A 57671-nucleotide genomic window follows, 5' to 3' on the forward strand; every position below is an offset into this window, starting at 1 on the left:
TGATAATTATGCGATGGATAATGTGGATATTTCTTTGGGCTATGGATACCAAAATAATGAAAAGTATTTACGTTTTCCGGCATTTATAAGATTTACTTTTTTACCTGATTCAAATTTGGCATCAATAAGAAAACGCATTGAAGAAATCAATTTAAGGCGAGTGAAGACGGATGCTTCAGGAATTGCTATCGTAGCTAGACACGATCAGACCTGTGTGCGCAGTGAGATATGTGACAGGCTAGAAAAGGAAGGATTTCCAATAACATATGCTGGAAAGTGGCGAAATAACACAGACAAGCTCTGGAACAAATATCATAACCATAAAGTTCTTTTTTTGACAGACTATGAGTTTAATATTTGTTCCGAGAATATGAATGCTGAGGGATATTGTACAGAAAAACTGCATGAATGCTTTCGCGCAGGGACAATACCTATCTATTATGGCTCAGATAACAATCCAGAGCCTGGAATGATCAACCATGATGCCGTGATCTTTTGGGATGATACGGGGAATAATGATAATACTGTGGCATTGGTACAAAAACTGTCCGCTGATAAAAAGGAATTTATGGACTATTGCTCACAAACTAGGTATAGGCCTGAGATGGCGGACTATGTATTTGATACTATGAATGCATTATACGACAAAGTGTCAGCAATTATTTAGAGAGTCTTTTACGGTAGGGTGAGATGATGAAAGCTTTTTTGAAGAGGATAGAACGGGCAGAGTCATTAGTAATATATGGAGTTGGTAAGTATTCGAAAGCAGTAATAGCCTATCTGATTGCTAAGGAGAGAACGGGGAATATTCTTGGATTAACAACAACATCTGCAAATAAGCATGAATCATTGTTTGATATGCCACTTTTGCCTATGGAAGATTTGGAGAAGTCTAATCCTGAACTCCTAGTGGTCGCGATATCTCCGAAAAATGCAACTGAAGTATATCAACGTGTAAATGGGAGATTTAAAGAAGTTCTATATATGTCACGAAATGATTATGACAATATTATTGAATACTTCTGTACGTTACCTATAGTGCAAAACAAGCTCCTTGTAGATTGCTATGACGGGATGGGATACAGATGTAACTGTAAATATATCTGTAAGTACATCATTGATAATAGCATTCCAATACAAATTGTGTGGAAAGTTCGCAGAGAGTATAAGAATAATCTTCCGAAAGAAATAAAGCAGGTAGACGCGGATTCTCCTGAATTCATTATAGAACGATATACCTCTAAAATAATTTTGACTAACGTTGTTTTTTCCAAAATGAGACCTGATCAGTATTCTATATGGACTTGGCATGGAACTGGTCCATTTAAAAAGGCAGGGGCAGCTGCGTTTGAAAGGACAGAGGAAAATGAAAAGAGGTTTAGAAGGACCTATTCAGGAATAGATCTCTTTGTATCTAATTCAGATGATAATACCAAAATGTATAGAGAGGACTTTTACTATAATGGAGAGATTGCAGAATGGGGATATCCTAGAAATGATATTCTTTTCAGTGAGAATAATGAGAATGAGGGGATAAGAAGTTCTTTTGGTATTCCCGAAGGGAAAGGTATCGTACTATATGTCCCGACATTTCGTGAAAATGCCGCTGATTCCTTTTTACATTATGACATGGATATAGATATGCTTCTGGACACCTTGGAAAGAAGATTTGGAAAAGAATTTGTCCTTTTATATCGTTTTCACCATCTTCTGCGTAATTATAAAGAGTGTACTGATTTTTATAATAAAGGGATAAATGTTACTGAATATGAAGATACTCAGGAGTTATTGCTTATATCTGATGTACTTATTACAGATTATTCGTCGATTATGTGGGATTTTTCACTGATGCGTAAGCCTGTTTTTTTGTACCAGAATGATGCTGACGAATATAGCAATGAACGGGGGTTTTACTGGAAACCGGAGGATTGGGGATATCCTATAGCTCACTCCAATGAAGAGATGAGAAGAATAATACTTCAGTATGATGAGATCGCCTATCGGGGGAAGCTAGATGAGCTTTTTTTTAAAGATCATTCGTTTGATGAAGGTAATGCAACGAAAAGAGTTGTGGATAGGATGATCAGTGTTATTGAAGGGGACAATAGTGTGGGAAGGTGATGGGAAGATGTTATATTCTTTTGATGTTTTTGATACGGTTATAACCCGTAAGACAGTTCGTCCAGATGGTATTTTTGCGTTCATGCAGGATGTAGTAATTAATGATGAGACTTTTTCTACAATTCCCAAATATCTTAAAGATAATTTTTTTGATATACGTAGAGACACAGAGAGGTTCATAAGAGAATTATATAAAACTAATGGTATACAAGAAATACACATTGAAGAAATATATGGGAAGATAAAGCAACTGTGGCAGTTGAGCGATGCTACAGTAAAAAAACTAATTGAGCTTGAAATCAAGACTGAGTTAGAAAATGTCCTACCAATCAAGAGGACTATAGATAAAATAATGGATTTAATCAATGAAGGTGGCATGGTTATCTTCATTTCTGATATGTACTTATCAGAAACGACTATTAGGAATATGCTTGAAAAGGCAGATAATAGATTAAACGACATTCCTTTATATGTGTCCTGTGAATATGGGAAAACAAAAGTTTCAGGCGACCTTTATAAGATGGTAGGTGATATATATAAGGTCAATTATGATGAATGGATTCATGAAGGAGATAATCAATTTTCAGACATAGAAGTTCCTGAGAAAATGGGCATACATGTTTGCGAAAGAAGATACAAAAAAATGCTTCCTATAGAGGGTTTTGTGTATCAGGCGCATAGAAGAAATTACCTGGCACAAGTTATTATTGGGGCTGGTGTGAATGCGCGTCTATTTGAAAAAGAAAACTGTTCAGATGCATTTAACTATGGTACAGCACTTCTTCTGCCAATTATATCATCATATTCATCATTTATCCTTGAACAATGTGATTTTAGGGGAATAGATGAGTTGTTTTTTATTGCCAGAGACGGGTATCTTATTAAATACGCCGTGGATAAAATGATACGCGTAAGAGGACGGGATATCAAGACTCATTATATCTATGGGTCTAGAGAGGCATGGAGAATCCCTGCGCTTAGTGAGGATTATTGGAACATCGATTTGCTGGGAGCAAGATCCAGGGGGACAAAGGATGCCAGAATAGAGGATTTTGCTTCTGTTTTTGGAATGACTTATGAGGAGCTATATGACTTTTTGCCTGAAAAATATTGGAATAGAAAAATACTGAGGCCATCAGAAAAGATTGAATTGGCAGATCTGCTTCAAAATGATCATAAGTTTAAAGAGTTTATTCTTAAGAAGAATGCGCGTAACAGAGAACTTGCAAAAAAATATTTGAAACAGGAAATAAAAAGTGATAGCCGAAAGTTTGCTTTTGTCGAGTTTATTGGAGGCGGAAATACGCAGACTGCATTGGCGGAACTTTTGGGGGACGAGTATACTCCCATGACCACTTTTTATTTTAGTACTACAGGAGAATTTTCTAATGATAAGTGTGTATTTCATCAATGCTATCCGGTGAGTATTAGTGCTGTTTGGCAATATGAAATGTTTTTTGTTGCTCCCCACGGACGAACTGTGGGATACAGCGAGAAAGAAGACGGGGAAGTGGTTCCTGTACTAAATGACGAGTATAAAACGCTCAGAGAATACGGGATGGATGATTTTGCAAAGGGCTTTGAGGATGCCTTTGACAATTTGGATCCTTTTATAAATGCTCCGCTTTATTTATGTTTGGATTATTCTGCATATATGTGGAATATAGGTGAGGGGAGACTATGTGATGATGATCTTTTGGGCTTTTACGGAAATATGCCATACGGTATTAGCGGAAGAGAAGAAGAGCTTCCCAAGTACGGAGGCAAACTTACTCATGAAGACTTTATGAGATTGTATGCAATAAGAACCTTTGAAAACTTAAAACTTTTTTATAACGATTGTAACTATGCTGTATCTCGAGAACAAATGTCAACCGAGGATTTTGAGTATATAGAACAGTGCAGAGCGAAGATGTTCGATGAGGAGATTGTACAAATAAGACGTAATTTCTGGAAAAAAATAGGTACTCCCAAAGATAGAATAGCAATGCTTGGGATTCCTGTGGATAAAATTGGAAAGAAAGTAGCAGTATATGGTGCTGGAAAATATGGAAGATCACTAATTGAGGCATTGGACGAATATCCTGATATAGATATTGCCATTTGGGTTGACAAAAAAATGCAGGGAACGGTGATTTATGAACATATGATAAAGCCGGTAGAGGATATTTTTTCTTCTGAATACGATCAGATAATCATAGGGATAATAAAAGAAGAATTAGCAAATGAAGTAGAAAATTATTTGGTCGAACAAGGAGTTCCCAGTACCTTAATTGTGAAAGCAAAAAAGGACTAGCTATTATAAGCAAGAAGGGGCACTAAACATGAGAATAATACTATTCGGTATGGGAAAGTATCTGGCCAACAGACAAAAAGATATTCGTGGTGAAGATGAAATTGTTGCCTATATGGACAATCGTGCATCTGAAATAGGAAGTATTTTGGGTAAGCCTGTAATTGCTCCAGAAGATATAAGTAACTATTCTTATGATGCAGTTCTTACGATGTCGGTTGATAGTTTTTGGATGAGAAAGCAATTGCTTGTTTTAGGTGTGCCAGCCGAGAAAATATGGAGTTTCGAAAAGTATCAAAAATATTCTCAAAAGCATAGTATACGAGTTGCTAATGAAATCGAGCATAAGAATTCTAAGAGCGTTCTTGTTGTCACAGATGGATTATTTCATAATGGTGGTGCCATAGCGGCATTTACTACATGCAAAGCGCTGATTGAGCATGGCTTTGAGACTTGGGTTTGTGCAGCATTTATTGATGGGAAAATGCTCGAAGAGTTTAAACAGGCAAAAATTGGTGTTGTGATAGATAAAGCTTTGCCCTATATCACCGAAGAAGAGTGTTTCTGGATGCGGCGCTTTGATGTGGTAATTGTCAATACTTTTCCTATGGTTAAATGCGCGGTTGAAATCGGTAAATTCTGTCCTGTAATTTTCTGGGTACATGAAATGAGTAGAGACGTTGCTATTTTTTATGAGCGCACACTTAATCGTTTCGAGGAGTATAGGGATCCCATGTTGATGATGAATTCTAAGTGTCAGGTATTCGCTGTAAGCAACATGGCAAGAAAGGCATTTGAAGAATACTATCCTGGACGAGTAGATGGTATTTTGACAATCGGTATGTTAGATGGGGCAGATGGAGAAATTCTGGTTCATAAAGATGCGCGAGAAAAAGTGGTGTTTGCCCAAGTTGGAGTGTGGGAACCATGGAAGGCGCAGCATCTTCTTATTGAGGCAGTAGAACAGATCCCTCAATCCAAGCTTGATAAGAGCCATTTCATGTTTATAGGTTCATCTTTAAAGAAAGAGTACGGGGAGAAGTTAATTGAAAGTATAAAGGAAGTGAATCACTTTTCTGTGTATGGGCCTATGGACAGAGAAGAGATTTTTGGGGCATACAAGAATGTAGATGTGATTGTATGTGCTTCCATCGAAGAAACCGTTTCGTTGGCGATAGTTGAGGGGATGATGCTAGGGAAAGTGTGTATAGCATCAGATAATACCGGAGTGGCAGAATACATGGAGGATGGGATTAATGGATTTTTGTTTGAGTCTGGTAATGTTGAGGCGTTAAGGAACAAGATAGAATATGTAATAGATCATTTTGAAGAAATGGGAAGCGTTAGAGCAAAAGCGAGAGAAACGTATGAAAAGGTATATAGCTACCAGATTTTTGCAAATAATCTAGTTAAGAGTGTGACTGAATGCTATGAAGGGTATAGATCTAGAATAGACTATGACTTCAGGAGTTTTTTAATCCAATTACCTATAGCTGAAAACAAGATCATGTTTGATTGTTTTGAGGGGGGCGGATTTGGGGACAATGGGAAGTATTTGGCCTTAGAACTGTTGAAAAAAGCTCCTGATTTAGATTTAGTGTGGAACGTTAAAAATGAGTTTGAAGCTTTTCCGACAGGCATTCGAAAAGTAATACGGTTCTCAAAAGAGTATTACGAGGAATTGTATTCAGCGAGAGTCTTGGTGTGTAATGACGGTACTTTCGAAGATGATCTGGTAAAGAAAGAAGGACAGTTTATTATAGATACCTGGCATGGGACAGGACCCTTTAAGAAGGTGTTTGCGTCCATAGAAAGTAAAAAGAATAATAAAAGCCATTTAGCATGGGTTAAGGATACATTTGGTAGAGCAGATGCCTTTGTTTCAAATTCGATGGACAATACGGATATGTATCAGAACAGTATGCTTTTCGACGGTGAAATCTGGGAGATAGGATATCCTAGAAATGATATTCTATTCGGTAACCAGCGCAAGGCTAATGGTGTTAAGGCTAAACTAAGCATAGATGTTGATATGAAGGTGGTTTTATATGTGCCAACATTTAGAGATGGAAAAAAATATGCGGGTTTAAGTTTAAATGAGATGAAGGACATTATGGATGCTTTGAGTGAAAGGTTTGGAGGACAGTTTGTTTTTCTTGTAAGAAATCATCATTCAATGGCAAGACCTGAATTACAAAATAGTGAGCATGAAACTATTATGGATGTTACGAACTATCCTGATGTTATGGAATTGCTCCTTATAGCGGATGCAATTATTTCGGATTATTCTTCTATTATTTGGGATGCTTCGTTGATGAAGAAACCTGTTTTTCTATATCAGCCTGATCTCGAAGAATATTGTTCGACTAGAGACTTTTACTTGTCTGTGGAAAAATGGCCGTATCCAAGTGCTGGTTCACTAAAACAGATGATAAAGAACATAAAGGATTTTGAGGGTGATTTATATAAGAAAAAGCTAGAGTCTTTCTTTGAGGACTATCCTTCGTATGATGATGGACATGCCAGTGAAAAACTGGCTGACAAGATACTTGATGTTATACGTCATTCTTAATGGCGTACAGACAGGTGAATGCTGATGAAAAAAAATGGAATCGTTATTGCCGGAACCGGTGAATATGCCATGGCTCTGTATGATCGCTACAAGTTAACTGATAGGAATGATGAGATAGCCTTCTTTCTGTCATCTTATTTAGATGGGAAGAAGAATATAGACGATAAATATGTATATACTATTGAAGAAAAGAAGGGCTATCTTAAGGGCAAAGACGTCATAATTGCCGAACCGTCAGAAAAGTCTGATCAAATAGTAGAAGCCCTTAAGACGGTTCATGTAGGGTCACTTACAACAATGACTGATGATGATTATTTAGATAACGATGTCATCGCTATAGAATTGTGCAAAAACTTACCTGTTCAGAGAAATAAAGTCGTATTTTATTGCTACAGTGGTAGAGGCTATTCTTGTAACTGCAAGTATATAGCAGAAAGCTTACTCAAAGAAGGTGGATTTGAGTTGGTGTGGGTAGTTGATAGAACCAACAGTAAAAGAGACGTAAGTGAAATACCTGATGGTATAAAGTGTGTTGAAATATACTCTGTTGAATATTATAAGGAAGTATGCTCCGCTGCTGTGGTGGTTTCCAACAAGAACGCATGTCCTAAGGTAGTAAAGAGACCGGAACAATATTATATAAACACTTGGTATGGAATTGGGCCGTTTAAAACATATGGAGTGGATGATAAGAGTATCAATCGAGATGCTGAAAAAATGATGCGCTTTTTATGTGAGCAGGATGTTTTTGATCTGAGAATTGCTGCTTCAAATTATTGTGCGTATGTGTATAGGCATTCGCTTAAATACCATGGCGAGATTCTTAAATGTGGTTATCCCAGAAATGATATTTTTTTTGGTGATACAGAGAAAAAGGAAATAATAAGAAAGAAACTGAAAATAAAAGATAATCAGAAAGTAGTCATGTATGCGCCAACTTTTAGAGGGGGTGCGTTTGCCAATGAAGATGCATATCGATACTACAATCTTAATATTATAGATGTGAAAAAGGCGCTCGAGGAGCGCTTTTCAAGTGAATTTGTTGTGCTATATAGATTGCACAAATCACTCAGACAGTTTGAATGGTATAAGAATAATTTTGGAATAGGAATGGATGTGGCTGATTATGTGGATTCCCAAGAATTGCTTGCGGTTACAGATGTCCTTATTACAGATTATTCCAGTATAATGTGGGATTTTTCTTTGACGGGCAAACCTGTTTTTCTTTATCAAAGTGATCTAGAAGAGTATTCATCTCGTAATGGTTTTTACTTGAATCCTTCAGAATGGCCATATCCAAAATCTCTTTCAAATGAACAGTTATGTAGTCAGATCATTGAATTTGAAGAAACTGTCTACGGGGAAAAACTACAGCAGTTTATGGATGAGTATGGGACTTTCGATGATGGAAATGCGAGTAGAAGAATTATAGATAGAATTAAGGATGTGTCCCAAAATCCGGAAAAGTATGGAAAACTTATCGTTCCCCAATATAATGTGCGGGATGAGTACTATATTCGTTGTACGGTACCAAAAGTTTCAATTATAGTGCCTGCATATAATGCAGAAAGGTACATAAAAAAATGTGTTGATAGTGTTTTGAGACAGACCCTAAGAGATATAGAGGTCATATGTGTTGATGATGGCTCTGTTGATTCAACTGCTTCTATTTTGGATGAACTGGCTCAAAAAGATTATAGAGTAAGGGTAATCCATAAAATAAATGAGGGATATGGAAAAGCTATAAACGTAGGCGTCGATAATGCCAGAGGTAAGTATATAGGTATTGTTGAAGCAGATGATACTGTGCTCCTTAATATGTACAAAAAGCTTTATGTAAGAGCGAGTAAGTATGAACTTGATCTGGTAAAAGCGCAGTGTTATCACTGCTGGGATAGTGTGGGATATAGATATACAAACCACGTGGTAAAGATGGAGCCTTATTATGAAAAGGTTCTTACCTCAGCAGACAGGAGTTTGTTCTTCCTTTTTTTTATGAATACATGGAGTGGAATATATCGAACTGATTTTTTAAAGAAGTATGGTATTAAACATAATGAAAGTCCAGGCGCTTCATTCCAGGATAATGGCTTTTGGATGCAGACTATGTCATTTGCTGAGAGAGCAATGTGGATTACTGATAATTTATATCTCTACCGCAGAGACAATGAAGGTTCATCAATCAATGGCCAAGGCAAGCCATATGCAATGCTAGAAGAGTACAAATGGGTTGAAGACTGTTTACGGAAAAAACATGTTCCTGAAAGTACAATTAGTATATGTCATTATTGGAGATTATATAGACATAGAGGGAACCTTCGTCGCATTTCAGATGGTCTGAAAAGAGAGTTTATGCCTGTGATAGTCAGTGAGTACAATGACTATTCTAAGGAACTCAAAATTGGTGAAGACGAGTCTATTGTGGAATGGTATAGAGGAGTTGTCACTTCTCCGCAAGAGTATTGTGAGAATATAATTGTGACTAAGAATCAGATTTGTCGGGATTTAGATAAGGTCCAAAATATCTATATATTTGCTGCATATTATTATCGACATATTATTAAACAGATACTAATAGGTATGGGGTTAAGCGACAAGCTAAAAGCTATCATACTAGATGGGGCTTTAGATGAGGACAGGATTGGCCTTACTCCGGTAAAGAATCTGTATGATATGGAGTTGGATTATGAAAATGCTGCAGTGATAGTGTATTATGATCGATCCATTTACGAAGGTGAAGTGGACAAGGTTAAAGCGTTAGGGTGTGTAAAAGTTATTGATGGTCATATACTAATGGATACTATTTATTCGTGCTGATTGAGGTTGGGAAGACTGATATGAGTTATTGTTTTATTCCATATAACGAAATGGTTGGGCTTTTAAACATAAAAGACGTAGAGGATACAAGAAATGTATATTCTGATTTCTTTTTAGACAGAAGAGCAGAGGTTGTTTATGTAGTGGACGATGACAGTCATTTGATAGGTGTTGTGACTCCGTCTAATTTAGACAGACTCTACTATAACGAGGTGAGCAGCCCGGTCGGAATAATCAATACGGATTTTTCTTTTTTACGAAAGTGTGATTTTGAGCAGGCGGCAGTATTTTTTAATAGATACAAAAAGTGCCATGAGATACCTGTCATAATGGACGATGTCTTGGAGGGAATTGTCTATGATGGGGAAGGGAAAAGCGAAAAAGAGTGGAAAGCTATAAATAGAGTGGTTTCTACCAGGCTTAGGATGGAAAGAGATATTGAATGGTATTGTAAGGAGATAAAAAGATTATCGGGTAGTTGGTATATGACAAATGTACTGATCTACGGTAACATGCGGGATTCTGAGGTGATAGATAAACTTGATGAAAAAGAAAAAGAAAGCCTTTTACAAAGAAAGGGATTAACCAACAGACAGATTTGTAACGAAGTTCTCAAAAACAGATGGAATGAACCGGGGTATTTTGATGCGCATGAGAAGATACGTCTAGTGTCTATAAAAGGCGCGATATTTCCAAGAAATCTTGAGTCGGAGTGTATTAATATAAGAAATAATCATCGAATCGTTCAAAATACGCCCTTGGATGCTAAGAGGCGTGTATTTATATTTGGACCTTGTAACGTGTTTGGTACATTTGTATCTGATGATCAAACGATAGAGACATATCTTCAGAACATATGCAACAAAAATGGATATTCGGATGTTGAAATAGTAAACTGTGGTCTTATGGGCCCCGAAAAAAGCTTGGATAGCATTTTTGTCTCGGACGTTAATGGCAGCGATATAATCATTATTCTTACTCCTGGATTTGACTGGGTATTTAAAGAAAACTTTCCAGAATCTTATCGAGGATGCCTTTCCGGGGTATATGACAATATTGATGTGCCTACGGAGCATTTCTTGGACAATGTTAGACATTGCGATGGAGTAGTTCATAGAAATGTTGCAGAGCGCATTTGGGAGGATCTGAAAATATCTCTGTCAAAGAATACGGGAGATCCAATAAAGCTATTCGGGGCTAATTATTTTATAGCGCCAGAGGTTAGGAGATACTTTGATGGATATATCGATGAGTTTTTTTGCGATTTTCACTGTGCTGGGAAAATTGGAGCTATTGTAATGAATTGCAATCCCTTCACTAGTGGCCATAGATATCTGGTGGAGTATGCATCTGGCAAAGTAGACCATCTGATAATCTTTGTTGTTGAGGAGGATAAATCATTTTTTACTTTTGAACAAAGATTTGAAATGGTTAAACTCGGAGTAGAAGATATTGACAATGTTACAGTTGTTCCTTCTGGAAGATATATTATTTCTAAGGAAACCTTTGCTCAGTACTTTGAGAAAGAAGTTGCTATAGATGTTGACGATATGGATTATGACATATATCTATTTGGTGACATGGTGGCAAGTAAACTGGGAATACGAACCAGATTTGTGGGGACTGAACCAACAGACATAGTAACCAATAGGTACAACGAGCGAATGGCACAGATATTGCCGACATTTGGCATTGATGTGGAAGTTTTAGAGCGAAAAATTGAAGATGGGCAAGTAGTCTCTGCTTCGCGTGTTAGAGAATGTTATAAAGAAGAGAAATGGCATGAAATAGAAATGTTATGTCCAAAATCTACGGTTGATTGTTTGAGAAAGATTAAGGATCAATAATATGAGTATTCGAGCAGTTGAAGAGACTTTCAGATTCATTCCATATGAAGAGTTGCGAGGAATACTACCCGTTGAAGATGTTGGCAATTCCTGTTGCATTTATGCTGATTTTTTTAAATACGCTAAAAGTGAAGTGGTCTATGTTGTTGATAAAGACAGGAGTCTATGCGGAATTGTTACTCCGACGGATTTAGTGCGTTTGTTTAACAATGAAAAGAGCTGCCCTAAGGAAGCAATAAATACCACGTATACTGCTTTAAATGACGTGGACTTTATTTCTGCAAAAGTTTTTTTGGAAGAGCGTAAGAAGTGTCATGAGTTACCAGTGGTTAGAGATGGTAAGTTGGTTGGGGTTATATCCGATGGGATTGGGAAAGACGATATTGAGTGGGCAGGAATAATAAAGGATGCGGAAAAAAGGGAGGAAAAAGAAAGACAAATCAGATGGTACTGCGATGCAATAAAGAAAAAGATGGGGCATTGGCAGTATACGAATTTGATGGTTTATGGTAATTTTCGTGGTGAAAAGCTGATAACGACTTTTTCAGATAAAGATAAAGAGGCTCTTAAGCAGAGAAAAGGACTAAAGAATAAACAGATATATAACGAGATATTCAAAGGGAAGTGGAATGGTCAGGACTTCTTTGACGATTATGAGCAAATCCGATTTATGGCTTCAAAAGGAGCTTTGTTTCCTAAAGACCTTAAGACGAATTGTATAAACATAACAAACAATCATCGTATAGTTTCCAATAAGCCAGATAGAACAGATCGACGCATTTTTATGTTTGGTCCTTGTAATGTATTTGGTGCGTATGTAGCGGATGATCAGACTATTGAAAATCAGCTTCAGGAGATTATCAACTTAAGCGGATATTCAAATGTGGAAGTTATTAATTGTGGACTCATGGGACCAGAAAAATGTATGGATAGCATTTTTGTATCCGGAGCGAATACTAGTGACGTTATCGTTATACTAACACCAGAACTAGACTGGGTTTTTAAAGACAGCTTTCCTGAATCATGGAGAGGATCTTTGTCATCTGTTTACGATAGTATTAGTGACCCTTCCGATCATTTTCTTGATAATGTCAGACATTGTGATGGTGTGGTCAACAAGGCAGTGGCGGAGCGGATTTGGAAAGATTTGGAAGAGGTGTTGGGTAGGCCTAAAGAATACCCAGTTACAACAATATTTGATGATAGTTATTTTATTCCGCTAGAAGTGCACAGATACTTTGAGAGATATATAGAGGAATATTTTGGAGATTTTCATTGTGATGATAAAGTCGGAGCCATTGTAATGAATTGCAATCCTTTTACCTATGGCCACAGATATCTGGTGGAGTATGCCTCTGGTAAAGTGGATCATCTTATAGTCTTTGTCGTGGAAGAGGATAAATCTTTTTTCACCTTTGAACAACGATTTGAAATGGCTAAACGTGGAGTTGAAGACATCAGCAATGTGATTGTAGTTCCATCTGGAAGGTACATCATTTCTAAGGAAACATTTGCCCAATATTTCGAGAAAGAGACTGCAATAGACGTAGAGAATATGGATTATGATCTTTATCTATTTGGAGACATAGTGGCGAGAGCGTTGGGCATAAGCATTAGATTTGTTGGGAGCGAGCCGACAGATAGAGTTACGAATAGGTACAATGAGAGAATGGCAGAAATATTACCTTCCTTTGGAGTCAGTGTGAAAATTATTGAAAGAAAAACAATGGATAATCAAATAATATCTGCTTCGCGTGTAAGAGAATTATATACAAGAGATAATTGGCAAGGAATTAGAAGGCTTTGTCCAGAATCAACTACTAAATATTTACAGAGAATAAAAGGGAACAAATAGAACTGTATAGTGAAAAAGATGAATAGAAACGACTCAATTTCAATTATTTCAAATAATTGCATAGGTGCTGATATTTCGAGAAAATGCGGACTAAGGTATAATAGCCCGACTGTGAATTTGCAAATATTACCTAGTGATTTTCCTGTTTTTGTTAACAACCTTAAATATTTTCTTTCGCTTGATGTGGTTGAAAGAGTATCTTTCTCAAGCGAAGAAAATGCGAAGATACAACGCACATACGGATGCCAAGCAGAAAAACTTGGGTTTCCGATTGGGGAAATAGATGGTTTACTTGTCTGTTTTCAACATTTCAAGTCATTTGCCGAAGCTAGGGAGGCTTGGAATAGAAGGAAAGAAAGAGTGAATTATGAAAACTTGGCGGTAGTTATGATTGAAAAAGAGAGGTTTATGAATGAGTTTATAGAATTTGATAAGGTATATGTGAAGAAAAAAATAGCGTTTACTATAAATTTTGAGATGAAACTTGCTAATACTTTTTCAATTCCTATTTATGTACCAGAGGGAAAGCATTTTTTGGATTGTATGGATGGTAATAAGTCATATTACGAAAAAGATTTTAGCCCTGAAGAATGGATTAATTCATAGGCGTAGTAGCAAAAATGGAGGGGGAAAGTATTTGGATTATTTCATGCAACAAGAGGTATCGAGAAGTGTATTCGATTAGTTAATTAACGATGCCACTTTGATGATTTAGATACATTTAATGATATAAGAGCATTAATTTGTTCCTTGACAACTTCATATCTGATTTTTGCTTTACACAATATCCGAGATGTGATATCCTTTCATCTGCTGACATATATCAGCACAGTTCAATTATTGCACTTTGGTTGCATCAGGATAGACATCCGGACATCTCGTCCAATTATTCCACAGTATTAAGATTCGCGTAGGTTTGTAGCAGTTGACAGTTCTTTATACTCTGAGATATTTCTTTTAACTATTAATCATTGTCCATCCTGGAGCACTAAGCGCAAGGGAAGGAGACGAATGGATAGTAGTAATGAAAAAAAGATGAAGAGGAAGGAGGAACGAGATGTTGCTTATCAGAACAAGGATATAACATCCAAAATTCTGGCGGAAGAGTTCAAGGGAAAGAGCTTTGCGGTATATGGTGTTGATATTCCCAAGATTGTTAGCGTTGAGCCAACAAATCTGCCTGCAATTGAAGCCAATGAGCTTCGAATGGATAATCTCTTTTTTCTGGAAGATGGATCTTATCTGCTAGTGGATTATGAAAGTGTCTATGATGAAGCTAACAAGATCAAGTATCTTGGATACGTTGTCCGGGTTTCTCAAAGGCTGTATAATAAGCTTAAGAGATACCCAAGGATAAGGATGCTGGTTATTTATACTGCTGATGTTAAGAAAGGCAGTACTGATCCGGTAATGGATGTTGGAAGTAACCGGTTTGTGATAGAGGAAGCTTTCTTGTCAGAGATTGACGGTAAGAAAGTGTGGAAGAAGGTTTCTGGTGCTATAAATTGCGGAAGGAAACTGGATTCAACAGAAGTGATGGAACTTATCATATATCCTCTAACTTTTGCCAAGATGGAAGACAAGCAGAAAGCTGTTGGTGATGTGATATCTTTGGTAAACGGGGTGGATGATGAAAAGACCAAAAGATTTATTTTAAAATGCCTTTTGGTCTTCGCCGATAAGATAATCAAGGATGAAGACTCGAAAAGGATTAAGGAGGTATTTATGATTCGTTATTCAGAGATTGAGACGACTTTGCTAAAGGACGCGAGAGAAGAGAGCGCAAAAGAGATAGCAAGAAATATGCTTAAAGATGGAGATAGTACAGAAAAAGTTGAAAGAATTACAGGACTTTCAAAAGAAATAGTAAATGAGCTTTTGAATGAAATGACTGTAATTCCGGTTGAATAATAAATAGCTTACCCAATCCCAATGTAGAGCAAAGATGAGATATGAAGTTGCGCAGCATTGGGATTTTTTGATTTCTGGAGATAAAAACCATGGCGAACTCATTACAGGAAAAGGAATTACAAAAAGGACTTGTGGCCTGGTACGATTTCAGGTCAGGGACAAAGGTGCTGTATATCGGAGGCGAAGAGGATCCGATAGCTGAGTACCTGATGAGCCAGAGTGTGTGCATTATGGATGAGGACGGAAGGCAGATTGGTAAGAATCTGTCTGTTAGTGTTGTCCCACTTGCTCATGCAATCAGTAGTGAATTCTGTGAGAGTAATAAGGCTGGCTTTGATTATATTATTTCTATTGAGGGTCTAGAGCTGGAGGCTGACATTGCCAGTGCACTTACGTCGCTGAGATCTCTTTTGACCCCTGAAGGTATTCTACTGCTTGGAATGAATAACCGCATGGGAATCCGCTATTTTTGTGGTGACAGAGATAAGTATACTGACAGAAATTTTGACGGCGTAGAGAATTACAGGCGTGCTTACATGAAGAAGGAAGACGTCTTTAGGGGACGGATGTATGCCAAGTTTGAAATGGAGGAAATGCTGGATTCTGCCGGCTTTGGGAATGGCAAGTTCTATTCTGTTCTCAATAACCTTCAGGAGCCTAACCATCTGATTGCCTTTGGATATGTTCCAAATGAAGATCTGGCAAACCGTCTCTATCCTTCTTATTATTATCCGAATACAGTATTCCTTGAGGAGGAAACCCTATATAAATCGCTGTTTGCCAATGGAATGTTCCATGAAATGGCAAATGCTTATATGGTGGAAGTTCCAGCTTTTGAGGGAACTGAGCTTTTGGATTATCTTGAAATTACCGTTACCATGGAAAGAAACCGTAAGGATGCCATGGCAACGATTATCCGCGAGAACAAAACCGTACTAAAAAAGAACATGTATCCTGAGGGAAGAGAGCGCTTTGAAGATATGCTTGAGTATGCTTCTGACCTTAGGGCTCATGGACTAAAGGTCATTGACATGGAACTTACAGAGAGTGGATTGTCAATGCCATATATAGATGCTCCTACAGGACAGCTTTATTTAAAAGAGCTGATGCAAAAGGATAAAGATAAGTTTTACGATGCTTTTGATCATTTCATTGAACTGGTAAGAAAGTCATCGGATGTAATCAGTGGAACTGACGATTCGGATCTTGGAGAGATATATTGCTACGGATATCCGGATCTGGTACCACTTAACAGTTTCTATATTGATGGCGACTTTGTTTTCTTTGATCAGGAATTCAGGAAAGAGCGCTACTCAATCTATGCTGTCGAGGCCAGATGTGTGACAACGTTGTATTTTGGCAACGGCGCATTGGATAAGATTGTGTCAAAAGAATCTCTATATGACCGGTATGGACTGCTTGGACATATTAAGGACTGGCAGCGAATGGAATGGAAATTCCTTTCTCCGCTTCGCAATGAGGGGGCTTTGGGAGAACTTCACAGGAAGACCAGAAGAAATGCCAATATTGTTAACTCCAACAGACAGCGAATGAATTACCCAGAGGAGGATTATTATAAGCTTTTCGTGAATATATTTGAGCACTGTGATACCAGGAAGCTTATCCTCTTTGGCTCAGGACAGTTTGCCGACAGGTTCATGACTCTTTATTCTGAGGATTATCCCGTTTATGCAGTACTGGACAATCAGGAGAAGAGGTGGGGGAAGAAACTCCATGACGTGGAAATTCAGTCGCCGGAACTGCTTCGTAAGCTGTCTATTGGTGAGTATAAGGTGCTGATCTGTATAAAAAATTATGTTTCAGTTATCAAGCAGCTTGAAGAAATGGGAGTAAAGGAGTACAGCGTGTATGATCCCGCCAGATCTTACCCCAGAAAGAGAAAGCCAACTTTTGGAGAAGTTGAGACTCTGCCTCCACATGATCCAAAGAAGAAGTATCATGTTGGATATATTTCCGGTGTGTTTGATCTGTACCATGTGGGCCATCTGAATCTTTTTAAGAACGCCAAAGAACTGTGCGACTATCTCATAGTTGGAGTAGTGTCGGACAAGGGCGTTATAAAGCACAAGGGTGTAAGCCCATTTGTTCCTTTTGAGGAAAGGGCGGAACTGGTGCGCTCCTGCAGATATGTGGATGAGGTGGTGGAGATACCTTTAGACCTTAATGGTCCCAAGGAGGCATATTCCCTTTACCATTTTGATGTCCAGTTTTCGGGGAGTGATTATATCAATTCCGATTACTGGCTTAATGCGCAGGAGTATTTAAGACAACGGGGATCGGATCTATATTTCTTTCCATATACAAAGAGTACTAATTCTACGAATATTAAAGCACTTATTGAAAAGAAACTTATTGACGATTAAACACTTCTAAGGAGGCCATTATGTCTACCATAGCGATCATAGTTGCCGGAGGAGCCGGCAGTAGAATGGGGCAGGATATTCCTAAGCAGTTCATTAATGTTTATGACAAACCGATCCTGATCTATACCCTTGAAGGCTTTCAGAGACATCCTCAGATAGATGCCATAATGGTTGTGTGCCTTGATGGGTGGCACGATGTTGTGTGGGCATATTCGAAACAGTTCAACATAGACAAGCTCAAATGGGTTGTAAATGGTGGCCAGACGGGGCAGGAGTCCATCAGAAATGGTGTTTACGCTCTGGAAGGAGAGGCTAAGGATGACGATATAGTTGTTGTGCATGACGGAATCAGGCCTCTCGTGGATGAGTCAGTTCTTACAGATGTCATAATGACCTGCCAGAAGTATGGGAATGCAGTTACTTCTCTGCCATATAATGAGCAGATTTTCGTGGTTAATGAGGAAGACCCCACAACCACCAAGCAGTTCATTCCAAGAGAGACCTTAAGAAGAGTTTCAACTCCACAGGCGTATGAATTTGGGCTTCTTGATGAAAAGTACCATGAGGCTTATGTGAAGCAGATTGGTATATTTGGGTCAGCCTACACCAACACAATGATGGTAGATCTTGGGGTGACACTTCACTTTGCAGCGGGATCAGACAAGAATATTAAGCTGACAACAAAGGATGACCTCGAGATGTTCAAGGCATATCTTAAACAGGATAAGGATAACTGGCTTAAATAAGCTTTTGGGGGACTAGATGGGATCAATCATTGATAATTCACTTTATCTTGAAGATGTAAAGTATGTTGCGAACTTGGACCTTCCGTGGGATAAGCTTAAGGATAAGAGTGTTCTTTTGTCGGGCGCCACAGGACTTATAGGAAGTTTCCTGGTTGATGTTATTATGCTGAGAAACAGAGAATACGGCATGAACACTCGCATTGTGGCACTTGGCCGGAAGGAAGAGACTGTAAGGGAGAGATTTCCGTATTGTTTTGATGAAGAGTGGTTTGAATTTATAAAACAGGATTTGAATGAACCAGTTGTGCTTTCTGATCAGATGAAGGCTTCTTTTGTGCTTCATCTTGCAAGCAATACACATCCGCTGCAATATTCTACAGATCCCATAGGGACCATCATGACTAATGTCATAGGCACGAAGAGCATGTTGGACGTTGCTGTTTCTTGTGGTGCAGAGAGATTTCTTTTGGCATCTTCTAATGAAATCTATGGCGAAAACCGCGGAGATGTAGAGCTGTTTTATGAAAGCTATTGTGGATATATAGATTGTAACACCTTAAGAGCTGGATATCCGGAGGGCAAAAGATGTGCGGAGGCTCTATGCCAAGCTTACATCAGTGCTAAGGGGCTTGACGCTGTGATTGCAAGACTTACAAGGTCCTATGGCCCAACTATGAAGATGACTGATTCAAAAGCTCTATCCCAGTTTATTAAAAAAGGGCTTGATGGTGAGGACATTGTTCTTAAATCTGAAGGCACTCAGTACTATTCATATAGCTATGTTGCGGATTCTGTAAGTGGTCTTCTGACAGTTCTTTTAAAGGGGGAGACAGGTGGTGCCTACAATATCGCAGATGAAAAGTCTGATGTAAGGCTTAAAGAGCTGGCAGGAGCTATAGCGCAGCATGTTGGAAAGGAAGTTATTTTTGAACTTCCGGATGCTGTGGAAGCAGCCGGATATAGCAAAGCTACCAAGGCCAGGCTTGATGGAAGTAAGTTAAAGACTCTTGGTTGGAGCATGAAGTACGATATTATTGAGGGCATTGCCAGGACCATGGAGATTCTTAGAGGCTGATGATTGATTTGAGCCCGAGTGGAAGATAAATGTAACTTAACAGTACCTTGACAACTTCATATCTGATTTTTGCTTTACATGAAACCTGTGATGTGCTATCTTATTACTCGCTGACATATCTGTTAGCAATTCAAATATTGCATTGCTATGCATCGGGATAGACATCCGGACAATTCGCCCAGACATTCCACAGTTTGAAGATTTTTAGACAGTATTGAAAAGCAATTCATGTTCTTTTTATTTCTGAGATATTTCTTTTAACTCAATTGTCATTGTGTCCCTGTGTATACAATGCGGGGAAGGAGAAAGATGGCAGAGGAGAAAAAGAAGACTGCAGGAAAGGAGGGGCAGGAGATTTCGTATCAGAATAAGGACATAACTTCTAAACTTTTGGCGGAAAAGTTCAAGGGCAAGAGTTTTGCGGTATACGGTGTTGATTTACCAGCTATTGTGAGCGTAGAGCCTACAAATCTGCCGGCAATTGAGGCTAACGAGCTTCGGATGGACAATATCTTTTTACTTGAGGATGGGTCTTATCTTCTGGTGGACTATGAGAGTAAATACGATGAAGCCAATAAGGTCAAGTATTTGGGCTACATTGTGCGCGTGTCTCAGAGATTGTATAATGAGTATAGAAGATATCCTCAGATAAGGATGCTGGTTATTTATACGGCGGATGTCAAGAGGGGTTATACTAGCTCTGTGATGGATATTGGGAGTAACCGATTTGAGATTACGGAAGCGTTCCTTTCAGAGATTAACACAGACGAAGTTTGGACCAGAATCACTAGCAAGGTTCAACAAGGTCAATCTCCGGATTCGAAGGAGATGATGGAGCTTATCGTATATCCATTGGCATTTGAATCGAGAGATGAGAAACAAAATGCTATTGGTAAAGTGATTGGTCTTGTCGGAATGATCAAAGAAGATGACGTTAAGCGGTTTGTGTTGAAATGTTTACTTGTCTTTACTGATAAGATAATTTTGGACGAGGACGCGAAGAGAATTGAGGAGGCGCTTATGGTTACAAAGGTAGAAAAACTTATGTACGAAAAAGAAGCTGTCAGGATTGCAAAGAATCTTTTGGAAGATGGTTTTGATGTTGAAAGAGTGGTTAAGAATACCGGACTTCCAATAGAAACCATAACTGAATTATACAAAAACATCGCAAAAGAAAAGCAGCTTATGAAAAACTAAATATTTGAATTGAAGTCCCAATGCAAAGCAAAAATGAGATATGAAGTTGCAAAGCATTGGGACTTTTTATGGATGGAGATAAGTGCTTGACTGATAAAAACTACAAGTGGATATACACCTATGACTACGCGCCGGACTCCGTATGGGAGCCTTGGAGGGAAAGTGACGAAGAGCCGGAATGGATACGCGAAGAGGCTGTTGCAGTTGCAGCGAGAGTGACTAAGATCCGTAAAGAGATGCTTCAGGACCGGGCTGGTGATAAGGCATGCGGAGAGGGCAGCGGGCCGTTGGCGTTAGGACTTCTTGCAGACTCTCATTTTGTTTACAATGGCACGTGGCAGGATACGGTTGCTAGTTTGCGAGCAGTGAAAAAGGAGCTTCGTGAGCGCAGGGGAGAAGTGGCGCCAGATGGTATAACGCTTGATGGAATCATCCACCTTGGGGATCTTTCAGATGGACTGTTACCACTAGAGAAGACTAAGGCGATTGAGTTGGGATGTATTAGTGACCTTGAGGAGTTGGAGGTTCCGGTTTATATAACTCCGGGGAATCATGATTATAACTATTTTCACGGTAATCCTGAGGTGAAGTATCCGGACAGACCTCAATACTACGTTGATTATCCTGAACACGGGCTGAGAATGATATTTATTGATTCTTTTGATCCAAGAGAATCCGTGAGGTACGGATTTACCAACTATTGCATTCACTGGCTAGATGCATGCTTGAGACAGATGCCTGAAAACTATGTGGCAGTTGTTTTCTCTCATGTTACGCCTCTTGTAAGGCTACAGGCATGGGCTAAGGACATCAGGAACAGAAATGGACTTATTGAAGTTTTGGATAAATATGCGGATAAGATTTTGGCCTTTATCAATGGTCACAATCACTGCGATCACATATTTAATGATCTTAAGAATGGTAAGTTCCCAATAATCTCCATTAATTGTGCCAAGTGCGAGTATTTCGTTGATCACAAGCCGGAAGGAGCAGTTGTGCCAGAGCGAAGACTTGGAGACAGAACTCAGGAGAGTTTTGACATAATGCAGGTAGATGCTGTGAGCAGGAAGATCTTTTTTACCAGATTTGGTGCCGGAAGTGATCGGATAGTTGAAAATGGTAAGGGACGATATATTTGACTTCAATATAGAAAGGCGGAGACAAACATGCTTGATAATGTGACAAAGCTTAGGATTATTGAACTTGAGCTGATCAAGGAATTTAAGAGGGTGTGTGAAGAGCATGACCTAAAGTGGTATGCATTTCTTGGGACACTCCTTGGAACAGTCAGATATGAAGGGTTCCTTCCCTGGGATGACGACGTTGATATAGCAATGCCAGTTGCCGATTACAAAGAGCTTTGCCTTAATAAGGAATGGTTTGGAGAAGATTTTTATCTACAGACGCCTTTAGATGAGGGGCTTATACACTATGCCAAGCTCCACAAGAACGGTACTACGGCGTTTAAAAATAGGCTTCTGGATTCCCTTCGCGAGGGTGGACACCATGGCATCTCCATCGACATAATCCCTCTTTCAGAGGTTCCGGGATCAGGAACCTGTTGGACACCTACGCTTTCTTCTTGCAAGAGAAAAGCAGTGTATTTAAATGAATGGTTTGAGCCTGCTGCTACAGCTATGTTTGAGGATGTTGAGGTCAGAATTCCCAATAAGCCAAGAAAGGTTCTGACTGAAGTTTATGAAGAATGGGCATGGCCGGTGGGTGCTCAGAGGTGTGAACCAAGGCACTGGTTTTTTGATACGGAAACGGATTACAGTGTTTATGTAAAAAAATATACAGGTATGCTTGAGGATATCGAGGGTAAAAAGATATTTCTTTTCGGCGCTGCAGATTCTCTTCGTATCTGGCTTGAGAGATTTGACAGAAAAAGCCAAGTGGTGTGTGCCTTCGATAACTCTCCTTCTAAGTGGGGGAAGAAGTGCTACGACGTTGAAGTTAGAAACCCTGCAGATTTACCGGGACTCCTCGATGAGAACAGTAGGGTGATAATTGTTAGCATTTGGTATCAGGAGATAGGCAGGCAGCTTGAGAAGATGGGCATTACTGATTACTATGTTTACCTTGATTTCTATATGGATGAAAAGGTGGGCAATAAGGTTGAACGCCGGGAGGAGTTAAAGGGCGGAAAGACTACTATTCCAAAATGGGAGTTCTAGGAGATGGCGGCTAAGAAGGTAGTAACTTTTGGACTTAGATATAAGGATTTTAGTAGGCAGAGAAATCTCTTTGCCCTTAGGAATAATAGTGAGATAGAGATTGTTGCTGAGATTGCATATGATGATTCGGACGAGGAAATCTTCTTTAAGAGAACTTCTATAGAAGAAGGACTGGCGATTCCTCACGATTATGTTATAGTCTGTGGACCTGGCCCTTCGATGGTAAAGGGTTCGGTTGAAGAGGTTGCACAGTGGCTATCTGATAATGGATTCTCTGAGGAAGTATCTAAGGTGACGAATGTCACAAATCTTACAATGGCTCATTTTGAGCAGATTCAGACTCATCAGCTTCAGGTGTTAAAAGAGCTTGTGACTGCTTCTGACGCGCAGATACATGACAGGAACTGGCTTGGGGAGAGGATTTATTCCTATGGCATAAATCCGTTCTTCAAACTTGCTAAGGATCCTGAACCGGGCGTCACCTGGAGCACCTGTGGTATCCTTCAGGTTCCTTCTGAGTTTCTTGATTTGTGTCTGTACCTTTCTGATGACAGGTGGAAGGGCAGGATTGATAACGCTATTGAAGTTGGGGTTTGGCGTGGAGCGAGTTCATACATTCTAGCTGCAATTCTTTACCGTGGCAATCCCCAAATGACTTATAACATGGTGGACATTTATGATGGTCTGGTGCACTTTGATGCGGTAAAAGAGATCGTACCGAGCCTCAAAAAGTGCATTCCAAATACATCTGCAGATTTCGCCGAAAGGTCTTTTGACTTCTGTTTCATAGATGCGGATCATTCTTATGATGGTATGATGGGCGACTACATGAATGTAGGGCGTTACGCTTCAAAAATACTTGTTTTCCATGATATATTCGGTCACGAGTACGACCACTTAAATGGCGGAACTGTCCGCGGGTGGCAGGAAATAAAAGAACTGGAGAAGGATAACAAGATCACGGAGTTTACAAAATATCCGGATTTCTGGATGGGACTAGGAGTCGTGGAGAAACAATGAAACTTGGCATAATCGGAACAGGACGAATTGCAAAGCGTGCAATCAAAGAGCTGGCCTTTGTTGACGGGATTGATGCTGTTGCGGTATATAATCCCAACTATGACCATGCCTTAGAGTTTGTCACAAAGCAGAAGGAATTGGCTGGTGAGTCGGGAATGACGAGGCTTGACGAACTTAAGGCTATGCCCGGTCTTGATGCATTTATGGATGTTGTGGATGCGGCTTATATTGCTACGCCTCACGGAACGCACCACGATTATGCTCGGAGGATGTTACAGTCCGGAAAGCATGTGCTTTGCGAGAAGCCCATGGTTTTTGATCCTGCCCAGGCAAAAGAGCTTTATGATCTGGCTCAGAATGTGGACACAGTCCTAATGGAAGCAATTAAAACAGCATATTGCCCAGGTTTTATGAAGCTTGAAGAAGTGGTTGAGAGCGGAGTAATCGGGAATGTTGTGGATGTGGAAGCAGCATTTACCAGGCTTACCTCTCCGGGCTGCAGAGAATTTGATCAGGCTGCTCATGGCGGCGCGTTTACAGAATTTGGAACTTATACCATGTTACCGATATTCAGGTTTCTGGGAGTTGATTATGATGATGTTAGATTCCAGAGTGTCATGACAGAAACCGGAGTTGACGGATATACTAAGGCGACGTTTGGCTTCGGGGCATCGGAGCCTAGGCTGAAACACGCACAATCATCCAGTATTTGCGCGACTGCAACTGCAAAAACAGGTCTTACCGTTAAAAGCGAAGGACAGCTCCTTATATCCGGAACAAAGGGTTACATTCTTGTGCCTTCCCCCTGGTGGCTGACACGGCATTTCGAAGTTCGTTTTGAAGATCCATCTCATGTTGACAGCTACGATTTTGAATTTGAGGGTGACGGCCTTCGCTATGAATTCAGAGAATTCGTTCGTCGTGTCGATGAATGTCGGTCTTCAAAAGTTCTTTTCCAAGATCAAAAGCTCTTTTATCAAAAAGAACGCGATGAGGCGATCGCCAGAGCTGAGGTGTTTGGGAAGATGATGGAACATGAGTGCTAAAACGGTCAAAGATACTGTTTTTGGACACAAATCCGTATTATCCAGTTTATCCCCAAAAATCTCAAAAAAGGAATTGATGTTTTTAGCTTTTTTATAATATTGAAATGATAAAAAAGAGATTTTTTTGGAGTATAAATACATATAGAAATCAGTATTTATCTAGACAGTAGCAAGTGTTCTTATTTTGGCTGAACTAAGCTTTGTGACTCATTTTATCATGTCTATAAAACCTTCTATTCAAAGCGGGTAAACCCTGGTATCATCATTCAAACAAGGAGGATAAAGATTATGAATGATGAGAAAATGTATAGATATATAAGTTTTTCAGGGTTTTTGAACATTATTATTAGACATATCGAGCTGTTTAAGAACCCTACTTCGTGGGAAGACACATACGAAGGAGCTGTTTATAGGGCTTTAGAAAATAAGGGAACGCGTAGAGATCAAGTTAGATGGCTTTATCGTGATGTTTTTGGCGAAGATGCTCTTAGTGCAATTGGAGGTATTACGAGGCTTATAGGAGGCTATACGTCTAGCTATGCACAGTGTTGGAGTAGTGAGTCCAATGGTTATACGCAATGGAAATTATATTCACAAAAAGAGGAAACAATTCGCATTTCATCGAATGCGTCTAGGATTACACAGCTTTTAAGAGTAAGCGCAAAATAATCCGCCGGGTTGCGCTCCCGGACAACTTATGTTAATCGGGTACAAGGGCTTTTGCCCATAAAATATACCCCAGCCTCTTGCGAAGCTGGAGCACCTTGACAATTCACATATGATATAAATTACATTGCATCGAAGATCTCTTTCTGACGTTCAGCATAAAGTTTTTCGATGGCTTCCTTACATTCTGGATTCCATGGACATAGCCTTTCAAGCTTATCGTCAGTAGTAAGATTTGTTGGAGTTTCGAGCATGAGGTATTTAAGGTAATGGTAAATATCCACGTTATTGGCCTTGGCTGTTTCAACAATGGAATAAACATAGGCGCTGGCATTTGCTCCGTTAGGAGTATCAGAGAACATCCAGTTCTTTCGTCCGGTTACAAAAGCTTTGCAGCTGCGCTCTGATGTGTTGTTATGAAAACTGGTTCCGCCATCTTCAAGATATGTGAGCAGGAACTGCTTTCTGTTCCTGATATAGGTGACAGCCTTTTCCATCCTCGAACCACGAATCGGCTTCTGGACATCAAGCCATTCCCAGAATCCATCAAGAACAGGAACTTCCTTTTCAAGACGGTATTCTTTTATGGCATCAAAAGTAACGCCCGTCTTACCATGGATCTTCTTTTCCATGTCGAAGAGCTTGTCGATATACACCAGTCCCTGTACAGCAGGCTGTGTATGATCATACTCTTTGCCCTTTGGGATGGCATCTACCAGATACCTGCGAATATGTGCCCAACAGGATGTCCGCGTGCAGTCCTTGAGTTTGTTGTATCCACTATACCCATCAGTCATCAGGTATCCGTGGAATCCCTCAAGGAATTCCTTGGCAGTGTCGCCTGCCCTGGTCTCAGAGTAATGGAACAGAACTATCTGCTGCTTATCATACTCACCGGTTCTGAAGACCCACATATATGACTTTGATTCAGGTCTTCGTCCTTTCTCTTTAAGTACCTGGACCGGAGTTTCATCGGCCATTGCGTACCTGCTTGATACAAGCTTTCGCCTAAAGTAATTGCAGAGAGGAGAAAGAAAGTCTTCAGCATTGTTGATGATCCAGTTAGCAATCGTGCCCCTGCAGATATCTACGTTGTAAAGAAGTTTGAAGTCTCGTTCCTGCCTATAAAGAGGAAGTGCATTTACATATTTCTGGTACATTACCCAGGCAACCATTCCTGCAGAAGCCATTCCATGCAGCAGGTGAGGCTTTACATCACGCCCTTTCACAATAAAAGGTTTTTCGGCGTCTTCCTTGCACTTGGGGCATCCATAAGTGATGCTGTAGTACTCGATGATCTTTATGGATGGCTTTATGATCTCTATTTCCCTGCGGACGTATTCCTCGCCTATTCTTTCAAGCGCAGTTCCACACTTGCCGCAGACGCGATCTTCTTCCGGTACATCGATATACTTTTTCTGTACCGGAACGTTCGCAAATTTATCAGCCATTTTTGATTTCTTCTTGCGGGAATGCTTTTCGACGGTTATGAATTCCTGTTCTTCCGGATCAGGCTCCGTCTTAAGAGTTTCAGCCTCATTAAAGAGACTCATCTGGCCTTCGAAGTCATCACGTTTTTCACTGGACTTGCCAAAGAGCTTCTTGGTAAGATAATCGATCTGCTCCTGCAGTACCTTTTCTCTTTCCAAATGTTCCTGCTCCTTGAGAAGATGCTCCTCCTCACGCTTGTTTAATACTTCGATCACAGCATTGAGATTCTTGATGGTCGTATTCAGTTCCTTTACATTGTCCTTCAGCTCGATGAGCTGCTGGTCCCTGGAATCCTTTGCCATGAAGGCCTCCTTACGTCTGATATATAGATTTTATCAGACATCGGAGTGAATTAATATCGGCAAATATGCCAAAGTGCTTGGAATAAAGGATCTGTATTAATCCGATTTAGGGCATTTACAAAAAGGTGCACAAATCGGGAAATGTGCGCATTAAGAGGCTCTAATGGCCTTAGGCTGCTCAATATCGATACCTGAGAGAAGCCAGTCAAACTCACGCCAGGTAAGATTTCTCACTTCGTCCTTGTTCCTTGGCCATCGATATCTTCCCTGCTCTGCAGACAACCTTTTGTAGAACAGGATAAAACCATCAGGCTCCCAAAGAAGCATCTTGAATCTGTCGGCCCTTCTACCACAGAAGAGGTAGAGTGCTCTGCTTCTAGGATCCATGTGGAGTTTATCCTCGATTATTGCACACAGACCATCAATGGACTTCCTCATGTCGGTATAGCCACAGACAATGTATATCTCATCTGCAGCTGTTATATCGCCGATCATACAAAACTCCTTAATGCTGAAAGTGTACTTGCTACAAGATCAGGATCAGCTCCGTTGCAAAGAGAGATATGTACATCTCCAAGAGATATCTCTATCATATGTGAATTGTCAAGGTGCGGTGTTACTGCAGGAACAAGTTCCTGTTGCGGCTGGATATCAGGAATGATATCCACTTTGACCACATCCTGCCTTGGCAGTGTCAGGTCATGTATATCATCTAAGCTATGAGAAGGAATTGCAAAAGAGCATTTCCGTAGCCTTTTGATAGCTGTGTTGAATGAATAACGATTAATACCATTTAATGAGCACCATTGAGCGTCCGATAAACCGCTTTTGCGGCACTCCTGGATGAGTTTGAACCACTCCTCTTTAGTACGATATTGCTTGGGATCTGACATAAGCTATCCTTTCCATGTGACACCAAAATGTAGTTCATGAGTTCAAGTGTTCACACTAAAATGTAGTCTATAGTTCAAATCCATTATGAGTGATTATTGATTGTATGGACATCCACCGGATTTTTTCGCGCTTACGATTTTTCGACTTGTATGGTGCATAACAGCTACGATTACCTGAATATATTTGGACCAAATAATTCAGGCAAAACCGCGTATCTGAATGCCTTGCGAGCATACAATTCAGAAAAGTTTGATACAGATACTTGTAACAATTATGACAGGCATTTCGTTATCTATCTGGATTTTTCTGATTTTGCTGCAATTGCCTATATAGATGCAGTTAATTATTTTAGAAAAAAGATGTCTGAACTATATCAGTCTTTGTATGAGGATGTTCAAGAAGGATTGAGTTACTATACAACGCTGGAATTTTACCTGAATGTGATTGAAGGAATAAGTGATGAAAGAGAGTTGGCAAGGAGTCTGGGGGATATTGCGCATTTTGTTAGATGTGGAAGACAAAGTCAGTACTGTTTTAGACCACTTATTCTTATAGATGAGGTCTCCAGACCACTGATTTATGCCGCAAAGTATGGATTTCTTGACGAAATGAAAGAATTCTATGATGCATTTCTGGATATTGACCATTACGAGATGGCATCTGGGATTATAACAACATCTTTTGCTCCAGCAAACACTGATGTTCATTTTGATCTGAAATACATACAGGATGTTCCGGTAAACCAATATGAACCAATGAAAAGTATATGCAAGAGTAACGGCATAGAATTGGTGGAACCCAAGAGGGAAAAGGGGAGTTTGTATAATAATAGATATTTCGATGATATCGTATCTTTGGAACAATGCCTTGATAAGCTTATAGCGGAGGAGTCTTTTATAGAATCACCACTTAGCAGGTATGAAATAGAACTATCCCCGGAAATAAAAAGCTTTGTATCAAGTAAAAGGATTCAGGTTATTGTCGATAAATACGAACATGAAAAAGCAGAGAAAAAGCGCCTGGAGAGAGAAATAATTGAATTTGAGCAGCCGTTGGCAACGGGAATAGTGATTCCATCAAGATTTGCTGGGATAAGGGAATTAGAATTTGACATAATTAAACGGGGTGAATATGACAGGATCAATGCTGTGCTTATGGAATTATATGACAAGTATGGAGCTGAAGTTTATGCACAGAATGTCTATTTTGATATCCAGCATATTGGCTATTGTTATGAGAATGAGAGCGAAATAAGAAGCGTTGTAGGAATGCTGAAGGATTACGCGGATTCAAAAGGCTGTAGTTATAGGTGCTGTATTGATGTTCGCGACCATGACTGGGCTAAGATTAAGTATGAGAGATTTGAAAACGACCCTGGATATGGAGATATGGCACTTATTAAGGTCTATATTTCTGTTATAAAATCATCGGAGATAATCCATGTTTTTGATGATGTGGTGAGATTCCTTATTGATAATGGAACTCATCGTTTTTGTGCTAAAACGGCCATTAGGGAGAGAACTGACCATATTTGTTTTTGGCTTGGCAGGGAGGATTTCTTTTTACTTGAAAAATATGTGGCGAAATATGATGAGATACTGGAAAAGACTCTTGATTTTGTACCATACAGGGGAAAGATAGGCATTACCAGAGAATTCTATTCCTGGTTAAGCTATAATAGCTTTTTATCTGAACTTATTGAGGTTTACCTTAAGGACGTTGAAGGAAGAATGGGAATTGATGTCCTTGAAATGTATTCATCTTATGTTAAGGCGTGGAATGGAGAATTGGAAGCTGATAGCGCTTTCTCAAAGAAATTTAGAGAAAGTAATGCTCAGGAACTACTTGTTCTGTTGGAAAGCTTGGATGTAATACTTGGAAAAGCAACAATAGAAGACGATAGTATTCTGCTAAGTGGTGACGGAGAACTATGGCGAGCTTTAGGAAACTCAAAGAATTGGTATGAAGTAGGCGTAAATATTAAACGGAGAATCTATTGATGTAGTTAATGAGGTTTTAAAAGAAAGCGGATTGTTGACAACAACCAAATAAATGAACACAGTTGTAACAACTGAAATAATACTACACAAACCTTATTGCCCACCCGCAATAAGGTTTCATTTTGCCCTAAATTTCATACTTTTATAATAATATTTTCACTGCCGGGGTGTTAACATGGAGGCAGGAAAAGGGATTTCTATGTTCATTTTTAAAGATAGGAGGTCGACATATGAGCGTTGGAGCAATTGGTAATAGTTACAGTTCATATTCACCCTACTCTGTGATTTCCAGCGGCGGTCAGATCAAGAGCGCAGCGCAGGATGCAGCAGGGCTCGCTATAAATAAGAAGACTGAGGCTCAGATCACAGGCCTTGATCAGGGAAAAGAGAATTTGAAGGACGCAAAGTCCGCTCTTAATATTGAAGATGGTGCTATGGAGGGCATTGCTGATTACCTTCAGAACATCAAGGAGCTGGCAATCCAGGCAAAGAACGACACTCTTTCCGATGAGGACAGGAAGTACATCCAGGGTCAGATCGATGAGTATAAGCAGGGCATTGACGACATCGCTAATGGTACTACTTATAATGAAAAGAATCTTCTGAATGGCACCACTGATAACCTGAAGATCGCAGCTGACGGAAATGGTAGCACTGCGCAGGTTTCAACAAGCAACAGCACTGTTGAGAAGCTTGGCCTTAAGGATTTCGATGTTACCAGCGGAAACTTCAATCTTGATGACATCGACAAGGCTATGGAGACCCTTCAGGATAGCAGGACCACTACAGGAACTGAGACCAACAGGGTTGAGTACGCAGCAAGCTACAATTCTAAGGCTTCTCTTGAACTCAATGGTTTCCAGATGGATCAGAATGAGGACAGAGCAATAGAGGCGCTTCAGGAGCTTAGAACAAAGCAGGCACTGGATGTTTACCAGTCACAGCTGCAGAATAAGCAGCAGGAAGACGCAGAGAGGCAGTCACAGCTCTTTTTCGCATAAGGTGCAGCCTCATATAACCTATTAACTTGACTTACGTCGAGCCCGTTGCCGGGACGGAGCATATCTTCGTTCTGGTGACGGGTTTTGTTGATTAATGTCAAAATGAAGCTTACTATTAATAATAGAAGTTTAGAAATCAAGGAGGACTTATTATGCGGATTTGGGCTCACAGAGGATGCAGTCAGATGTATCCGGAGAACACACTGACATCATTTGAGAAGGCCATGAAGGTGCCCGGAATTGCTGGCATCGAGCTGGATGTGCAGCTGACCAGGGACGGGGAGCTGGTGGTAATCCACGATGAGCGCATAGATAGGACCACTGATGGTTTTGGCTACGTTCGTGATTACACGTTAAAAGAGCTAAAGACCTTCCATATACATACCGGCAATGAGAAGGCAGAACATATTCCTACAATGAGAGAAGTACTGGAGCTGTTGTCACCAAAGCTCAAAAAATGGACAGCTGAACAGGCTGACGATCCAAGGATCAACGTGGACTTTGGAGATGGCTTAAAGTCCCAGCTTGAGCCCGGAGATCTTGGCATGCGCCTTAATATTGAGCTGAAGAACAGCGTGTATGATTATCCATCCCTGGAGCAGAAGACCATCAATATGGTCCATGAGTTCGGCGTTCAGGATGCGATCGTGTATTCAACTTTTTATGCAGAATCTCTTTTGAGAGTCCATGAGATTGATTCTCAGGCGGAGCTTGGAATGCTGGATGACAAGGTTTCTGATTGCCTCTACAAGGCTCAGGGCCTGGAAAAGAGCTTTCAGCGCACCAACAGTTCTTTTGCCGAGACACAAGACAGTGGATTCAAGTTCGCACTTCACCCCTTTGGGAATAAAATGGACATTGACAGAGAAAGATACGACGACCGTATAGTCCGTGCGTGGTTCACAGGGCACCTCTATCCGGAGAAGCCAACTGGAGGGCGTCTTAACATTTCCAAGTACGAAGCCCTTGGTATCACTGATATTTTCCTGAATGAACCCGAGAAGTATCTGGGGAATGAAATTTAATTTTATATTTCTGCGACTTTATTGAAATTTTATCTTTTTTGAGATATCCTGTGTAATATACGTATGGTTTTTTATGGAATTTTTAGAAAAGCTACAAAAATAATTAACGATATGATTGCTTGCATGATTGGTTCTTTTATAAAATGGCATTTGTGAAAGGAAGCATAATGGGTAACAATAGTTTAACTAATAATACACAGTGCCGGGCCGAGCGACAAAAGAGCACCTTTGTTGTGAAAGTCGAGTATTGCCAGAGAGGAACCTGGCAAGGAAAGGTGATCTGGGCAGAAGAGAACCGAACCGTACGTTTCAGAAGTGCACTTGAGCTTCTCAGGCTGATAAATGAGGTGGTTGGAAGCGAACAGGCGGAGGAGAAAGCGGATATACAGGCTGGCTGAAAATTTATATTTTTTTTATGGTATTTTGCAAAAACAGGTATATTTATGATTTTCTGTATGATACCCACTCGGTTAAGATATATCCATAAGAGGGGAATTGCTTATGAATAAAGAGACTTTCAATTCAAACAATTCAGGACATAAGGATAACGAGACATTTTTAGTAAAGTTCAATTCAGAGCAAAACGGAACCTGGCAGGGAAATATTTTGTGGGCTGAGGGGAATAAGACCAAGCACTTCAGAAGCGCTCTGGAGCTGATAAACCTGATCGATGAGGTGGTCAGGGACGGCAAAGGAGCACAGACCGAGAGCGACAGATCTTTTGGATGAGCGCATAGCTTTCTGATAGTAAATAACAACTGACATAAATTCTGGGGTATCCCATTTAAGAGGCCGTATGAGTTCTTCATGCGGCCTTTTTTGAAACTTAGGGGTTTGCTATTGAGAGGGCTGTTAGGTTATAATCAAAATGGTAATCAGACTAGAGAGAAATGAGAGTAAGGCACAGAAAATGAGCGAATCTAAGCAGATGCTTTTTGCGAAGAACCTGATCTGCATGTGCATAAATAGTAATGAAAATGCAGATTATCAGGGACTAATATATCATCAGTATGCAGATGATCCTATCGCCTTTGAGGGGATGACAGATTTCCTTGTTAAGGCGGAGGCTCTTTTTGATGAGTGGGACTTCCCTCAGCGGGGCCTGGCTCAGCGATATTTTAAAAAGAGCAATAGGAGTGAGATAGGTTATAAAAAGAAAAAGCTGGAGGACAAGCTACCTATCGAGATAATCCAGGAAAAGGTCGGAGTCAGAAACGTACAGAATAAAAAGGGTGAGCTTGGAACTTTTATGATCCAGGTAGTCTTCAGACAGGATGCCACCTGGCAGGGTCACATGATCCATCAGGAGGCCAATGAGAAAGTTGATTTTGTAAGTGCTCTGGAACTGATTAAATTCATAGACGGTGCGCTTTCGGGCGATAGAAAGGTTTCAGGCTAATATTGGGTAAAAGAGCTAAAGTAAGAAAAATCACAATTATAACAACTATTGCGCTGGTGTTGATTCTTGTGGCTGCGACTGTGGCTTTCAAGATTTATACCAGCCATTATTATGCTGCGGACGACAACATGGTGGCCCGGATAAGCGCCCAGGCGCAGGATAAGGTGGCAATGTTTTCGAACAATGACGGTATTTCTTTTGTGCCAAAGGACGGGAATTACAGGTCAATAATCGTGTTTTACCCGGGAGGCAAGGTGGAGTACACTGCCTACAGCGCACTTATGTATGAGCTGGCTTCCCGAGGGTTCATATGTCTTTTGATAAGAATGCCGGAGAATATTGCGATTTTGGGCTTTGACGCGGCGGATGATCTGGTTCTTGACACTGAGGAGATGAGAAAGCTGGCCGGGGATCTGGACTGGTATATGGCAGGGCATTCTTTGGGTGGAGCAGCAGCGTCCAAGTATCTGGCGGAGCATTTCGAAAAAGACACTTTGAACACGTTTGGTGGTTTGTACAAGGGTCTTATTCTTTGCGGAGCTTATCCTGCCAATGATCTGAGTAAGGCGCCGATCCGCATGCTATCTATATATGGCTCAAATGATGGTGTCATGAATAGAGAGGCGTACGAGGGGTACAGGGTTAACTGGCCTGTGGACTCTACGGAGGTTGTGATTGATGGGGGTAACCATTCATATTTCGGGTGTTATGGAATTCAGGATGGAGACGGAGAGCCCACAATAAGCAACGAACAGCAGATTAAAGAAACGGCTGATATTATTGAGGAATGGATAGGATGATCTGTTGCGCCTCTGGGGAGGCGTGAACGTGGTACTATAGGAGGGTTACGATGGATTTTCAGATTGTTGAGGTTTTTAACAGGAGTGTAACTATTGAGCTGGTCAGTGACGCGGCTTTTCGTCAGGGCCAGCCCTTTGACGTCTATATTGACGGGGAAAAGACATGTTCCACCAATCGAAACGTTGTCACCGTTGACGGACTCTTGCCTGACAGGAAGTACAAGATTGGAGTAGCTTTCGGGGATGAAGGCGGGGCTTTTGGTACCGGGGAATCTGCTGATGGCATGGTTCGCGGAAGTGACGCAGTAATGGTTGAGCGTGAGTTTGTGACAAAGCATGAGTCTGTGCTTTTAAATGTTCGCGCTTTTGGAGCAAAGGGCGATGGTGTGACTTTAGACACAGCTGCTATTCAGGCGGCAATTTGCTCCTGCCCAAAGGATGGAACTGTATATCTGCCGAAGGGTACATATTATTCGACAGCTCTTTTCTTGAAGAGTGACATGACATTGTGGCTGGATGAAGAGGCTGTGCTGTTGGGGGATACTGACAGAGAGCACTATCCGTTGCTTCCGGGAATGACTCCCACAACTGATGAGAAGGATGAGTACAATCTTTCCAGCTGGGAGGGGAATCCGCTGACCAGCTTTGCTTCACTGATCACGGCTATTGATGCGGAGAATCTGGATATTATCGGACCGGGTGTTATTGATGGAAATGCCCAGAATTCTGACTGGTGGGTTAATGCGAAAGTTAAGCGCATTGCATGGAGACCAAATGCTATTTATCTGTGTCGTTGCAAAAATGTAAGGGTGCAGAATGTGTCGGTGCAGAATTCTCCTTGCTGGACAGTGCATCCTTATTACTGTGATGATCTGGCTTTCCTGAATCTGAATATATGGAATCCTTCAGATTCGCCTAACACGGATGGTCTGGATCCAGAAAGCTCCAGCAATGTGCTGGTTCTGGGAACTGTGATTTCTGTTGGCGATGACTGCATGGCTATTAAGAGCGGAAAGTACTACATGGCTCTTAAACACCACAAGGTTACGGAGAATGTGGTGATCAGGAACTGTCTGTTTGAGAGAGGCCATGGCAGCGTGACTGTTGGGTCTGAAGCTGCCGGTGGTGTTAAGAATGTCAGGGTTTCCCAGTGCATTTTTGATGGCACAGACAGGGGACTTAGGATAAAGACAAGGCGCGGTCGTGGAGAGCGCTCTGTTCTTGATGATATTTTATTTGAGAAGATTGAGATGGATGGCGTGCATATGCCATTCACTGTGAATATGTTCTATTTCTGCGATCCGGATGGACACAGTGACTACGTGCAAAACCAGGCTCCGGCTCCTGTGGATGAAATGACACCTGTTATTGGACTCATTGCAGGACGTGATATCAATTGCCGCGGTGTTTCTGCATGCGTACTTTGTGGAGTGGGTCTTCCTGAGAGTCCTATTGGGGAGCTTAGGTTCGAGAACATCAAGGTGCAGTTCCTGCCTGAAGATGAGAGGGTGCCTGAGAGGCCTGTAATGATGGACAATTTTGACGAGATGAGTGGCAGAAGCGTTTTCGCAAGGAATGTAAAGAAGCTTGTGCTTAGGAATGTGGAGATTGCCGGTGCAGCAGATACGGATCCACAGCTTGAGGCAGTTGGCGAGCAGGTGCTTGATGGGGTGAAGTACGTTTAAGGCGTGGCTTGTTATGAGGCAAACGCCTGTTGTTATAGGGAGATGTTGTTGTGATTATTCAGGTTGAGAAAAAGGGTGGAGACTTCTGTGGTGTGCAGGAGGCTATAAATGCGGTACCTTACGGTGAGAAGGCTGAGATTCATGTGGGCGAAGGCACATTCAGGGAAAAGCTTTTTTGCGAAAAGAAAGATATTGTGATCATTGGGGCCGGCATTGACCGGACCGTGATCGACTTCGATGATTATGCTAACGAGATCATGGAGGATGGCAGCAAACGCGGTACTTTTAGAAGTTTCACCGCGTTTTTTGGCGGTGAGAGAGTCTGCGTTCGGGACATGACTATCAGGAACAGCGCCGGAGATGGGCGAGTTGTTGGTCAGGCTGTGGCTGTATATGCAGATGCGGACTTTTGCTTCTTTGAGAATGTTCGCATGGTTGGCTGCCAGGATACGTTGTTCTGCGCACCTTTGCCGGTGGCTGAGCGCCAGGCCAAGGGATTTCTCGGTCCACGTGTCTTTACGGAGCGGCGCCTGACTAAGCAGTATTTCAAGAACTGCGAGATTTCAGGTGATGTGGATTTTATTTTCGGCGGAGCAGACGCGGTATTTGATGACTGCGTTATCGTGTGTAACGACAGGGAGCATAGAGGTGCTGCTAGTGGAGAGAGGCAGCATGGCGTTGGCGTAAATGCAGGTGGGACTGCGGGAGCTGGAGTTGGCACAAGTGCAGGTGGCAGGCTGGATAAAGACCAGATCGATGTGACAGAGCGCCTTGTAAACGGCTATATTACTGCTGCTTGTGGCTTGAAGGATAATCTGGGCTTTGTGTTCAGGAATTGCAAGATCAGCGGCGCAAAAGGCTGCGAACCCGGATCTGTTTTCCTTGGCCGTCCCTGGAGAGAAGAGGCAAGGACAGTGTTCCTCAACTGTGAGATGGATGAAACTATCGCTCCTGAGCGTTTTTCCGGCTGGGGAGGGATCACCAGGGAAGAACCTGACACATTTTACGGTGAATTTGGCACCATAATGGCAGACAGAAGTGTATCTGAGACTGAATTCACGGAACAGGCTGATGTAGTTAAACATGTCGATCTTTCAGGGAAGAACCCGTGGGTTAAAGATATTGATGAGGAAATGGCTGCGGAACTGTCTGCCAGAGCCAATGAAGTTGTGAAGATCGTGGCTAGGTAAGCGCATGGGGTCAACTATGAAAGGGAAGAAACGATTCCTCCGGAAAATTATGCTTTTCGCCTTGATGGCGCTGTTGCTGGTTGGATGCGGGAAGAAAACGCAGGAAGCACAGGCGCCTTCGCAGCAGGTGGAACTGGCAGTTGTGGCAGACGGTGCAGAGACGAAAGTCACATCCAGAGAAAACAGTGGCAGTGTTGGCACATCGAGCGAGGAAGGCTCAGGTGCTGAAAATACAGAAACAGTAGGCGACTCCGGAAGCTCAGAGCCTCAGGTGGTGGCAGTTAGTGATGACTTGCCAGACGAAGATGGTATCTACACTGATAAGGATGAACTGGCGTTGTACATTCATACCTATGGACATCTGCCATCGAACTTTATCACTAAGAAAGAAGCTAAGGCGTTGGGATGGTCCGGAGGATCTGTCGAGGACTATGCAGAAGGTAAGAGCATTGGCGGAGACAGGTTTGGTAATTATGAAGGCCTTTTGCCGGATGGCAAGTATTACGAATGTGATGTGGACACGCTAGGTAAAAAGAGCCGAGGCGCTAAGCGGCTCATATATAGCAAAGATGGAGCAGTCTGGTACACAGAGGACCACTACGAGACCTTTGAACAGCTCTACGAGCCGCGAGATAATTAAGGAGAAACGCATGGAACAGGTTTTTTACTTAGACTTAAAGGGAATAGAATCCAAAGAAGACCTTCACAAGCTTCTTGCGCGGGAACTTCCACTTCCAGAGTGCTATGGCGCCAATTTAGATGCCTTCTATGATGTCCTGACTGAGCAAGGTGACGGCTGGAATCTGATTTTCTATAACACGCCCAAAGAGCGTCAGGCTGATCCGGATAACCGGGAATTTTCCACCTATCTTTCTAAGTTCCAAAGCATGTGCCAGGATGCGTGCGATGAACTGGAGGGCCTTAAAATCAGGTTTTTTTAAGGCTGTCGCTTGGAAGATGATGAATAGGCGCCTGAAACGCCGAAAACTAAAAACCGTTTGACAACTTTACAAAAGTCACCTAATATATTTCTATTGATAAGAGGGAGTAGCTGGCTGGCGTAAGTTGGCTGCCGGATCCGTCAGGACGATGCAAAGGAGCATCCGAATCCGGCCTAAGGTATATTCTTTACTGACAGCAAGACTTTTATCGTAGCTTTGCGCTATGATAGGGTCTTTTTTTATGTAATAAGGATAAAGAACACTCGGCGATAGACTATCGCTAGCGACATTCTTGTTTGCCATCATAGCATTTAATTTGTGGAGAAAAAGGAGAGAAAATAATTGAAAACACTTGCTATTATTTTGTTCGTGGTGATGTATATTCTGATGATCACATTACCGAAGAGGCGTGCTATTGTAGCACTGGTAACAGCCGGAATATTCGTGGCGACAGGAATCCTGCCATTCACACAGGTATTCGGAGCAATTGACTGGAATGTTCTGATGATGATCTTCGGAACCATGGTAATTGTGGATTATTTCATCGAATCCAAGATGCCAAACAGGATTGCAGAGTGGCTCTTAAACCTGGCACCCAACGTAATGTGGGTAACCATTCTGATGTCTCTTTTCTCTGGATTCATATCAGCGTTCATCGATAACGTAGCAACTGTCCTCATGGTAGCGCCTGTTGGACTGGCTATCTGTAAGAAACTTAAAATATCACCTGTTCCTATAATCATCTGTATCGCAGTTTCTTCAAACCTTCAGGGAGCTGCAACACTGGTAGGTGATACCACTTCAATCATGCTTGCTGCAGCTGCAGGAATGGACTTCAACGACTTCTTCTGGATGCAGGGACATCCTGGAATCTTCTTCGCTGTTGAGCTTGGAGCTCTGGCAACAGTGCCTATTATGATGGTTATGTTCCGCAAGGATAAAGAGCCTGTGAGCTCCGATGAGCACACTATTGTAACAGACTATGTTCCTACAATCATGATGCTTGGACACGTAGTTCTGTTGATCCTGGCTTCATTCATTCCAAATAAGCCAGACGTAACAAATGGTGTTATCTGTATGGTTTGCGGAATCATCAACATAGTATGGGAGATCTTCCTTTCAAAGGGAACAGACAGCATGTGGCATTCACTTAAGGCGATCGATTACGATACAATGCTGCTCCTTGCAGGCTTGTTCTGCGTAATCGCCGGAATCACAAATGTTGGTATCATCGACGAACTGGCACAGCTCATTGCCAGCGCCGGAAAGGGCAATATCTTCCTGCTCTACACCGTAATCGTGTTTGGTTCAGTGGCAATCTCGGCATTCATCGATAACATACCGTATGTAGCTACCATGCTTCCTGTGCTGGCCAGTCTTTCAGTCGTAATGAACGTAAGTCCACTGCTTTTGTACTTTGGACTTCTGATCGGTGCAACCCTTGGCGGAAACCTTACACCAATCGGCGCATCAGCTAACATCGCTGGCGTTGGTATGCTCCGTAAGGAAGGCTACGAAGTATCATTCAGTGATTTCATGAAGATCGGCGTACCTTTCACACTGACAGCTGTAATTGCAGGTTACCTGTTCATCTGGTTCGTTTATGCATAAAAAAGCCCCTTGCATTTATAAATGGATTCGAGTAGAATGATTTTGCACAATTTATTAATGGCTTTTTAGTAAAAGAAATTTAGGAGTAATACAATGGGATCTTTAAAGGATTTATTCTTTGGAAGTGATACAGAAAGAGAGGCTAATAATATGTCAAACGAAGAACTTAAGAACGAGACAAGCGCTGAGAACACAGCTGATGGAAATCTTATAGATGCGAGCATGCTTGTAGGTGATATCATCACAAAGCATCCTCTTGCAGCACAGTTCCTTATGGAGTGTGGAATGGGATGTATCCATTGCCCAGCTTCACAGATGGAGTCACTGGCTGAGGCCTGTGCAGTGCATGGCATCGATGGCGAAGAGATCACAGACGCTCTTAATGATTACCTGATGGAGCATAACGCATAAGACTATAAGTTATCAATAACATCAAAAGAAAAATGGACCCCTGGAAGGCCGATAAAGGCAGTCCAGGGGTTTTTTAAACAGAGTCAAAAAATCATGTCCGTCATTCGAAGTTTTAAATCTGAAATTATTCTATAAAAAGTATGTTTTTTTGCGAAAATATAATTGTTAAAAGAGATTTTTGATCGATTTGAAGCTATAATTAATAGTGACTTTTTGTGTGGAAACCTTAGCAACAAGGATGGAGCTATGACAGTAGGAAACGCCTGGTCATTGGACATAAAAGCTAAACATGAGCACGATTTTCGCCGCACCATTCTGATCGTTGACGACGAGCCGGTTAATCTGCGCCTTCTTGGGAATATCCTTGGGGGCGAGTACGACACGCTTTACGCTCAGACCGGGGAAGAGGCTTTGAATGAGATCAGAAATCACAAGGATTTTTTGTCTCTGGTGCTGCTTGATCTGTACATGCCTAAAGGAAATGGCTACATGGTCCTTGATGCCTTAAGGGAGAGCGAGGACCTTCGAAACATTCCCGTGATCGTGTTTACCGCGGAGAAGAATGCAGAGGTGGAGAGCCTGAAAAAGGGCGCTGTGGACTTTTTAAACAAGCCCTATGACAGCCCGGAGGTCATTAGGGCCAGGGTCAGTCGCGCTATAGAACTGTCAATTGGAAGTAATATCATTGGAGCAACAGGTATAGACAAGCTCACGGGGCTTATGACCAGGGAATATTTCTTCCAATACTGCCATGAGTACGACAAGTTCCACCCGGATCAGGAAGTGGACGCCATAGTGGTGAATTTCAGCAAGTTCCACCTGGTCAATGAACTGTACGGCCGAAGTTTTGGTGATAAGGTGCTTCAGGGAATTGCTGATGGGGCAAGGACTGTGGCCAGGGCCTGCGGAGGCGTTGCATGCCGCCACAATGCTGACTGTTTCTACATTTACGTGGAGCACCAGGAGGATTACGACCAGATAGTCCAGACAGTGGATGAGAAGCTGTCGTCAATCATGAATAGCAGCGATGTGCACCTTAGGATTGGTGTATATCCTGACATATATCACTCAGTGAACCTGGAACAGCGCTTTGACAGGGCGATTCAGGCCAGCAACTCAATTTCCAGGAACTCTAACCAGACACTGGTTGCTGTTTACGACAATCGGATGCATGAAAAAGAGCTTTATGAGGCGAGACTACTTGGCGATATTGAGAAAGCTCTTTTGGAAAATCAGTTTAATGTAGTGTTCCAGCCAAAGTATGACATCACAGGAGACAAGCCAAAGCTCTGCAGCGCCGAGGTGCTGATAAGGTGGAAGCATCCGGAATTTGGCTTCGTCCGCCCGGATTTCTTTATCCCTCTCTTCGAGGAGAATGGTCGGATAAAAGAGCTGGACCGTTATGTGTGGCGTGAAGCTGCCAGGCAGGTAAAGCGTTGGAAAGACATGTATGGGGCTTCAATCCCGATATCTGTCAATGTTTCACGAGTTGACATCTTTGATCCGGACCTTCTGGAGTTTTTAAAAGAGATGGTGGCTGAAAACGGCCTTACTACTGAGGATATCCACCTGGAGATAACGGAGACTGCCTACACAGACAGCGTTACCACCATCATTGAGGTGGTTAACAGCCTAAGGGACGCAGGATTCAAGGTCGAGATGGATGATTTTGGAAAGGGCTATTCGTCCCTTAACATGCTCACATCCCTTCCAATAGATGCCCTGAAGCTGGATATGGCCTTCATAAAAGACATTGCGGAGAACAACAAGGAAATGAGCATGGTGGAATTCATCCTGGAAATCGCCAGATTTCTGAAGGTTCCAGTTATAGCCGAGGGCGTGGAGAGCCAGGAACAATTTCTTTTGCTAAAGAAGGCAGGCTGCGATATCATTCAGGGCTATTATTTCTCAAAACCGGTAACAGCCAGCGAATTTGGAAGGCTCATTGAAAAGAATGCATGAAACATCTTGCTTAGAAAGGAGCAGGCGTTATGACAATAGATTCCTTAAGGGGTTATGGTGCAAACGTGGAGGAAGGCCTTGAAAGATGCATGGGCATGGAGGACTTTTACATTGAGATGATCGAGCTGGGAATGGCGGATGAGAGGTTCGAAAACCTTGGTCCACAGCTGGATGCGGGAAATCTTGAGGAGGCATTTGAGACCACCCATGCGCTTAAGGGCGTCATCGGAAACCTGGCTCTGACACCGCTTTACGAGACTATCTGCGAGATCACAGAGCACCTTCGCGCCAGCGACCAGATTGACTACAAGCCATTATATGATAAACTCTTAGAGCAGAGGAAGCAGATCATGGATCTGTAATTATGAAAAGAGATTTTGCTGTTTTGGGGGTAACACATGGAAAATGAAGAGAATAAGCAGACGGGTGAGGAGCAAAAGGCCGAAAACAAAAATCCCATCTACTACATAATTGAGCATATGCCCGAACTGGACCTTTGGGGGAGAGTTCGGGTTCTTTTTAGGTGGCTGTTTCTTGGTGGAATAACAGGTGTTGTGGTTGGCTGCATTGGCGCGGCTTTTTCAAAGGCTATCCTTTTTGCCACTCAGTTCAGGACTGATCACGACCTGATAATCCTGGGGCTTCCCGTGGCGGGACTTGTGATAGTTGCCATGTACAGGGCATGTAAAGATTACGAGGACAAGGGCACGAACCTTGTGATCAAGTCCATTCAGGAGGGAGAGAATCTTCCTATCACAAAAGCTCCGCTGATCTTCATTTCCACTACCATAACTCATCTTTTCGGCGGATCCACAGGCCGTGAGAGCGCTGCCCTTCAGATGGGTGGAAGCATTGGCTTTAACCTTGGAAAGCTTTTCAGGTTAAAAGAGGGAAACGAAAAGATCATTACTATGTGTGGCATGAGTGCTGCATTCTCAGCTCTTTTTGGAACGCCTATGACGGCTTCGTTTATGGCCATGGAAATTGAGAATGTTGGAGTAATGTACTACTCAGCTCTGGTTCCCTGCGTTGTTTCGGCGCTGGTGGCTAAGGGCATCAGTTCAAGTCTAGGAGCTGTAGGGGAACAGTTTGTTGTCAATGTTATTCCTGTTTTTAATCCCTATAATGCAGTGTTCACCGGGGTTCTGGCTATTCTTTGTGCGATACTGAGTGTTATTTTTTGCGATGTCCTTAAATTCTCCGGAAAAACCTATAAAAAGCTTCTGCCCAATCCTTATATAAGAGTGTTTGTTGGCGGATGTATCGTTGTGGCGCTGACATATATGTCAGGAACAAGGTATTACAATGGTGCCGGAATGAACGTTATTGAGATGGCACTTCGCGGCGAAGCGCCATATTACGCCTTCCTTTTGAAAATCATCTTTACAGCTCTGACTCTTGGTGCAGGCTACAAGGGCGGTGAGATCGTGCCAGCCCTTTATATTGGAGCAACCTTTGGGTGCCTGTACTCCCAGCTTTTGGGGTTTGAGCCGGCCCTTTGCGCTGCTATCGGAATGGGAGCATTGTTCTGTGGAGTAACCAACTGCCCTATTTCCTCGCTGTTCATATGCTTTGAGCTGTTTGGCTTCAAGGGAATGCCATATTACCTTCTGGCAATTGCCCTTAGCTACACTTTCTCAGGGTATAGTAGCCTGTACAGCAGCCAGAAGATCATGTATTCCAAGTTCCACAACAAGTACATCAACAGGGAGACAAAGTGAAAAAGTATCGTGAAGCGCTTACGGCAGTTCTTGCCATTGCGCTTATCTACATAGTTTTCTATATAGTGGGGGTGGGATGTCCTATAAAGTTCCTTACGGGCATATCCTGCGCAGGCTGTGGCATGACAAGGGCTTATCTGTCTCTTTTGCGCCTTGATGTGGCAGCGGCCTTTCATTATCATCCCCTTTTCCCACTTCCGCCGCTGGTTCTTCTATTAGTTCTTTTCAGGAAAAGAGTTCCCGACAAAATTTATAAGCTGATGCTGTTTACAATAACAGGCGTATTTCTTATAATATACCTGTTGCGGCTTTTTGATGCGACGGACACGGTAGTTGTTTTTGAACCCACCAGGGGTTTTATCTATCGGATATTTGAATTTTTAGGGAGGATACTTAAAAATGTTTTGTAGTAATTGTGGGGCACAGATTGGTGAAGGGGAGAAGTTCTGCCCTAACTGTGGGACGCCTGTTGGCGCCGGATCTGAAGTAAAGAAATTCGTAGTGCCTGAAGAGGGCATTCCACAGGGCGAATCAAGCGGATTTAACCAGAATGCAGGAAACGCTGCAAATGGTGCATATGAACAGGGAATAGGAAATGGTGCAGGAAGCGGAGCAAATTCCGGAAGCTTCACCTATGCAGGCCCAATGGGAATGATCCCTCGTAAGACAGACAGGAGCTTTTGGCTGTACCTGCTTCTTACATGGGTAACATGTGGAATTTATAATCTGATCTTCATGTATGAGGTCATCAGGGATGTGAACATTGCCTGCGAAGGCGACGGAGAGGAAACTCAGGGGCTCTTGGTTCTGATTCTTCTTTCCATAGTAACATGTGGTATCTATACCTTTATTTGGTATTACAAGCTGGGGAACAGGCTTTCAAAGAACTGCAAGAGATATGGCTACAATGTATCTGAGGACGGAGTCACAGTTCTTTTATGGATGATCTTAAGTTCATGGCTTTGCGGAATCGGAACCTATGTGGCTAAGTACATCATCATCTCACAGACAAACATGGTCTGCACAGGCTACAACAGGGCTAACGGACTGGCCTGACAGGACAAAACACCCTCTGAAAAATAATTTCTAAAAAAATATCAAATTTTATTAAATTTTGATAAACTTTGTGCTATTATGGTGTGGAGGGGTATTTCAAAACCTTCGGAATTTCAATCAAATGTTTGACAAAAGAGAAAGGAGCACCTGTTATGTCAAGCCAGTTGCGCTATTCTCCGTTTAAGCCAAATTTGAAGACAGCCGAAGTATTTGCATGGGGCGATCCGGAGTACAATTTGTTTGACCAGCTCAATGAGAAATATGAGCAGAAACACCCAGAATTCTGCCATTTGTCCACATATGAGAAGATGGTCATCAGGCAACAGATTCATCATGAAGCCATAGGGCTGACACCACTAAATCTTATAATGGATTTTGTCGAAGATCCGCAATTCGATGAGTTCAGAGCAGTGGAAAATCTGTAAAAATTAATGGAATACTATTGCTGCCAAGCAACTGAAACGCCATGGGTTTTTCATTAGGGAAGGCCCATGGCGCTTCTATTGCATTAATAATTTATGCTTGTTACAATTAATTGCATAGAGGGGGTTCACTTCATGCTTAATCTTATGTATGTGGGGATTGCTTTTTCGCTGGTGTTTTACGTGGTGTTTGGTGTGGCTATCCGCTTCATGGAGCTGACCGATAAGACCAGGAATAATGCAAGACTTCTGATTCTTGTAACTTCCATGATGATTTTTGCAATATCAGGTGCTATTGCCGGAGTCCTTAATCTCAAACTTGGGCTTTACGTTCTCGGCATTTCTTTGATTGTGCTTTCGCTCGTGGCGATTCTCTTCGTGCTTTCCATACTGGTTGAACTTCATCAGATTAAATTCAGAGTGCGCATGCGCAGGTTCATGGTTCTTTTTGACGTGGTGGACAAGTTCCGCACTGAGGGCAAGAGCCACGAGGAGATCATGTCTTACCTTACAAATATTCAGAAGCTTTCATTTAAGGAAGCATCTGATTTTATGGAGTTCATTTCCGACCCTACCAACTACCAGTTTTTGGCTGATGTAAACGCCAAGATACAGGAGGCCAAGGTCCTTAAGAAGGCCGAGACAGATTATTTCATGTGATAGTTCTTTTGCCCGGGCGTGAGCCTTATAATATGAAAAGAGCTTACGGTGACTCTCAGGATTATCCTGGGGGTCACTTTTTTGCTTTAAAGTATTGACTTTTTAAAATAATTATTTTAACTTAGGATATAACATTGTATACAAATATACATTTGATTGAGGAGGATTTGTTTATGAAGAAGTTTAATAAAGTAGTTAGTACTGTTATGGCTTCTGCTCTGGCAATGGCAATGCTCGCAGGATGCGGCGATGGAGCTGCTCAGTCTGCCGGATCAGGAAGCGGATCATTCAAGATCGGAGCTATCGGACCTCTTACAGGCGCAGCTGCTGCATACGGAAACGCAGTTGTTAACGGCGCTCAGATCGCTGTAGACGAGATCAACGCTGCAGGCGGAATCAATGGTTATCAGATAGAGTACAAGAGCGAGGATGACGAGCTCAACGCAGAGAAGTCAGTTAACGCTTATAACAGCCTTAAGGACTGGGGAATGCAGGTTCTTGTTGGATCAACAACTTCTGCTTGCTCAATCGCTGTTTCAGAGAATACAAAGGCTGACAATATGTTCCAGCTTACACCTTCAGGATCTGCTGAGGACTGCGTAAAGTATGACAATGTATTCCGTGTTTGCTTCTCAGATCCTAACCAGGGTATTGCTTCAGCTCAGTACATCAGCGATCACAACCTTGCTACAAAGGTTGGTATCATCTATGACAACTCAGACGTTTATTCTTCAGGTATCTACCAGAAGTTCGTTGAGGAATCAGCAGGCAAGAACTACGAAGTAGTTTCAGCTGAGGCTTACACACAGGACAACAACACAGATTTCTCAGTTCAGCTCCAGAAGGCTAAGGACGCAGGTGCTGATCTTGTATTCCTTCCTATTTATTACTCAGATGCAGCTCTGATCCTTACACAGGCTAACACAATGGGTTATGCACCTACATTCTTCGGTGTAGATGGTATGGACGGAATCCTTACAGTTGAGAACTTCGACACATCACTGGCTGAGGGACTTATGCTTCTTACTCCTTTCGCAGCTGATGCTACAGATGATCTTACAGTTAACTTCGTTAAGAAGTACAAAGAGAAGTACGGCGAGACTCCTAACCAGTTCGCAGCTGATGCTTACGATGCAGTATTCATCATCAAGACAGCTATGGAGAAGGCGAACGTAACACCTGACATGAGCGTTTCTGATATCTGCGATGCAGTTAAGGGTGCTATGGTTCAGATCGAGGCTTCAGGTCTTACATCATCAAAGATGACATGGGCAGCTTCTGGTGAGCCTAACAAGGAGCCTAAGGCTGTTGTTATCAAGGGCGGCGTATACGTTTCAGCTGAATAGAGCACTTGGTGAGGTCCTTTCGAACCTAGTGCGAACCATGGGCGGACACTTAACGAGGTTTTGTCGAGTTTAGTGTAGCGACCAAGAGTGAGCGCTACTTTACATTAAGAATTATAATATGGATCAACTTCAGCAAGGGATGCTGTCACAGGCCTCCCTTGTTTTACATTTGAGCGATAAGCTTTAAAATGATAAAATATATCAAGTGTTTATCTTATTAGTAGGGAGGAGTTTTGTGGGATGAGTTTTCTTACCTATCTCATTAACGGATTAAGTTTAGGGAGTATATATGCCATAATCGCTCTTGGATACACCATGGTTTATGGTATTGCCAAGATGCTGAACTTCGCTCATGGCGATTTCATCATGGTGGGCTGCTACATTATCTTTTCAGTGAGCGCAGCCATGTCAGGTAATTCTGTGGTGGGCATCATTGTGGCGATCATACTGTGTACGCTTCTTGGCGTGACAACTGAGTTCGTGGCCTACAGGCCTCTTCGCGGAGCAGCTTCACCTCTGGCGGTTCTGATCACAGCTATCGGTGTGAGCTACCTTCTTGAAAACATCGCGCTTCTTATCTACGGCGCAGATATCAAGTCATTTTCATCAGTAATTTCATGGGAAGGCCTATCTTTTGCAGATGGCCAGCTGAAGATCCAGGGCGTAACCATTATTACAATCCTTGTGAGCGTGGTTATCCTTATTGCTTTGCAGCTGTTCATCAACAAGACCAAGCAGGGACAGGCCATGCTGGCAGCTTCTGAGGACAAGGGCGCAGCTACTTTAATGGGTATTAACGTCAACAGGACAATTGCTCTTACATTTGCAATTGGTTCTGCTTTGGCGGCCATTGCGGGAGCGCTTCTTTGCTCAGCTTATCCTTCCCTTTCTCCATACACCGGCGCAATGCCCGGAATCAAGGCCTTCGTTGCAGCGGTTCTTGGTGGTATCGGATCTATCCCCGGAGCAATGATTGGCGGGCTGGTGTTGGGCATAGTAGAGATTCTCTCAAAGACCTACATTTCATCACAGCTTTCCGATGCGATTGTATTTGGAATTCTGGTTGTGGTGCTGCTGGTTAAGCCGACCGGAATATTGGGTAAAGTAATACAGGAAAAAGTTTAAAGGCCTGAACTTAGTGAGGCCCCTCACGAACTTAGTTCGCGCCTTTGTTTTGGCGACACATGCCTATGCATGTGGAGAGCAAAACCTCATTATTATCCTGGAATTCGCACAACTTCCTGAAAGGTAGCAAATATATGAACAAGACGACAAAATCAAATCTCATTACATATGGCATTGTCATCGGAGCCTACATCATCGTTGAGATCCTGATGCTGACCGGCAATCTTTCAAGCCATCTTAAAGGTCTTTTGGTCCCAATGACATATTATGCGGTTATTGCAGTAGCCCTGAACCTCTGCGTAGGAATTCTGGGTGAGCTCAGTATTGGACATTGCGGATTTATGTGCATCGGAGCATTCTCCAGCGCCTTTTTCTCAAGGGCAACAGAGAACGCAATCCCTACTGTGCCAAGATTCATACTGGCTTTCATTATTGGAATCGCTTTCGCAGCGCTCTTTGGCTTCCTTATTGGAATTCCGGTACTTCGTCTTAAGGGTGACTACCTGGCGATCGTTACACTGGCTTTTGGTGAGATTATCAAAAATGTCATCAATGCTCTGTACATCGGTATCGACGGCAAGGGCTTCCACTTTACAATGAAGAGTTCCATGGATCTTGGGATGGAGCCTGACGGCGACATTATCGTAAACGGAGCCATGGGAATCACCGGAACACCGCATAATTCTAGCTTTACGGTGGGCATTATAGTGCTGCTGATAGCTCTTTTCATCGTTCAGAATCTCGTAAATTCCAGGGACGGCCGTGCGATCATGGCTATCCGTGACAATTATATCGCCGCAGAGTCAACAGGCATCAACGTTACAAGCTACAAGATGATGGCGTTCACCATTTCTGCAGCAATTGCAGGGGCGGCAGGAGTTCTTTTCTCCCATAACATCACCACTTTGACGGCTTCATCACAGTACTTCGGGTTCAATGCGTCAATCATGATCCTGGTTTACGTGGTGCTTGGCGGAATCGGAAATATCAGGGGAAGCGTTATCGCAGCATGCATCCTGTACCTGCTTCCTGAGCTGCTCCGCGGCTTCAACACCTACAGAATGCTGATCTATTCGATCGTTCTCATCGTGATGATGATCGTGAACTGGTCGCCGAAGGTTATCGAGTGGCGTAAAAAGACCTTTGGGCGCATTAATCTTCCCTGGCGCAGGGCAAAGGAGGTGGCTTAAATGGCGCTTCTGGATGTAAATAACTTAAGCATTTCTTTCGGCGGCCTTAGGGCTGTTGATAATTTCAATATTACTATCGAGAAGGGCGAGCTTTACGGGCTTATCGGACCTAACGGTGCTGGAAAGACAACAGTTTTCAACCTTCTGACTGGTGTGTACAAGCCAAACGAAGGAATTATCAGGCTTGACGGCGAGGATATTACTCGCAAGAACACCATTGAGATCAATCATGCAGGTATCGCAAGGACTTTCCAGAACATCAGGCTTTTCAAGAACATGCCTGTTATCGACAACGTTAAGGTTGGGCTTTCCGAGCGATTTAAGTACAGCGCCCTGGAGGGGATGCTGCATATTGGCAAGTACAGCAAGGTTGAGAAAGAGATGGATGCAGAGGCAATGCGGCTTTTGAAGGTCTTTGATCTGGACGGGGAGAGGGATACTCTGGCGGCAAACCTTCCTTATGGTAAACAGCGTAAGCTGGAGATTGCCCGTGCCATGGCTACAAACCCTAAGCTCCTTCTTTTGGATGAGCCGGCAGCCGGCATGAATCCTAATGAGACAAAAGAGCTGATGGACACAATTGCACTTGTTCGCAGGGAGTTCGACATGACGATCCTTCTGATCGAGCACGACATGAAGCTGGTTTCAGGTATCTGCGAGAAGCTGACAGTGCTTAATTTTGGCCGTGTTCTGTGTCAGGGCGAGACCAAGGAAGTGCTGGCTAATCCTGAGGTTATTACGGCATATCTTGGAGAGTAGAGCACTTGCTGAGGTTCTTTCGAAGCTAGTGCGAACCTTGGGTGGCCACTTAACGAGGTAATGTCGAGTTTAGTGGAGCATCCCAGTGAGTAGGCTGAGAGGACTTGCTGAGGTTATTATAGAAGATTTGAGGTGTGATATATGGCTGATTCAATTTTGACGGTCAAAGATTTAAGTGTATATTATGGCGTGATCCAGGCCCTCAAGGGCATCTCTTTTCACGTAGACAAGGGCGAGATTGTGGCCCTCATTGGTGCAAACGGTGCGGGAAAGACAACAACTCTTCATACTTTGTCAGGACTCATAAATGCTGATAAAGGACAGATCGATTACAAGGGCTGGGATCTGATCAAGGAGCCAGGGCACAAGATTGTGAGCCTTGGAATGGCGCAGGTTCCTGAGGGGAGACGAGTTTTTGCAGAGATGACCGTGCTTCAGAACCTGAAGATGGGAGCTTTCACGAGAAAGGACAAGGTTGAGATGGAAGGCACATTGCAGACCATCTACAAGAGGTTCCCAAGGCTTGAAGAGCGTAAGAACCAGCTGGCAGGAACACTTTCAGGCGGTGAGCAACAGATGCTTGCTATGGGAAGGGCTCTGATGTCCCATCCTGATTTGATCCTTATGGATGAGCCATCCATGGGACTTTCACCGATTTTCGTTAATGAGATCTTCAGCATCATTGAGGATGTAAATAAGGATGGAGTGACAGTTCTTTTAGTAGAGCAGAACGCAAAGAAGGCTCTTTCTATCGCAAATAGGGCTTACGTCCTTGAGACAGGCTCCATTATCAAGGAAGGCGATGCAAAAGATCTGCTGAATGACGAGGATATTAAGAAGGCATATTTAGGTGAGTAGAGCACTTGCTGAGGTCCTTTCGAGGCTAGTGCGAACCATGGGGGGCCACTTGACGAGGTATTGTCGAGTCTAGTGGAGCATCCCAGAGTGGGCAGAGCGACATTTATATTTATTGGGAGGGATACATGAAGCGCAACATTACAATTACGATTGCAAGGCAGTATGGAAGCGGCGGACGTACCGTTGGTGAGATGCTTGCCAATGATATAGGAGTTCATTACTACAACAACGAACTGATCAAGCTTGCTTCAGAGGAGAGCGGTATCAGTGAGTCTCTTTTCCTGGAGACTGATGAGAAGTGCAGAAATACCGGATTTTTCAGGAAGTCTATAGATGTGTATCAGGGCGGACTCATCGGCCCTGACAGCAAGGATTTCACTTCTGAGGCGAACCTTTTCAATTATCAGGCCAAGGTCATCAAAAAGCTTGCTGAGACCAGCAGCTGTGTTATTGTTGGCCGTGCAGCTGATTTTGTGCTGAAGGACTACAACAATGTCCTTAGTGTCTTTGTTCATGCGCCCCATGACTTCCTTGTGGAGCAGGCAGCCAAGGTAAAGAGTCTTCCTCATGATGAACTGATCAAATTCATGGCCAAGGAAGACAAGTACCGTGCAGAATACTACGAGCACCACACAGGTCAGAAGTGGACCGACGCCATGAACTACGATCTGTGCCTCGACAGCAGCAAGCTCGGTTTCGAGAAATGCGTAGAAGCCATCAAAGCCCACGCCAGAGTGAGGTTTGGTGACGATATATTTGATTAATGCTAATGAAAATTTTATGCCCCTGGGATCAACAGCGATTCCAAGGTCATGAATAATCATCGAAAAAAGAGCGCCTCTTTTTTTAGGAGCGCTCTTTTAAATGTTCTTCTATTTTCTTCTTAATTTTCTGCTCAACCATAAGGGCAATGTCCACAGTCTTCATCCCTTTATAGTCCTCATAATAGATGGGATCCAGGTAGTAAACATAGGTAGTGACAGGGCCCTTATGTGGGCTGTTGTATACTTTATAGGAATCTATCAGTGCCACAGGAACAATGGGACACTTGGACATCTGAGCAAGCTTAAAGCTTCCGGCCTTAAAAGGCTCAACAATATTCCGATTGTCTTCCTTGTAACCACCTTCCGGGAAGAGGATGAATTTCCTGCCTTCTTCCACTATCTCTTTTGCCATTTCCTGGAATATCGTAAGGGTCTGACGAAGATTGTCCATCATCAGGCGCTTGCCGTCCACCAAAAGAAGGAACTCATTTACCAGAATAATGTGGGACTTTTTCTCGTCCATAACAAAGGAACAGGGCTTGTCGTGGGCTGTGAAAATCCCGGGAACATCGTACTTGCCCTGGTGATTGGGGTACATTACGTAGCCCCCCTCCTTGGGAAGCTTCTCCTGTCCGTAGGCGATGGTCTTGTAACCTGAAGACTTGTTCATCTTCTCCACCATCTCCTGAGCTATGGCGTAGCGCTCTTCCATGGAATGGCGCTCCGGATGCCTCAGCCAAATGTGTGTCTTGGTGACGTAATAGATGATCCTATGCAGGTTTTTTATAATTGTGCGGTAATAATTTGTCATTAAAAGAAATCTTTCTAATTATTTTTAAAGCTTCTCCATCAGAGACTTGAAGCCGTATTTCTCAAACTGTTCTTTTGCCTTTTCCTTGTCAAAATTCAGCTTAAAATCGTCAAGTGCCTGTGGGATGGGGTAATCCTTGCGGATCTGAGCTAGCTCTTTTGATAAAAGAGCCATATCCCTGTATTCAACCAGAGCCTTCATGGGGCTTCTTGAGATTCCCAGGTCTTCTTTCCAACTTGTGGCAAGTGCCTTCAGCTCTTTATCTCCATTGCAGGCATCAATCGCCTCATAGATACCCTCAACGGTGCGATACTTGGCAAGGAGCGGAATTGCTGCGCTGCTTACGCCCTTAACTCCAGGGATGTTGTCGCTGGCATCACCCTGAATCCCCTTTAAATCAGGAATCTGGCAAGGATCTACGCCGTACTCTTTAAGGCAAAGAGATGGTGAAACCTCAAAAGCCTTATCCGGGATGCTGGTCATCTTCCTGTTCCAACCAAACTCCGCGCCATACTTGGTCTGGAGCTCGTCCGCCGTCTCCTGCTTGGTCTGCACCAGCCAAACTCTGGTGTATTCACTCACAAGCTGCAGGTAATCATGGTCTTTGGTGATGATAAAAGAGGGAATCTCTTTTTCAAATTTATTGACCACGCTTCCCACGATATCGTCTGCCTCGAAGTGATCATCGTACATTACGGCAAAACCAAGGGCCTTTAGCATGTCCTCCATGTTCTGGAACTGCTCCTTCAGTGGCTCCGGCGTATCGCCTCGATTGCCCTTGTAATCCGCATACTTCTCACGCCTGAAGGTGTCTCTGGTGGTGTCGAAGGCGAACATCATGTGAGTGGGCTGCTGTTCTGCCATGATTTTCAAAATGGTCCGCATCATACCGTACATGGCGTTGGTATACTGCCCCTTGTCATTATGCATTATCTGGGAAAAGAGCTTTTCCTTCTTCTCCGGGTCTTTTTCAAAAAGCAGCGCCTTTGGCAGGTTCCCATAGTAATTGGTCACCAGCATCGAGCTGCCATCTATAAGGATGAATTTTCCTTGATTATTGGTCATTTGCTTGGCCTCGTTTTTTGTTTTCTTTCTACAATATTATATATTTTTCAAGACTATATGCGCAACATTTAGTGTATAATTGTTATAAAGATATCTATGACCACAAATTGTAGTGCTCAGGAAATAATTGGCGGCACTAGTGCAATGGTGGCTTATTGTATTGATAGGAGAAGGGAATGAGTTTCGACATTTCGAAGCTGACAAATGCAGTCAACAAGTACCTTAATTCAATATCAGATGTTACTTCTGCAGCCAGGCGTGCCTCCCAGGAGATAGAGGATCGTACCCGTTTTGCAAATGAGCTTGGGGACGCCATCAAGCAGAACATGACCAGTCGCCTCAGGGACAATGCTGCTACTGAAATTCCCGACATCTCCGCGCAGATTCAGAATGAGATCAAGCAGGCTACCAGCGGCTTTGATGCTACCATAGAGCAGATTAATGGGGCCTTTGAGGCAATCAAGGAGTCTGGCGGGGCTTCAAGCAGTAAGCAAGGGGCCGGGGCAGAGACAGGTTCGACTTCAAGTTCTGCTAATGGTCTGGAAAGTATGGCAAATGCTTACCAGGCAGCTGCGGCTGTCAATTCAGGCGTTGGCTCATCATCTTCCAGCGCATCAAATTCTACTCTGAATGCACTTTCTTCTGGCAACCGCGATGCATACTCAGGTCTGCTTAGTACCGAAGCACTGCAGGAGCTTTCCAAGTCCCAGTACTTTTCAGCAAATCTGCTTCAGAGCTCACTTTTCGATGTCCTTAATGGTGATGAGGAAAAGAGCTCTTCCGGAAGCTCAGCTTTTGATTCATTGTCACTTTCAGATCTTAACATGAATTCGCTTTTGGCTTCATCAGGGCTTACGTCATCAAACGCGACCGAGGCGTTGGCAAGTCTGTTTACAGGTAGCAGCAGTTCAGCCAGCACTTCAAGCATAGCGGCTAACGCTGCAAACCTCATTGCTGGACAGTCCACATCCAACTCCGCTACCAGTAAAGCGGTGCAAACAACAGCCAATTCTGTCGACAGCATTACAGCTTCTGGAACAGCAGTTCAATCCACAAGCACCCAGAGTGACCTTGCCAAGGCCCTCATTAAAGCTTACACCAGCAATAAGTCAGCCCTTGGCGCTACCAGCATTTGGGGAGATTTTTCGTTGTAAGAAAATCGCCTGTTTTGGCCGATATATCTTTTAACTGAGGGAAACACACATGAATACTCTTCTTGCGATTTATGCAGCTGTCATTTTCATAGCAGGCGTTATTTTCTTCACTATTGGGGAACTTAACAAAAACAAAGAGGATGAATCTGAGACATTTAAGTGGATGCGTGTCTTAGCCATCATTGGCATCATCCTGGCGATAGCCTGCGCTATTGCTGCCAGGAACATGGCGTGATAGAGCATTATTTTCTTTGAAAAAGTGCGATGGTAAAATAGGTTTGGAGGTATGACCTATGCATTTACCGGATGATTGGGATGAACCATCAATAGAAAATAAGAGCCGCTGCGACAGCTTTTTGTACGGCACCTTTGAGTATTCAGGGATTTTACCGTACCGTCTTTTTGTGCCTGAATGTAAGGAAAATGTTCCTCTTGTGGTTTTCCTGCATGGGGCTGATGCTTTCGGAAAAGACAATGAGCTTCAACTGTCAAGGCATGACATTGGTACTGTTTTTGCAGATAAGGACTGGCAGGCTGAGCACCCGTGCTATGTTCTGGCTCCTCAATGTAAGAAAGGCAAGCAATGGTCAGGGCTGTTGGACGGAAACAGAGTTTGTGCCCTGGTAAAAGATCTGCAGGGTAAATATGGAAACATAGATTCTAAACGGATTTATATTTATGGTTACAGCGCCGGAGGAATAGGAAGTCTGGAAATCCTTAAGTATCATTCAGAAATGTTCGCAGGTGCTGTGCCTATCTGTGCTGCCACAGGATGGAGAGATCTGAAGGAACTTACTAAGACACCGATTTGGCTGATTCATGCGGCTGATGATGAGATAGTGAAAGCATCTTATAGAACTGACCAGGGCCCGAGTACGCATCTTGGTTCCAGAGATATATATGAAGAGCTAAAAGATATTCACCCTGATCTGCATTACACAGAGTACAATGTTGGTGAATTGAAGGGGGAATATGGCATAAATCCACACTGTTCCTGGGTTTTGGCAGGGCGTGATGATGAAGTTAAGGAGTGGTTGTTCTCCAGGTGAAAGGTGAACTTAGAGTGTCGTACATGACTTTTGACTTCTATTTGGAGCAGGTCATGTGGGCGGAGGTTGGCCTGAGAGCAGGATTACATGACCTGAGTGATATACGGAGGAAAAGTCATGCTTGAGTGGTGGGGCAAACATAACCTGAGATTGAGTAATGATTTCCGTCTTGAGATTACGGCGCCAGCCTCCTGTTCCCAGGTTCGTTTTCGTTCAGATACACGTCATGACCGCTTTCACCACGAACTCGCCGTCTTCCTGGGAGAAGCTGGCGACGCCGCCGTACTTTTCTGCGATGGACTTGATCTGGGCAGTTCCGATACCGCTCTGGACCTCGCGGGTACTGATGGGAAGGCCGTTGGGCTGGAACTGGGTCTCCACGGCGTAAGGGTTCTGGGTCCTTAGCTTTAGCTTCCGGCCGTCGTAGCTGATCTCTACTTTCATAGCTCTATTCCCTTCTGGGAGTTTTCCCTGGGCTTCCACGGCGTTCTCAAGGGCGTTGGCCACAAGGCTGGTGAGATCAATCTCCTCCATGGGGATGTGGGTCGGAACCATGGCTTTGATGCGGGGCTTGAATCCCAGCTTTTGACACTGGGCTGTGTAGATGGTCAAAAGCTCGTTCACCACCGTGTTCTCACAAAAAGAAACCGCTGTGACCTGTTCCAGCATTGAATCAAATTCCTGCAGGTAGCTTTCTGCCCTGTCATAATCCTTGTTCTGAATGTAGCCGGCAAGAACCCTGTTAAAATGCCGGATGTCGTGCTTGTACTTTCTAATAGTCTGTTCGTTGCTCTCGTAGATGGCAAGCTGCTTCTTGAGACGGGAAGTGCGCTCCTCCTGGAGAACAGCGATCTTTTCATCGGAAACCTTCTTATCAATCTGATAGGCTGTCAGCTCGTACTCGATTACCGCAGCTGCCAGCATCACAACTATGTAGATCACGGAAAACCAGTCTGTCATGTTGTCGCCGTAGGGCTGAAGATAGCCCTTCATGGGGGTGTGAAAGCATACAAGGCTCAGGAGAAGGCCGTTTAAAGCTGCAATAGAGCCGAAGAAAGCTCCCGCCACGTAGTCCGTGATGAAGGGCGTCACCAGAATGAACAGCCAGAAGGCATCCATTCCCATATCCCAATTAGTTTCCATGATAAAGTGAAAAAACAAAATGATGCAGACCTCAAAAGCCCCAAGAATAGTGATTCTTGTGTGACTTTTGAAGATCAGCAGGTGCACCATCATCAGAGCAAAGGCGATG

At 42.6% G+C, this 57671-nt stretch carries 53 protein-coding genes (2 of these 53 only partly in view); 47 read left to right on the forward strand and 6 right to left on the reverse strand.

Translation table 11 applies throughout. The features are described 5' to 3' along the window. The 18 genes from BO18_RS09435 to BO18_RS09525 all read left to right on the forward strand — a co-directional run. Nucleotides 1–667 carry the 3' portion of a glycosyltransferase family 10 domain-containing protein gene (locus BO18_RS09435; RefSeq protein ID WP_034445653.1) on the forward strand. It extends 248 nt beyond the left edge of the window, so the window shows 667 of its 915 coding nt (coding positions 249–915); the start codon falls outside the window, past its left edge; it ends in the stop codon at nt 665–667. Nucleotides 668–690: 23 nt separating this feature from the next. After that, nucleotides 691–2121, forward strand: coding sequence for a CDP-glycerol glycerophosphotransferase family protein (locus BO18_RS09440; RefSeq protein WP_081860973.1), 1431 nt, complete (start codon nt 691–693; stop codon nt 2119–2121). Then, nucleotides 2108–4417, forward strand: coding sequence for a hypothetical protein (locus BO18_RS09445; RefSeq protein ID WP_034445657.1), 2310 nt, complete (start codon nt 2108–2110; stop codon nt 4415–4417). The genes BO18_RS09440 and BO18_RS09445 overlap by 14 nt, the downstream gene beginning before the upstream one ends. Nucleotides 4418–4445: 28 nt before the next feature. Continuing rightward, nucleotides 4446–6986 carry a CDP-glycerol glycerophosphotransferase family protein gene (locus tag BO18_RS32600; protein WP_051688613.1) on the forward strand — a complete coding sequence of 847 codons (2541 nt, stop codon included), beginning with the start codon at nt 4446–4448 and terminating at the stop codon, nt 6984–6986. 24 nt (nt 6987–7010) lie between these two features. Further along, nucleotides 7011–9803, forward strand: a complete 2793-nt coding sequence (locus BO18_RS32605; RefSeq protein WP_051688614.1) for a CDP-glycerol glycerophosphotransferase family protein — start codon at nt 7011–7013, stop codon at nt 9801–9803. A gap of 20 nt (nt 9804–9823) precedes the next feature. Further along, nucleotides 9824–11650, forward strand: a complete 1827-nt coding sequence (locus tag BO18_RS32610; RefSeq protein ID WP_051688615.1) for an adenylyltransferase/cytidyltransferase family protein — start codon at nt 9824–9826, stop codon at nt 11648–11650. Nucleotide 11651: 1 nt separating this feature from the next. Then, nucleotides 11652–13505: an adenylyltransferase/cytidyltransferase family protein gene (locus BO18_RS32615; protein ID WP_051688616.1), complete on the forward strand. Its 1854-nt coding sequence runs from the start codon at nt 11652–11654 to the stop codon at nt 13503–13505. Between the two features lie 18 nt (nt 13506–13523). Continuing rightward, nucleotides 13524–14111 (forward strand): DUF1919 domain-containing protein, encoded by a 588-nt coding sequence (locus BO18_RS09475; RefSeq protein ID WP_034445659.1) that lies wholly within the window; start codon nt 13524–13526, stop codon nt 14109–14111. Nucleotides 14112–14516: 405 nt separating this feature from the next. Further along, the gene (locus BO18_RS09480) at nt 14517–15416 is read left to right on the forward strand and encodes a hypothetical protein (protein WP_185752388.1); all 900 of its coding nucleotides are present in this window, start codon (nt 14517–14519) and stop codon (nt 15414–15416) included. 89 nt (nt 15417–15505) lie between these two features. Then, a complete protein-coding gene (locus tag BO18_RS35585) occupies nt 15506–17800 on the forward strand; it encodes an adenylyltransferase/cytidyltransferase family protein (protein ID WP_242856539.1) in 2295 nt (764 codons plus the stop codon). Nucleotides 17801–17820: 20 nt separating this feature from the next. Then, a complete protein-coding gene (locus tag BO18_RS09490; RefSeq protein WP_034445661.1) occupies nt 17821–18546 on the forward strand; it encodes an IspD/TarI family cytidylyltransferase in 726 nt (241 codons plus the stop codon). A gap of 16 nt (nt 18547–18562) precedes the next feature. Beyond that, nucleotides 18563–19621, forward strand: coding sequence for an NAD-dependent epimerase/dehydratase family protein (locus BO18_RS09495; RefSeq protein ID WP_034445663.1), 1059 nt, complete (start codon nt 18563–18565; stop codon nt 19619–19621). A 309-nt stretch (nt 19622–19930) separates the two neighbouring features. Beyond that, nucleotides 19931–20818, forward strand: coding sequence for a hypothetical protein (locus tag BO18_RS09500; protein WP_051688618.1), 888 nt, complete (start codon nt 19931–19933; stop codon nt 20816–20818). Nucleotides 20819–20886: 68 nt separating this feature from the next. Continuing rightward, a complete protein-coding gene (locus BO18_RS09505; protein ID WP_081860975.1) occupies nt 20887–21957 on the forward strand; it encodes a metallophosphoesterase family protein in 1071 nt (356 codons plus the stop codon). Between the two features lie 27 nt (nt 21958–21984). Beyond that, nucleotides 21985–22995, forward strand: a complete 1011-nt coding sequence (locus tag BO18_RS32620) for a LicD family protein (RefSeq protein ID WP_051688619.1) — start codon at nt 21985–21987, stop codon at nt 22993–22995. Between the two features lie 3 nt (nt 22996–22998). Next, nucleotides 22999–24015 carry a class I SAM-dependent methyltransferase gene (locus BO18_RS09515; protein ID WP_034445667.1) on the forward strand — a complete coding sequence of 339 codons (1017 nt, stop codon included), beginning with the start codon at nt 22999–23001 and terminating at the stop codon, nt 24013–24015. Next, nucleotides 24012–25061: a Gfo/Idh/MocA family protein gene (locus BO18_RS09520; RefSeq protein ID WP_051688620.1), complete on the forward strand. Its 1050-nt coding sequence runs from the start codon at nt 24012–24014 to the stop codon at nt 25059–25061. The genes BO18_RS09515 and BO18_RS09520 overlap by 4 nt, the downstream gene beginning before the upstream one ends. Before the next feature lie 288 nt (nt 25062–25349). Continuing rightward, nucleotides 25350–25730, forward strand: a complete 381-nt coding sequence (locus tag BO18_RS09525) for a hypothetical protein (protein ID WP_034445669.1) — start codon at nt 25350–25352, stop codon at nt 25728–25730. Between the two features lie 119 nt (nt 25731–25849). Here BO18_RS09525 and tnpC read toward each other — a convergent pair whose 3' ends face one another. The 3 genes from tnpC to tnpA form a co-directional block, all read right to left on the reverse strand. Next, a complete protein-coding gene (gene tnpC / locus BO18_RS09530; RefSeq protein WP_051688621.1) occupies nt 25850–27520 on the reverse strand; it encodes an IS66 family transposase in 1671 nt (556 codons plus the stop codon). 150 nt (nt 27521–27670) lie between these two features. Further along, on the reverse strand, nt 27671–28015 hold the full coding sequence (gene tnpB / locus BO18_RS09535; RefSeq protein ID WP_024864678.1) for an IS66 family insertion sequence element accessory protein TnpB: 345 nt from the start codon (nt 28013–28015) through the stop codon (nt 27671–27673). Then, nucleotides 28012–28413, reverse strand: coding sequence for an IS66 family insertion sequence element accessory protein TnpA (gene tnpA / locus BO18_RS34830; RefSeq protein WP_185752389.1), 402 nt, complete (start codon nt 28411–28413; stop codon nt 28012–28014). The genes tnpB and tnpA overlap by 4 nt, the downstream gene beginning before the upstream one ends. 150 nt (nt 28414–28563) lie before the next feature. Here tnpA and BO18_RS09540 point away from each other — a divergent pair, with 150 nt between their 5' ends. The 26 genes from BO18_RS09540 (at nt 28564) to BO18_RS09665 (ending at nt 52340) form a co-directional block, all read left to right on the forward strand. After that, nucleotides 28564–30414 (forward strand): hypothetical protein, encoded by a 1851-nt coding sequence (locus BO18_RS09540; protein WP_185752390.1) that lies wholly within the window; start codon nt 28564–28566, stop codon nt 30412–30414. A gap of 230 nt (nt 30415–30644) precedes the next feature. Further along, nucleotides 30645–31415 carry a flagellin gene (locus BO18_RS09545; RefSeq protein ID WP_034445675.1) on the forward strand — a complete coding sequence of 257 codons (771 nt, stop codon included), beginning with the start codon at nt 30645–30647 and terminating at the stop codon, nt 31413–31415. A gap of 152 nt (nt 31416–31567) precedes the next feature. Then, nucleotides 31568–32440, forward strand: a complete 873-nt coding sequence (locus BO18_RS09550; protein WP_034445677.1) for a glycerophosphodiester phosphodiesterase family protein — start codon at nt 31568–31570, stop codon at nt 32438–32440. Between the two features lie 167 nt (nt 32441–32607). Beyond that, a complete protein-coding gene (locus BO18_RS09555) occupies nt 32608–32838 on the forward strand; it encodes a hypothetical protein (protein ID WP_034445679.1) in 231 nt (76 codons plus the stop codon). Nucleotides 32839–32941: 103 nt separating this feature from the next. After that, entirely contained in the window at nt 32942–33169 is a 228-nt protein-coding gene (locus BO18_RS09560; protein ID WP_034445681.1) for a hypothetical protein, read from the forward strand. A 181-nt stretch (nt 33170–33350) separates the two neighbouring features. Continuing rightward, on the forward strand, nt 33351–33839 hold the full coding sequence (locus tag BO18_RS32625) for a hypothetical protein (protein ID WP_066738278.1): 489 nt from the start codon (nt 33351–33353) through the stop codon (nt 33837–33839). A gap of 80 nt (nt 33840–33919) precedes the next feature. Further along, a complete protein-coding gene (locus tag BO18_RS09570) occupies nt 33920–34639 on the forward strand; it encodes an alpha/beta hydrolase (protein ID WP_185752391.1) in 720 nt (239 codons plus the stop codon). Between the two features lie 50 nt (nt 34640–34689). Continuing rightward, the gene (locus tag BO18_RS09575) at nt 34690–36324 is read left to right on the forward strand and encodes a glycoside hydrolase family 28 protein (RefSeq protein ID WP_034445683.1); all 1635 of its coding nucleotides are present in this window, start codon (nt 34690–34692) and stop codon (nt 36322–36324) included. Nucleotides 36325–36374: 50 nt separating this feature from the next. After that, nucleotides 36375–37514, forward strand: a complete 1140-nt coding sequence (locus tag BO18_RS09580) for a pectinesterase family protein (RefSeq protein WP_051688624.1) — start codon at nt 36375–36377, stop codon at nt 37512–37514. Nucleotides 37515–37563: 49 nt separating this feature from the next. Further along, nucleotides 37564–38154, forward strand: a complete 591-nt coding sequence (locus tag BO18_RS09585; RefSeq protein WP_242856540.1) for a ribonuclease domain-containing protein — start codon at nt 37564–37566, stop codon at nt 38152–38154. A gap of 10 nt (nt 38155–38164) precedes the next feature. Further along, on the forward strand, nt 38165–38455 hold the full coding sequence (locus BO18_RS09590) for a barstar family protein (protein WP_034445687.1): 291 nt from the start codon (nt 38165–38167) through the stop codon (nt 38453–38455). Between the two features lie 342 nt (nt 38456–38797). Continuing rightward, nucleotides 38798–40066 carry an SLC13 family permease gene (locus BO18_RS09595; protein WP_034445688.1) on the forward strand — a complete coding sequence of 423 codons (1269 nt, stop codon included), beginning with the start codon at nt 38798–38800 and terminating at the stop codon, nt 40064–40066. 93 nt (nt 40067–40159) lie between these two features. Further along, entirely contained in the window at nt 40160–40477 is a 318-nt protein-coding gene (locus tag BO18_RS09600) for a DUF1858 domain-containing protein (RefSeq protein WP_242856541.1), read from the forward strand. Between the two features lie 246 nt (nt 40478–40723). Further along, on the forward strand, nt 40724–42439 hold the full coding sequence (locus tag BO18_RS09605) for a two-component system response regulator (RefSeq protein ID WP_051688626.1): 1716 nt from the start codon (nt 40724–40726) through the stop codon (nt 42437–42439). Nucleotides 42440–42468: 29 nt separating this feature from the next. Beyond that, nucleotides 42469–42801: an Hpt domain-containing protein gene (locus tag BO18_RS09610; RefSeq protein ID WP_034445689.1), complete on the forward strand. Its 333-nt coding sequence runs from the start codon at nt 42469–42471 to the stop codon at nt 42799–42801. A 36-nt stretch (nt 42802–42837) separates the two neighbouring features. Next, nucleotides 42838–44160, forward strand: a complete 1323-nt coding sequence (locus tag BO18_RS09615; RefSeq protein ID WP_185752392.1) for a chloride channel protein — start codon at nt 42838–42840, stop codon at nt 44158–44160. Next, nucleotides 44157–44570 (forward strand): DUF2752 domain-containing protein, encoded by a 414-nt coding sequence (locus BO18_RS09620; RefSeq protein ID WP_034445690.1) that lies wholly within the window; start codon nt 44157–44159, stop codon nt 44568–44570. Before BO18_RS09615 ends, BO18_RS09620 begins: the two co-directional genes overlap by 4 nt. After that, on the forward strand, nt 44560–45216 hold the full coding sequence (locus BO18_RS09625; protein WP_034445691.1) for a DUF4234 domain-containing protein: 657 nt from the start codon (nt 44560–44562) through the stop codon (nt 45214–45216). The genes BO18_RS09620 and BO18_RS09625 overlap by 11 nt, the downstream gene beginning before the upstream one ends. 152 nt (nt 45217–45368) lie before the next feature. Further along, nucleotides 45369–45641, forward strand: a complete 273-nt coding sequence (locus BO18_RS09630) for a hypothetical protein (RefSeq protein WP_034445692.1) — start codon at nt 45369–45371, stop codon at nt 45639–45641. Between the two features lie 132 nt (nt 45642–45773). Beyond that, nucleotides 45774–46298, forward strand: coding sequence for a hypothetical protein (locus tag BO18_RS09635; protein ID WP_034445694.1), 525 nt, complete (start codon nt 45774–45776; stop codon nt 46296–46298). A 173-nt stretch (nt 46299–46471) separates the two neighbouring features. Next, nucleotides 46472–47644 carry an ABC transporter substrate-binding protein gene (locus BO18_RS09640; protein WP_034445696.1) on the forward strand — a complete coding sequence of 391 codons (1173 nt, stop codon included), beginning with the start codon at nt 46472–46474 and terminating at the stop codon, nt 47642–47644. A gap of 240 nt (nt 47645–47884) precedes the next feature. After that, nucleotides 47885–48769, forward strand: coding sequence for a branched-chain amino acid ABC transporter permease (locus tag BO18_RS09645; protein ID WP_034445698.1), 885 nt, complete (start codon nt 47885–47887; stop codon nt 48767–48769). Nucleotides 48770–48903: 134 nt separating this feature from the next. Beyond that, nucleotides 48904–49959 (forward strand): branched-chain amino acid ABC transporter permease, encoded by a 1056-nt coding sequence (locus BO18_RS09650; protein ID WP_034445700.1) that lies wholly within the window; start codon nt 48904–48906, stop codon nt 49957–49959. Continuing rightward, nucleotides 49960–50718, forward strand: a complete 759-nt coding sequence (locus BO18_RS09655; RefSeq protein WP_034445702.1) for an ABC transporter ATP-binding protein — start codon at nt 49960–49962, stop codon at nt 50716–50718. A gap of 141 nt (nt 50719–50859) precedes the next feature. After that, nucleotides 50860–51576, forward strand: coding sequence for an ABC transporter ATP-binding protein (locus BO18_RS09660; RefSeq protein WP_034445704.1), 717 nt, complete (start codon nt 50860–50862; stop codon nt 51574–51576). A 125-nt stretch (nt 51577–51701) separates the two neighbouring features. Beyond that, on the forward strand, nt 51702–52340 hold the full coding sequence (locus BO18_RS09665; RefSeq protein WP_034445706.1) for a cytidylate kinase-like family protein: 639 nt from the start codon (nt 51702–51704) through the stop codon (nt 52338–52340). Between the two features lie 82 nt (nt 52341–52422). Here BO18_RS09665 and BO18_RS09670 read toward each other — a convergent pair whose 3' ends face one another. Further along, complete coding sequence (locus tag BO18_RS09670) at nt 52423–53052, reverse strand: lysophospholipid acyltransferase family protein (RefSeq protein WP_242856542.1); 630 nt, start codon at nt 53050–53052, stop codon at nt 52423–52425. Nucleotides 53053–53175: 123 nt separating this feature from the next. Next, nucleotides 53176–54216 carry a 5'-3' exonuclease gene (locus tag BO18_RS09675; RefSeq protein WP_034445709.1) on the reverse strand — a complete coding sequence of 347 codons (1041 nt, stop codon included), beginning with the start codon at nt 54214–54216 and terminating at the stop codon, nt 53176–53178. A gap of 176 nt (nt 54217–54392) precedes the next feature. Here BO18_RS09675 and BO18_RS09680 point away from each other — a divergent pair, with 176 nt between their 5' ends. From BO18_RS09680 to BO18_RS09690, 3 genes are read left to right on the forward strand one after another with little or no spacing between them, the layout of a single operon-like run. Then, complete coding sequence (locus tag BO18_RS09680; protein WP_034445711.1) at nt 54393–55370, forward strand: hypothetical protein; 978 nt, start codon at nt 54393–54395, stop codon at nt 55368–55370. 49 nt (nt 55371–55419) lie between these two features. Further along, entirely contained in the window at nt 55420–55605 is a 186-nt protein-coding gene (locus BO18_RS09685) for a hypothetical protein (protein ID WP_034445713.1), read from the forward strand. Between the two features lie 58 nt (nt 55606–55663). After that, entirely contained in the window at nt 55664–56419 is a 756-nt protein-coding gene (locus tag BO18_RS09690) for a prolyl oligopeptidase family serine peptidase (RefSeq protein ID WP_034445715.1), read from the forward strand. Between the two features lie 213 nt (nt 56420–56632). Here the strand turns inward: BO18_RS09690 and BO18_RS09695 are convergent, their stop codons facing one another. Beyond that, nucleotides 56633–57671: the 3' portion of a sensor histidine kinase gene (locus tag BO18_RS09695; RefSeq protein WP_034445717.1), read on the reverse strand. The gene runs 218 nt beyond the window's last position; only the last 1039 of its 1257 coding nucleotides appear in the window; its start codon lies beyond the right edge, outside the window; its stop codon occupies nt 56633–56635.

The sequence above is a fragment of the Butyrivibrio sp. AE2032 genome (genome assembly GCF_000702965.1).

What these genes read in the sequence shown, in the direction of transcription:
- BO18_RS09440 (WP_081860973.1), top strand. Translation starts at nt 691, where the DNA reads ATGATGAAAGCTTTTTTGAAGAGGATAGAACGGGCAGAGTCATTAGTA.
- BO18_RS32600 (WP_051688613.1), top strand. Translation starts at nt 4,446, where the DNA reads ATGAGAATAATACTATTCGGTATGGGAAAGTATCTGGCCAACAGACAA.
- BO18_RS32605 (WP_051688614.1), top strand. Translation starts at nt 7,011, where the DNA reads ATGAAAAAAAATGGAATCGTTATTGCCGGAACCGGTGAATATGCCATG.
- BO18_RS32610 (WP_051688615.1), top strand. Translation starts at nt 9,824, where the DNA reads ATGAGTTATTGTTTTATTCCATATAACGAAATGGTTGGGCTTTTAAAC.
- BO18_RS32615 (WP_051688616.1), top strand. Translation starts at nt 11,652, where the DNA reads ATGAGTATTCGAGCAGTTGAAGAGACTTTCAGATTCATTCCATATGAA.
- BO18_RS09475 (WP_034445659.1), top strand. Translation starts at nt 13,524, where the DNA reads ATGAATAGAAACGACTCAATTTCAATTATTTCAAATAATTGCATAGGT.
- BO18_RS09480 (WP_185752388.1), top strand. Translation starts at nt 14,517, where the DNA reads ATGGATAGTAGTAATGAAAAAAAGATGAAGAGGAAGGAGGAACGAGAT.
- BO18_RS35585 (WP_242856539.1), top strand. Translation starts at nt 15,506, where the DNA reads ATGGCGAACTCATTACAGGAAAAGGAATTACAAAAAGGACTTGTGGCC.
- BO18_RS09490 (WP_034445661.1), top strand. Translation starts at nt 17,821, where the DNA reads ATGTCTACCATAGCGATCATAGTTGCCGGAGGAGCCGGCAGTAGAATG.
- BO18_RS09495 (WP_034445663.1), top strand. Translation starts at nt 18,563, where the DNA reads ATGGGATCAATCATTGATAATTCACTTTATCTTGAAGATGTAAAGTAT.
- BO18_RS09500 (WP_051688618.1), top strand. Translation starts at nt 19,931, where the DNA reads ATGGCAGAGGAGAAAAAGAAGACTGCAGGAAAGGAGGGGCAGGAGATT.
- BO18_RS09505 (WP_081860975.1), top strand. Translation starts at nt 20,887, where the DNA reads ATGGATGGAGATAAGTGCTTGACTGATAAAAACTACAAGTGGATATAC.
- BO18_RS32620 (WP_051688619.1), top strand. Translation starts at nt 21,985, where the DNA reads ATGCTTGATAATGTGACAAAGCTTAGGATTATTGAACTTGAGCTGATC.
- BO18_RS09515 (WP_034445667.1), top strand. Translation starts at nt 22,999, where the DNA reads ATGGCGGCTAAGAAGGTAGTAACTTTTGGACTTAGATATAAGGATTTT.
- BO18_RS09520 (WP_051688620.1), top strand. Translation starts at nt 24,012, where the DNA reads ATGAAACTTGGCATAATCGGAACAGGACGAATTGCAAAGCGTGCAATC.
- BO18_RS09525 (WP_034445669.1), top strand. Translation starts at nt 25,350, where the DNA reads ATGAATGATGAGAAAATGTATAGATATATAAGTTTTTCAGGGTTTTTG.
- tnpC (WP_051688621.1), bottom strand. Translation starts at nt 27,520, where the DNA reads ATGGCAAAGGATTCCAGGGACCAGCAGCTCATCGAGCTGAAGGACAAT.
- tnpB (WP_024864678.1), bottom strand. Translation starts at nt 28,015, where the DNA reads ATGATCGGCGATATAACAGCTGCAGATGAGATATACATTGTCTGTGGC.
- tnpA (WP_185752389.1), bottom strand. Translation starts at nt 28,413, where the DNA reads ATGTCAGATCCCAAGCAATATCGTACTAAAGAGGAGTGGTTCAAACTC.
- BO18_RS09540 (WP_185752390.1), top strand. Translation starts at nt 28,564, where the DNA reads ATGGTGCATAACAGCTACGATTACCTGAATATATTTGGACCAAATAAT.
- BO18_RS09545 (WP_034445675.1), top strand. Translation starts at nt 30,645, where the DNA reads ATGAGCGTTGGAGCAATTGGTAATAGTTACAGTTCATATTCACCCTAC.
- BO18_RS09550 (WP_034445677.1), top strand. Translation starts at nt 31,568, where the DNA reads ATGCGGATTTGGGCTCACAGAGGATGCAGTCAGATGTATCCGGAGAAC.
- BO18_RS09555 (WP_034445679.1), top strand. Translation starts at nt 32,608, where the DNA reads ATGGGTAACAATAGTTTAACTAATAATACACAGTGCCGGGCCGAGCGA.
- BO18_RS09560 (WP_034445681.1), top strand. Translation starts at nt 32,942, where the DNA reads ATGAATAAAGAGACTTTCAATTCAAACAATTCAGGACATAAGGATAAC.
- BO18_RS32625 (WP_066738278.1), top strand. Translation starts at nt 33,351, where the DNA reads ATGAGCGAATCTAAGCAGATGCTTTTTGCGAAGAACCTGATCTGCATG.
- BO18_RS09575 (WP_034445683.1), top strand. Translation starts at nt 34,690, where the DNA reads ATGGATTTTCAGATTGTTGAGGTTTTTAACAGGAGTGTAACTATTGAG.
- BO18_RS09585 (WP_242856540.1), top strand. Translation starts at nt 37,564, where the DNA reads ATGCTTTTCGCCTTGATGGCGCTGTTGCTGGTTGGATGCGGGAAGAAA.
- BO18_RS09590 (WP_034445687.1), top strand. Translation starts at nt 38,165, where the DNA reads ATGGAACAGGTTTTTTACTTAGACTTAAAGGGAATAGAATCCAAAGAA.
- BO18_RS09600 (WP_242856541.1), top strand. Translation starts at nt 40,160, where the DNA reads ATGGGATCTTTAAAGGATTTATTCTTTGGAAGTGATACAGAAAGAGAG.
- BO18_RS09605 (WP_051688626.1), top strand. Translation starts at nt 40,724, where the DNA reads ATGACAGTAGGAAACGCCTGGTCATTGGACATAAAAGCTAAACATGAG.
- BO18_RS09610 (WP_034445689.1), top strand. Translation starts at nt 42,469, where the DNA reads ATGACAATAGATTCCTTAAGGGGTTATGGTGCAAACGTGGAGGAAGGC.
- BO18_RS09615 (WP_185752392.1), top strand. Translation starts at nt 42,838, where the DNA reads ATGGAAAATGAAGAGAATAAGCAGACGGGTGAGGAGCAAAAGGCCGAA.
- BO18_RS09625 (WP_034445691.1), top strand. Translation starts at nt 44,560, where the DNA reads ATGTTTTGTAGTAATTGTGGGGCACAGATTGGTGAAGGGGAGAAGTTC.
- BO18_RS09630 (WP_034445692.1), top strand. Translation starts at nt 45,369, where the DNA reads ATGTCAAGCCAGTTGCGCTATTCTCCGTTTAAGCCAAATTTGAAGACA.
- BO18_RS09635 (WP_034445694.1), top strand. Translation starts at nt 45,774, where the DNA reads ATGCTTAATCTTATGTATGTGGGGATTGCTTTTTCGCTGGTGTTTTAC.
- BO18_RS09640 (WP_034445696.1), top strand. Translation starts at nt 46,472, where the DNA reads ATGAAGAAGTTTAATAAAGTAGTTAGTACTGTTATGGCTTCTGCTCTG.
- BO18_RS09645 (WP_034445698.1), top strand. Translation starts at nt 47,885, where the DNA reads ATGAGTTTTCTTACCTATCTCATTAACGGATTAAGTTTAGGGAGTATA.
- BO18_RS09650 (WP_034445700.1), top strand. Translation starts at nt 48,904, where the DNA reads ATGAACAAGACGACAAAATCAAATCTCATTACATATGGCATTGTCATC.
- BO18_RS09655 (WP_034445702.1), top strand. Translation starts at nt 49,960, where the DNA reads ATGGCGCTTCTGGATGTAAATAACTTAAGCATTTCTTTCGGCGGCCTT.
- BO18_RS09660 (WP_034445704.1), top strand. Translation starts at nt 50,860, where the DNA reads ATGGCTGATTCAATTTTGACGGTCAAAGATTTAAGTGTATATTATGGC.
- BO18_RS09665 (WP_034445706.1), top strand. Translation starts at nt 51,702, where the DNA reads ATGAAGCGCAACATTACAATTACGATTGCAAGGCAGTATGGAAGCGGC.
- BO18_RS09670 (WP_242856542.1), bottom strand. Translation starts at nt 53,052, where the DNA reads ATGGAAGAGCGCTACGCCATAGCTCAGGAGATGGTGGAGAAGATGAAC.
- BO18_RS09675 (WP_034445709.1), bottom strand. Translation starts at nt 54,216, where the DNA reads ATGACCAATAATCAAGGAAAATTCATCCTTATAGATGGCAGCTCGATG.
- BO18_RS09680 (WP_034445711.1), top strand. Translation starts at nt 54,393, where the DNA reads ATGAGTTTCGACATTTCGAAGCTGACAAATGCAGTCAACAAGTACCTT.
- BO18_RS09685 (WP_034445713.1), top strand. Translation starts at nt 55,420, where the DNA reads ATGAATACTCTTCTTGCGATTTATGCAGCTGTCATTTTCATAGCAGGC.
- BO18_RS09690 (WP_034445715.1), top strand. Translation starts at nt 55,664, where the DNA reads ATGCATTTACCGGATGATTGGGATGAACCATCAATAGAAAATAAGAGC.